The organism is Shewanella sp. Sh95 (assembly GCF_001308045.1).
In the GTDB taxonomy this organism is placed as follows: Bacteria; Pseudomonadota; Gammaproteobacteria; order Enterobacterales; family Shewanellaceae; genus Shewanella; species Shewanella xiamenensis.
This window is the reverse complement of sequence record NZ_LGYY01000167.1, coordinates 1-57,671: the sequence shown is the minus strand read 5'-3', so window position 1 is coordinate 57,671 and position 57,671 is coordinate 1. Positions and strand designations below refer to the sequence as shown.

The window sequence follows — 57,671 nt, the reverse complement described above, 5'->3', positions numbered from 1 at the left end:
GTGAAACTCTTACCTAATCGAACCAACAACACGCTAGCAAGAACACTACAGAATAAATAGATAAAACCTTTACGATAAACACGCAACGTCTCAAGTCGAAAGCTTAGGCCAATGCAAGCAACAACCGCTATGGCGAACAAAATCACCAGATTACGTCCTGTCACATGCAAGATACTTTCGGTAAGCCAATGCCCTCGTAAAGGCCATGAACTGACACCTCCCTGCCAATTGAATAATAGGCTGGCAAAGCGCATATCAGCATGAGTCCACTCAAGCCCCAAAATAATTACCGTAAATACGAGCCATGGAACAAACAAATATCCCTTTGCAAACTGAAGAAATGTCGTCCTAACATTGCTTTTAATATTCTGATGCACTTATTTATCCAATCACCAAAATCATAGCTTCGAGGATAAGGAGAAATTCTTATCAAAAGCTTAAGACATTTTACCGAAAAAATAACAAAAACCTTACAACTCCACAGGTTGAACGCTGATTAAAAACAGCTAAGGGATAAAATGATTATAGTGAATCAATAACCATGTGCTTAATGGATGAGCCTCCCATGCCCTAAAACTTCGTACTCCAACTGTCTCAAAAAGTCGGTTATTTACAGATACAACAATCGATAGGAGTAAATCAGGGCGTCACCAACATTGCTGGAAAACTGGCAACAAACCTAAGGACAACGAATAGTTAGGTCACGGACTTTACTGCGGGATAGTGATAGACAAACCGTTAGAGCAAGCTTCATTCAACGTCCAACAGGGCCGTTAAAGATAACGAAATGAGGTTACCAATCTGAGCCCCCATAAGACATAATAGCTGAGCAAAATCGCTAATAAAAAGCCCCCGCAACCTAGATTGTGGGGGCTTTACTATGAGGGGTTAGCTCATATTCAACAATAATTACTTGTAAGTCGCTTCGCGTTTTTTCGCTTCGGCATCCCACTTAGGTAACATGTCTTTTTTGAATGCTTCCTTCTCTGCATTCAGTTTTTCCATGTCCATACCCAGTACCGCCTGAGCTTTCGCCTTAGTCGAAATATCAGGGATAGCAACAGGATCTGTTAAACCTTTTTTCGCTAACAACTGTGCTAACTTAACACGAGCATCGGCGGCTTTATTAACAGATGTACCCAACACTCGTAGCGCTTCTTCAGGAGCGTGAGCGGCAACACCGTGCGAAGCAATGGCTAAATCCCAGCGCCATTGAGCGTGGCGGATGTCAGTCAAAATTGGCTTCATTTCAGCTTCAGTAGCACCTAATTCCCATGCTTTAGCGGCTTCGAAGTGCGCCTTCACTAATTGCTCTTCCGCTTTAAGTTTCATTTCTTTAACTTTAGCTTTGCGCTCATTAGTGACACCCACTAAGAATTCTTTCGTTTGGCTATGGCAAGTTGCACAGGTTTCTTCGAAACGATCGAATGGGTTACCGACTTTATGGTCAGTGAACTTCTTACCTTCAGGGCTAGTCACTTTAGGCATATGACAGTCAACACAACTGACATTATTTTTACCATGAATACCCATCTTCCAAGTTTCGTACTCAGGGTGCTGTGCTTTTAACATTGGTGTTTTAGACAGTGCATGAGTCCAATCAGAGAACTCAATACCATCATAGTAAACTTCCATTTGCTCAACGGTTACGCCCATATCCCAAGGGAATTTCACGAAACCTTTACGGTCGTCTTTCTTCTCGAAATAGTATTCAACGTGACACTGACCGCAAACCATTGATTGCTTGTCTTTCTTGGATGCTTTGTCAAATGGAGTGCCAATAGCCTCCATAGCACGGTCAACATAAGGACGAGAAATACGTAATTTTGGAGAGCCTTTTTCATGGCAATCGCCACAGCCAATAGTATTGGTCACTTCTGGACCACCTTTGGCCCATTTACCTTTGAAGTAACCATCTTCACCTTGCTCTTCAATCAGGCGAGGCACATCTGGGCTTTTACAACTCCAACATGCCATTGGCAATGGGCCGTCTTCCGCGTCTTTAGGCGCACCTGTACGTAAGGTATTGCGTACATCGGTTACCGCATACATATGACCACGCGGAGCTTTATAATCCGTTGCAAAATGATAACCTGCCCACAGGATAACCATATTAGGATCCTGTTCAAGCGCATCCACTAGCTCTTCACTTTTAGCGGTATCATGCCAGCTATTGTATTGATTTTTAAATTTATCTTTATAAACCTCATTGCGAGGTTCAGTTTTATCGCTCGCCATTGCGCCCGCCGCCATGAAGCTGGCGGCAACCAGTGCACTCAGTGCAAAGGACTTACCTGTCATCTTCTTCATCATCTCATCTCCGTGTTACATTATTGTTGTGAATCACGACATCTCCGTTACCAAAGTTAGTAGCTTAATGCCGCTAAAAATATACCTCTTAGGAGGTATCTGCGGCGAAGTTTGCGCCAGATCAAAATGTAATAGTGTTGTTGTTCACACTTTTATGTTTTCGTTAGTGTAGTACATTATTTTCTAATGTAAAACACGACTAAAGTGCCATTAAATCAATGGCCCATATATTAGGTAATGGACATATGAAACGAGGCAGCCTTACCTCTAAAATTTTGGGTTTAATGTTAGTACTGATTTTGCTTTCTAGCAGCTTGGCCATCTTCGCAATCATCAATTTGTCTTACAGCCTAGGGGATGCAAAAGCCATCAACGCCTCTGGTTCACTGCGGATGCAAAGCTACCGGCTGATGTTCTACCCCAACTCAGGCAGTGAAGCTGCCCAAGAAAAAATCACTGAATTTGAAAATACGCTGCATTCTGAGGCACTACAACCCTCCACAGGCTGGCTCAGTCAGAAAAGAATAGCCGAGCAATATCAACTTGTTATCGATAAGTGGCTAGTGATGAAATATTACATCGAGCAGGAAAACTCCCGCGACTACGCCGCCTCACTCAAGGACTTTGTCGATACTATTGATTTATTGGTATTGGAAATGGAGCATCATGCCGCTTTTAAGTTGCGCCTTCTCGCGGCGAGCCAAATTTTTGGGCTTGGGCTGATGCTAGTTATCGCCTTTTTAGCGGTGCGCTTTACTAAACGCAAAGTCGTTGTACCCTTGCAACAATTGATGGAGTCCGCCAATACGATTTCTAAGGGTAACTTTGAGATCGAAATGCCCGAAACCGAATATATTGAACTCACGGCTCTGACCGATGCACTGCAAAAAACCGCCCGCGAGCTCGCGACCCTGTATGGCAACTTAGAATCTCAAGTCGCCGAGAAGACTCTTGCGCTCACCAGAGCAAACAATGAACTCGCCTTTTTATACGATAACCTTTTGACTCTTAATGCGAAAAAATTGGACTACAAGGCGCTCAAGGCCGCGTTGAATAAGTTAAAGGATTATGAGTCTATCGACTATTTAAGGCTGATTATTCAGTACCCAGAGCAGGAACTCGAAGTCGTCGAAGCCGATGGTGGCTGGCCAGAAGGCGCTCACAACAACATCCGCTTTCCGCTACAATTTGAGCAGGCTGATTTAGGTTATTTAGAGCTTATCTCAACCCAAGATATTAATACTCCGTTGTTTAAAAACTTTGCCATTATGCTTACTCGCTCCATCGTTATTCATAACGCTACCGAACAAAGACAACAGTTAGCCCTAATGGAAGAACGTGGTGTTATCGCAAGGGAATTACATGATTCACTCGGGCAAGTGCTTTCTTTCCTAAAAATCCAAATTAGCTTGCTGCGCAAAAATTTAGATCTTAGCTGCCGCAATCCTACCATTGAGGGACAACTCACAGAGATCAACGAAGGGGTTAGTACAGCCTATGTACAACTCCGAGAGTTACTATCCACCTTCAGATTAACCATTAAGGAGCCCAATCTGAAGAATGCGATGGAAGCAATGCTTGAGCAGCTCAGAGCAAAAACCGATATCAAGATCCACCTCGATTATAAGCTTTCCCCCCAATGGTTAGAGGCGAAACAACATATCCATATTTTGCAGATCACCCGAGAAGCAACGCTCAACGCTATCAAACATGCCCGTGCTAGCCATATCAATATTCGCTGTTATAAAGATGAGCATGGTATGGTTAATATCAGTGTAAGTGATGATGGTGTAGGTATTGGCCATATTAAAGAACGGGATCAGCACTTCGGCATAGGCATCATGCATGAACGTGCCAGCAAATTAGGCGGCACGGTTGTATTTAGCAGCAATGATCCGCAAACTAGTCGCAAAGGAATCACTGGACAGCTAGAGCCAGAAAATCCAGACTCGCCCCTTGAACCCCATAGCACATCCAATTTATCACAGGGCACCAAAGTCACTTTAATCTTCCCTTCTCAACAGGAGCCTACACATGGGTAAACCTTATTCTGTTCTGGTGGTCGATGATCACCCTCTCTTACGTAAAGGTATCTGCCAATTGATCGCCTCAGATCCAGACTTTAACCTCTTCGGTGAAGTGGGTAGTGGTTTAGATGCTTTAAGCGCCGTAGTAACTGATGAACCTGACATCGTCTTGCTCGATCTCAATATGAAGGGAATGACTGGCCTCGATACCCTCAATGCCATGCGCCAAGAAGGCGTGACTTCACGAATCGTGATCTTAACCGTTTCAGATGCAAAACAAGATGTTATTCGCCTATTACGTGCGGGAGCTGACGGTTACTTACTCAAAGATACCGAGCCAGATTTGCTGCTCGATAAACTCAAAAATGCCATGTCAGGCCACAGAGTGATCAGCGAAGAAGTTGAAGAATATCTCTATGAACTCAAAAATGCCGCCGATGAACAAGAATGGATTTCAAGCCTCACCCCAAGGGAGCTACAGATCCTGCAACAACTGGCGGAAGGATTAAGTAATCGTATGATTTCAGAGCATTTACACATCAGTGAAGGCACTGTGAAAGTGCATGTCAAAAACCTGTTGCGTAAAGCTAATGCCAAGTCGAGAACCGAAATGGCTGTAAGATATTTGAACAATTGATATTGGATAAGTGATAGACTTACTCCATTAAATAATAAAGGCAATCAATAGATTGCCTTTATTATTTGTTGATATTCACAGCGGGCGGTTATAGCCCTTTTTGCACAAATTCATACCAACTAAGTAGCGCTTCTTCTAAATCTTCTAGCCCACAGTAAGCCTCAGATTCAGCATCATAGAGGGACATCGCCTCTTCGAGTTCATAATCCTGCTCAAATCCTAAAGCATTAGCGTAAATTCGTGCCTGCTCCTCATCCAGATCTAAGGTAATATCTTTGCCGATAAAACGCCAAGAAACTCGCTTACCTGTTTGAATTTCTTTGATAATATCGAGCACTTGCTGAATTTTGGCTAACTCAGGCCCCAACTCTTCTGAAAACCATTGGCCCAGTACCTCATGGTCCATGCTAAAGCTGGCTAAATACGTGCCAGTCAAACTGTTACGCCGAAATTCATATTCCATTTTATCTTCTCAATACATTACAACTAAGGCTAATTTTAATCTATTTCATCATAAGTTGCTTGGCCAGCAATTTACTCATCTAGCGCTGAGGTTATTGTGAGAGGAAACGACGCTAGGCTTCATTTCCACTGTAAAATCAGTTAGCTTTACCCGATGATTTAGCATGAGATGGAATGTGACATGCACGAAGGATTTATCTATAGCATAGTGCTTAGCGGCGCACGAGCTGGCTCAACCTTAAGCCCAGAACAACTTGAAAATTGGGACCCTAAGGACGGGTTGATTTGGGTACACCTACGTTATCGCCACAAAAAGGCTCGCCATTGGGTGTTAAACAGCGGTCTTAATAAAGTCGAAACCGATGCCCTGCTCGCCCAAGATACTCGCCCTCGAGCCGTATTGGCAGGGGAAGGCGTATTACTCGCACTGCGCGGTATTAACTTAAATCCAAACTCAGCACCTGAAGATATGGTCGCCGTGCGAATTTACGCCGATAGACAGCGCATTATCTCCACCTGTGATCGCGAGCTGCAATCGGTTAAAGATGTGGCTGAACTGATCATGGAAGGCACAGGCCCCACCACCACAGGAGATTTTCTCCTCGCCATTTGTGAAAAACTGACTACACGTAAAGTCGATTTTATCGATACGCTAGAGGAGCAACTTTCAGAATTAGAAGAACAAGTTGTTTCTGGCAATGTTAAAGATTTACGTACTGATATTGCCGAACTACGCCGACAAACCGTAGCCTTGCGCCGCTATTTAGGCCCACAGAAAGAAGCCTTCACTAAGATGCTGTCCGATCAATTTGTGCTGTTTAATGAGCCCGAAAAACTTAAGATGCGCGAAACCACGGATAAGCTTATTCGCACCATTGAAGACTTAGATGCACTGCGCGACCGAGCCAATGTGACCCAGGAAGAGTTACTCAGCCAGCAATCGGAGCAGCTAAACAAGCGCTTGTATTTCTTATCCTTAGTCTCGGCAATTTTCTTACCGCTGGGCTTTTTAACCGGTTTGCTTGGGGTCAATATCGGCGGTATTCCCGGTGCGGATAACGCATGGGCTTTTGCGACCTTCTGCGGCATTTTAATATCGCTGGTTGCCCTGCAAATGGCGCTCTTCTATCGCTTTAAGTGGTTGTAGACTTTAATAAAAAACGCCAATATCGAGATTGGCGTTTTGTTTTGCTGATTGCCGTTAATATGGCAATTCAAACAGATTGGTCATGACTTTATAGAGCTCTGTGCCTTGATGCACCGACGCCGAAGCAAAATGGAGTATAGGCACACAATCCTGGGGCAAACTGAGTGCCGTCAGCTCCTGCTCACTGCCATATAAGTCGAGTCGCAGCAGATTGACTAAGGTCTCACCCGCCGCAAGCGGCTCTCCCACGGGCGCCACATATTCCACCAAGCCCGCCATAGGCGCATGGTACTTTTTGTAATCCTTAAGATAACAGCCAAAACGCGGCATCTTAACGGGTTCCACTTGCTCGGCAATCACCCCTCGATGGCTTAAATAGGCCAAAATGCCTTTAGCATCGACTAAAGCATCCTCAAGGCAAATGCGTTCTTGGCTCGCCAGTTCCAAGGTAAAAGCTGAAACGGCGATACTGAGATCCCGCCCCTGAGCTTTTGCCTCCTCACTGAGTTGCCACCAAGGACAAAATGCCGCCTCATCCATTGCGCCACCAAAACTATTGGGGATCACCAGTGTGTAAGGAATCGTGAAAAACTGCGCCGCTGCAACATCATATTCAGGGCAATACAAATGTTTACAGGATTTAGGCCCTGTATGCAGATCGAGCACTATATCCGCCGCATGGGCCATAGCCTGTAAGCTAACCGCCAATCTGTGGCCCGTGGTCACGCCCCAATCGTTACGTAACCGCTGCTGGCAAGCTTCAATCAAGGTGCTGCGATATGCTTGAATAAGTTCGCTATCGCTAAGCTCGGCATGCTCGCTGTACCAAGCGGGTAAATCTATCGCGTGATTTAAGTACTCACGATTCCAGTTTACGCCAGTGATAGGGTCAAAACGCCCCAATGTAAACTCACCGCTTTTTTGATTAATCCCCAGCGGATTAGCCAAGGGCACTAAGGTAATCTCACCTAAGATGTGGCAATTTTCCAACTGCTTCATCAATTGATAAATCACCGCATTGCCTTGCACCTCAGCACCATGGACATTAGCCTGAATATACACTTTAGGGCCAGATACATGACCACTTGGCTTAAAGTGATAAATCGGCAGCGTCAGAGCCTGCCCTGCGGCAAGCTCCCCAATTTGCAGAGACGATGTTGTCGGCAACATACTAAACGCCTTCAAACAAGTTTTCGTGCAACGCTTTAACCACTTGTGCCGCTTCGGATTCGGCTACTAACACACACAAGTTATGCGGGCTGGCACCTTGGCAGATCATCCGCACATTATGGGGTTCGAGCACTTCAAACACGCGGCGACAAATACCCGCAGTCGTAGCGATGCGATTACCGATAATCGCCACCAATGCTAAACCATCCTCCACGCGCACGCGGCAATGTTGCGATAATTCTTGCAGTAACGCTTCACTTAATAAACCTTGTCCGCTTGAATCGGAGCCGGTTTTATCTAGAGTGAGCGATACGTTAACTTCGGAGGTGGTGATCAAATCCACACTGATCTTGTGTCTTGCCAATGTGGCAAAGGTTTCCGCCAAGAAGCCCTGCGCATGCAGCATTTGTAGGCTGTGCAGATTGAGTAGCGTCTGGTCGCGGCGCAGCGCCACCGCGCGGAACACGGGTGCATCTTCAACCTGATGGCGGATCCAAGTGCCACCCTTTTCAGGCTCCTTGCTTGAACCGACAAACACTTGAATTTGTTGGCGCACGGCCGGAAGAATCGTCGCAGGATGTAATACTTTAGCGCCAAAGGTTGCCATTTCAGCGGCTTCGTTAAAACTGATTTCGGCAATCGGATGGGCGTTTGGCGCGAGGCGCGGATCGGTCGTATAAATCCCGGCCACATCGGTCCAAATCTCAACCGCTGAGGCTTTTAAGGCTTCGGCTAACAGTGCCGCAGAATAGTCGCTACCGCCACGGCCGAGAGTTGTGGTTTGCCCCGCTTCATCGGAGCCAATAAAGCCTTGAGTCACAATCACTTGCTCAGATAGCAATGGCTGTAAGTGTTCACGGGATAACACTGCAATTTGCTCAACCTGTGGCTCGGCGCGGCCAAAATGGCTGTCGGTGCGCAACACACGGCGCACATCGAAGGCACTTGAGTTGGCGCCTTTTTCGCGCAATACCGCCGCAAATAATGCCGACGAACACTGCTCGCCAAGGGACAATAACTCATCCATGGTGGCCTTACTGCGCTGGGACGCCAGCGCTTCGCTTAATACCGCCATACGGCTTAACAGCTTATCTAACGCGGCAGCAACATCATTAGGGCGACCGAGTTTATCTAAGATAGCGTATTGAATCTGCGCAATTTGCTTTAATCGTTGTAAGCGACCATCGTCGTTAATTGACTCTTGGGTCAGTTCAACCAACAGGTTAGTCACGCCACTAGAGGCGCTAACCACCACTAAACGGCAATCGGGATTACCCAGTACAATCTCGGCGCAGCGATTCATTGCACCGTAATCGGCGACTGAAGTACCACCAAACTTTGCGACAACAAGGGACATTAGCGCACCTCCGCAGAAGCAGAATACACGGCACAAACAAGGATAAGATATTGATTAACTAACATGATTACGCTCCGAACTAACTTCGTTCGAAGAGCCTGGTGCTCAATGATACGCACCCCAATAGAAGGGAAACAGCAATCGTCACCAGAAGCTCTCCACCAATTACAGGTGACAATCGTTAGGATTCAGCCTAAGCGACCGACATAAACATGCAGCAACCATATCTATGCCTCGGCGTTAATCTCCCTCATCAATCATCGCTGGAGTTTGTGCTCCTCTGACTGACTACCTAGTTAACGCTCCTCTTCTGTTCCTTTCCGCCGGAAAGGGACGAAAAAAGTAGCAATAAACCCCTAATGAAGTCAATGCTAATTTCACACACTATATACAAATTCAATAAACGCATTTAAAAACAATGGGAATTTAAAACGTTTGCGACTCATGCCAAACGAGAATAGGGAAAAATCAATCAGATCTAGCAAAGAAGAAAAACAAACTAGCCTTGCCGTGAGATCAGCAAAGCTTAGCCAGAGGAGCGATTAAAAGCGTCAATCGCGGTTAGGTGACCAAGTCCGGTAGCTCATAAACCAAACGCACATAGTCGTTAAATCGACCTAAACACACCTCTGTTTGCCCGGCTAATGTACAAGGCACTAAACTCACCTCGCCCTGTTCCACCATGTAGATAGCGTATTGATTAAACTTTTTCCCCAACTGCAAGGCCATGCTGCGATCAATAAACACGGCCCAGCTCTTCTCCATATGGGATAAATCTGGCGATGCCCCAATCAGTGCACGATAGGGACTGCCTAATAATTCAATTTCACGTAGAAGTTGGCGGTCGAGTAATCGGTTTTGGCTGGGAGTGAGGAGGGTTGAAGCGGGATTATGGGCGGTAATTACAGCAAAGGAAAAATCACAGGATAATGCTTGAGTAAGCAAAAACAACGGCGTTTGATAATGCTGCCACAAATCTTGAGTCATGTTGTCCATTGGTAGTCTAGTCGAAAAATGAACCCGCGCTAGTTTAACAGAGAGCCTAAAAAATCCAAAGAGGCGTGAACTGGCTCACAAGAATTAAAAATACATTAGTTATACTAATCAATGACTAAAGTAAATATCATGGTAAATCAGCGTCTCAGCCTGAAATTTGTTAACATTTCATTTGTTAACAAATGCCTAAAACGAGTACAATGTCGTCATTGGCCAGTTAAGCAGATAACATTAAGTTTGCTTAATCTTGACAAGGGTTTGTTAGATTCCTCTGCGAAATCACCTTATGCTGGCCAGACATCTTTTAAAATGTGTTCTACATTTGATTTATCATTTAAACATTTTAAAAAAAACAATAGTTAAGGAACTATTTTTAACTATTGCTTATCGAAGTTGATACTGGTTACGTTTTATCGTATTACACTTTAAACGTTCACTTATATACATCCTGACGTGTAGCCGTGAAGATCTTCCCTTTGAAGCACAGAGCAGTAAGTGGAAGTATCAACATTTTATGAATATAAGAATCCGATGTAAGTGATTCTTATGGTTAGAATATTGGTTAAAATTTAGGTACTTAATATGCAAAATCCGCACATTCTGATCGTTGAAGATGAAGCCGTTACCCGTAACACGCTAAGAAGTATTTTCGAGGCAGAAGGGTATGTGGTAACTGAGGCCAATGATGGCGCAGAAATGCATAAGGCTATGCAGGAAAACAAAATTAACCTCGTGGTTATGGACATTAACCTACCAGGTAAAAACGGTCTGTTGTTGGCACGTGAATTACGTGAAATCAACAACATCGGTCTGATTTTCTTAACAGGCCGTGACAACGAAGTCGACAAAATCCTTGGACTTGAAATTGGCGCGGACGATTATATTACCAAGCCGTTCAACCCTCGTGAATTGACGATTCGTGCTCGCAACCTTCTGACTCGTGTTAATAGCGCAGGCAATGAAGTCGAAGAAAAGAGCTCTGTAGAATACTATCGTTTTAACGATTGGAGCCTAGAGATCAACAGCCGTTCTCTAGTAAGCCCACAGGGTGAATCTTACAAACTGCCACGTAGCGAATTCCGCGCTATGCTGCACTTTGTTGAAAACCCAGGCAAAATCTTAACTCGTGCCGATCTACTGATGAAGATGACTGGCCGTGAGTTAAAGCCACACGACCGTACTGTTGACGTGACAATCCGTCGTATTCGTAAGCACTTCGAAAGCTTGCCAGATACGCCAGAAATCATCGCTACCATTCACGGTGAAGGCTACCGTTTCTGCGGTAACTTAGAAGACTAATCTTCAACTTACCGTTTGAACGCCATAAAAAACCAGATCCTAGGATCTGGTTTTTTTATCTCTGCAAAAAAGGTTTTAGCTAAAGCAAACTGGAAATCCAAATTACAACTCAGTGAACTGGAATATTGAGCGCCAGATAAGTATTGAGTGTGTTGTGATTAAACTAAGCAGCGTACTGTTAAATAAATAGGCTTAACTCAGAATCATACAAAATAAAAAAGAGTGAGGACGTTACCCCACTCTTTTAAAAAACGCCACTCTGACATAAATACCAGTCTGATATAAATGCCAACCTAATGCTGAGTTATTTGCCGCTTTTAAGCTGTCTATCGAGGAAATCCGCCAGCGAGCGGTATAAGTGATTACGCACTTTCTCACCGCGCATCGAATGCTTAGACCCAGGATAATCAATCATCTGGAACAGTTTACCTTCGTCCTGCAACGCCTTATACACGCGAGTACTGTTTTCAAACAACACGTTATCGTCGGCCATGCCGTGGTACATCAACAGCCCCGACTGGTAGTTTTTCACATAGGGGAACACGCTACTGGCTTCGTAACCCTGCTCATTATTCGCGGGATGAGCAAGATAACGCTCGGTGTAGTGAGTGTCGTACAAGCGCCAATCGGTGACGGGCGCGCCCGAAATCGCCGCCTTAAAGTAATCCGGCGCCTTAAATAAACTCATCAAGGCCATATAACCGCCGTAGCTGTGGCCATAAATCGCCACGTTGTTGCTATCGACAAAGGGCAAGCTGCGCAGATAATCGACACCAACCTTTTGATCGTTCACTTCCGCTTCGCCCAAGTGACGATAAATAACTTGCTCAAACTGAGTGCCTCTATGGGCACTGCCACGGTTATCCAGTTGAAATACCACATAACCTTGCTGCACTAAGTATTGGGTAAAGTAATCCTGCTCACTCCAGCTATTCGTTACCAATTGCGCATGTGGGCCGCCATAAACACGCACCACCACGGGGTACTTTTTGTTCGCATCGAAGGGCACGGGTTTAAAGAGACGCGTTTGCAAGATTTGCCCATCTTCTGCCTTAAGTTCTTTAAACTCAGGCAGTTGCCAAAGGCCTGCATAGTCATACAGAGGATGACCCACTTTGACTTGGTTTTGCTCCACCCACGCCAAATGTTGGCCCTTATCGCCGTGTAAACTGATCTGCGGCGGCTGAGATAAGCTATTGAAATAATCCAGATACACGCTTTGATTATCGGCAAATACCGGATCGTGCATCCCCGCCTCGCGGCTCACACGCTCAACCTTGCCACCCGCTAACGGCACACGGTAAAGGTGTTTTTCGATTGGGGTATCTTTACGGCCGGTGAAATACACCCAACCTGCGGTTTCATCAATATATTCCAGCTCATCGACAGCCCAATTGCCCTCGGTCAGTTGCGTCTTCAGCTTACCTTTTAGGTCAAACAAATACAGATGATTAAAGCCGTCACGCTCCGAGGCCCAGATAAACGCCGATTGCTGCTTTAAGAAGTGCAGGTCGTTGTTTAGATTCACCCAAGCATCGCTGCGCTCTTTGACTAAGGTTTTCGGCTTGTTCAGCGCATCGAGCGCCACCAGTTGCAGGTCTAATTTTTGTTGATCGCGACTCTGCCACTGGAAGGATAAATGCTTGCTATCGGGCAACCAATCGACGCGAGGCAGATAAATATCCTTATTTTTATCATCGCTTAAGGTGACCCAATTGATGGCTTTATTATTAAGGGTCACAACGCCCAGTTGGATCTCGACATTGTTTTTACCCGCAGCCGGATAACGCTGCTCGGTAAGCTTAATGCCATCGGCGTAGATTTCGTTGCGGGTGACTAACTCAACGCCAGACTCATCGATACGGGTAAAGGCGATGGCTGACTCATCGGGCGCCCACCAGTAACCCGTCATGCGGTCCATTTCTTCTTGGGCGACAAATTCCGCCATGGCATTTTTAATCGCGCCGCCACCGTCTGTAGTCATGGCCTCAAGCTTTTTAGTCGCTAAATTGAGCACATACAAATTTTGATCCCGCACGAAGGACACAAAATTCCCCTTGGGCGATAGGCGCGCATCGGTGGCAAAGCCCTCGCCTATCGGCAGTTGGCTGACGCTGTTATCTGCTAAGGAGAAGTAATACAGATTACCCGAGGCGGGGATCAACAGTGCCTTGCTATCGTCCGCCCAGAAATATTCCATAATGCCGTCGCCATAAATACGTTGGCGCTCGCGGCGGGCCTTTTCTTCATCGGACAGTTCATTGCTCGCCAACTTATCGGCATTCAGCAACAGGCTAGATTCGCCCGTCTTCACATCCATTTGCCAGAGATCGTAAAAGTTTTGGTTATCTTTACGTCCAGCCAGATAAGTCACCCTTTGGCCATCGGGGGATAACTTTAATCCACGGGGACTCGTACCCGCCAAGGCAGGAGACGCATTCATGCGCTCGATAGTCAGCGGCGTTGTGCCGCCCTCAAGTGCATAGGCGGGGGTAAATATCGCGCTAGAAACCATGGCCAGTTGACTCGCTATCAGTAGGGATGAGGCGCCCAATGTCACCGAGCGCAGGGAAGAAGCTAACCCATTTTTAGTCATTATTATTCCTTGGAAGCATATTCGCCTTTAGGTGGCGATGAAAAACTGCCTCCATTGTGCCAAGGCACAGCCTAAATAAAAAGCGCAGGCAATATACAGATACAAATTAGCAGGCAAACTTCTTAAGTTAGCTTAATTTTCAAGATAACCCACTCAGTCTTGCACAAAGGGATAACCCTCTTGGCTTAAATTGATTAAAACCCGCAGCAACATCGCTGAAATTGTCGACTAACTGAGTTATTATTCGCGGCAAATAATGAAATTGACCTCAATGTTGAACCCCTAAAGGACCTAACATGCAGACTCTTGCCCAGCACTTAACCTCAAAGGCAGTGAACGAATCCCTCGCGCAACTGATTTTGACCTTAGCCGACACCTCCAAAGCCATCAGCCATGCCGTGCGTCACGGTGCCTTAGCCGGTGTGTTAGGCGCGACCGAACAGGAAAACGTGCAAGGTGAAACCCAGAAAAAACTGGATATCATCACCAACGATATGCTCAAAGATGCATTAAAAGCCGACGGTACAGTGCGCGGCTTAGCCTCAGAGGAAGAAGATCATGTGGTTGAAGTCAGCGCCAATGGTCAATATCTGGTGTGTTTCGACCCTTTAGATGGTTCATCGAATATCGATATCAACTCACTGGTCGGCACCATTTTCTCAGTCCTGCCCGCCCCTGCTGGCGAGCTGACTGAAACAAGCTTTTTGCAATCGGGCCGCCATCAGTTAGCCGCAGGTTATGTGCTCTACGGCCCATCAACCATGCTCGCCCTCACCACAGGCCAAGGCGTGCAACTCTTTACCCTGCACCCAGAAACCAACGAATTTTTACTGACCAACGCGGCCATGAGCATCAGCCCAGACACCCAAGAATTCGCCATTAACATGTCGAACCAGCGTTTTTGGGAAGCGCCAATGCAGACCTACATCGCCGATTTACTGCTAGGCAAAATTGGCCCGCGCGAAAAATCCTTCAACATGCGCTGGATTGCCGCCATGGTGGGTGACGTGCACCGCGTGTTATCTCGCGGCGGTATCTTTACTTACCCAACCGACAATAAAGATCCGAAAAAGCCATACAAGCTGCGTTTAATGTACGAAGCCAACCCAATGGCCTTGTTAGTCGAGCAAGCTGGCGGTAAAGCCTCTACCGGTTATGAAACCATTTTGGATATTCAACCAACGCAAATTCACCAACGCGTAGCGGTTATCCTTGGTAGCGCCAATGAAGTGGATGCTTGCCTAAGCTACCATGGTATCGATTACAGTGAAGAACCCAGTCTGGACTAAGCCGAATCGCTTAGATTTTGATTTTTCAGATGAAAGCCACTAACCACAGTGGCTTTTTTATTGTCGCGGAATGCGACATTCATTTTAAAATGCGGCCTAACGGCCGAGAAAGTCGTGGGTCTTCAACCCACACCCGACCAAGAGGGGATCAACAGCAATTCCCTCTTGGATCTCCCTTGCCGCCCCTAGCGAAGTTACATGCATTGGTTAGTGGCTTCGTGCTTATTCGAAAATCGCTAACGCTTCCGATGGGGCGTCCCTTCCCCCCGAAAGCTACGCAGACGTCCTGTCTGCGTCACGCGATTTTCTTCAACGCCCTTCAGCAACTTCGCAGGGGAAGGTGAATTCCTGTAACTTCTGTGTTGGCTGTAAATCCCCAAAGATTTGTGCATGTCCCAACTTTTCGCCAACTTTTCCGAAGGTTTGTTCAACACTTGGGATAAGTGTCGCGGCTACGCGCGGCCTATCCTTATTTGTTATAAATTTTTATCTAAAAATTCCATTAACTTATACACAGTTCGTTCTGGACGATGTAACGGTTTTATTGATTTTGTCAACAAGTTAACTCTTACTTCCTTGCCGATTAACTCGGATCTGAACTGTTCAGCAGCTAGCCTAGTTGTCGAACCATAGATAATGTTTCCTTCTCTTGTTACAGCCTCAAACTTACAGTGCTCCGGAAGCAAACCTAAAACTTTCAGAACAACAAGATCTTCATCTTCATCAATTTCTGTTGCTTCTGTTCGTAGTCTTGCTCGATGAATCCAGTGGGAATCAAGAGAATATTCTTGCTCATCACCAACTAAACGCATCGTTGAATGAGCTTTATCGAGAGTAATAAAAAAATCTTTTAGCGACTGCAATACTCGCTTATCGAGCGATTCAATTAGTTTTTCAAAAGTTTCATCATCTGGCTGGGCTGATGCATTAATTAACTCCAACACATAATCAACAGTATGCTTAAGAGCGGTTTCTGTAATTTCTATTTGATCTGAAACTTCATCAAGAATGAACCCAAATGATCCTTTAGCTACTTGTGTAATCATAAGATTTGAATTGGCCTTCAACGGGATTTTTCCCCGCTCACCAAGGCTACCATTTTCTTTACTTGCAAAGGCTTTATTTATTAATTCTTGGAAGTTTTCTAAAGCATTACCAGCAAAGCTAGCAAGTATTCCTTGAGATCCTAATACTGGTTCTCCACCAAAAAATAGGGCGACACTGGCATTAGTTTCATTGGCATTTTTTATCAAGGAAATTTCTTTATCAAGTTTTTCTAATTTTTCACGATATTGTAACTCCCCGACGATATCTCCATACTCAATGGCCTCAGAGATCAATTGCTGTACTGCGTATTTATCAGACGTCAAGCTATTCAGTTTCAATTTACGAGGCATCGTAACCTCCGTTTATCAACTTATGAAGAATCTCTGTTTCATTATAGGTAAGATCCACTTCAAGCATTCCTTTCCACAAACTCGTTTCTCTTTGATGAGAAAACAAACCAAACCAGTATTTCGTTTGGGAAACAATAGCCTTAGAGGGCAGATCTAAGTCTACAAAGTAAGCATCACATTTATATGATGCTTTTGCCATTTCAGGAGAAAACAAGCCTATATTGACTTGCACAAAGCTTTTCCAATCCTCAAGACTAAAAGCTACAGGTCGATGAGCGAATGTAACTAAATCAATATCATTTGGTGCTCTTCCTCTGGTTTTTTCAACATTTTCAACAAAGCTACCATCAAGCCATTGGAAACCATTTTTTATACCTAAGCATTTCAACTCATATCGGTACTTAAGGAACCCTATAAGAATTTCTTTTCTTTCCTTACTTGTTGCAAAGTGCTCGACAAAAGCCTCTAAAGTAACTTTGTAAGGAGCTTGATTTGCAGGCTTGGTTGGACAAGCACCAATGAAAGGTGGAAGCACTCCTGACTCTTCAAATTTTGGAATCAAATTCCATCTCCTTTAAAATTTATAACGCCCACATAAAAGACGCGCCGCTAGGTGCGTCCAGCGGAACGAAGTGTAGCGATTGTTGATGTGTTTGTTAGGCATTGCCAGCCACCGCGAAATACAAACCAGCGACACCTATAAAAACACCGATTACGCCAGCGATAGTGCCCCAATATGTAAACTTTACTTGCCTTGCGTGCTTTTTTTGATTTGATAAATAGAGTTCACTTAGTGAAGCTGCAAGTTGCGAAACTTGTTCTTTGACCCCAGGCTTCGAATTTAACCCACTCAATTGAATACTAATATTCTCTGGTAATTCTGAATAAGGTTCTTGACTTTGATGCTTATCTATCAATTCCCGGATAGTGCCGACATTTTTATAAAGCTCTTCATCCTCTCCCGATATCGCTTCAGAATGCATAATACGCAGGCTGAAAAGAATGGATTTTCTATCCTGTGACCAGCGTTCAGCTATATGCTGCATATCTTCATATGTCAGATGATTTTTAATAATTCCAAGTCGGACTTGCTTTCTGAACTGCTTTCTCCAATTGCTCTCAGCCGTATCTTTTAATATCGGCAGAATCCCAATGACGATACCAATGACAGCTCCTATTATTGGCGCAGATATAACTGAAAATAATTCCGTGATCATCACTCCCCTTGCTCCCTAACAGGGTATTACCCGCACATCTAGTAAAATCCAAACCGTGTAGAGTTAGATATTGGTATGATACAAATAAATAATTCAATAATGCCAATAAGTTAGCATCCACCCGGTGTGCTATCAACATTTTTCATCCAAAAAAATCGAGACCCTATTTACCGAAAAACATTTTGGCGCGGTAAGTAGTATTAGACAACGTGAATAGGTAAAGATAGGACAGGCACAAATCTTTAGGACTAACAGCTAACACCAAGGCAACAGAAGTTCACCTCCCCTGCGAAGTTGCTGAAGAGCGTTGAAGAAAAGGGAAAGATGGGGCAGGCGCAACTCTTTCGAGACTAACAGCAAACGCCGAGTTCACAGAAGTTCACCCTCCCCTCGGAGTTGCCGCAGGGCGAATAGACAAATTGCGTGAGTCTCGCCATGGATGGCGAGCTAGCTTTCGCAGGTGCAGGGATGCATCCTTCGGAAGCGATAGCAAATTTGTCGATGAGCACAAGGAGCTTTCAACTCCGTTGGGGGCGGCAAGGGAGATCCAAGAGGGAATAGCTGTTGATCCCCTCTTGGTCGACTCTTTATTAAAAAATCAGGGGGGTGAAGCCCCACGACTTTGATTCACCTCGGCCGTTAGGCCGCAATCACTAAACTTCTACATAAGGTATGGGTTAAAGCCCCACGACTTTAATCTACCTCGGCCGAAGGCCGTATTGCTCTTCTACACGTCAGTGGAAACTGAAACGCCCAACTAACTTGCAACACAAAGATTTTGCTGAATCTTCCAACGACGTTCCATGAGTGGAATCGAGAACCCATAACATACCACCACAATCAAAGGTTGAAGCTGAAAACTCAACTCAGGCCACAACATAAAGGCAGCCACGCAAGCCACAGTGCGCACTATTGCATGCACAATCGCTACCTTTTGCGCCGCTAACACGCCGAAAACTAACCACATTAATCCTGTTTGCACGGCAAGGGCGAAGGGCAAGGCTAAATAGTTTTCCATAAAAAAGGGAATACTGATGCTAAAGGTTAAAAAACTCATCCCCATGGCAGCCAAAAACACTGTTTCAAACCAATTACGATCAGTGCTTTTCTTGAAGGAGATATTTTCACCGGTAAGACGCGAGACTCCCATAGCAAGATAGACAATAGAACCTGTGCCGATAAATGTTGCCATCACCATTTGCGATGCTGGCAGAATAAAACTCAAGATAAACAATAGCGTCCATACAATCATGCCTGATAAGGGCATAGCTAAAGCACGTTTTTGGCGGTATTCGATAAGTTGTTGATCCAGTGATTGATGTTGCATGATTAAGCCTCCTTGTTGGTATGGCTTAAGTATCCCTGCATCCGCTAAATCACGGCAGTGTGAGTTGTCAGCAATTACGGATGACAAATGTCATTCAAAAAACAGGAGAGGGGAAAGATAGGCAGGCACAAATCTTTAGGACTAACAGCTAACACCAAGGCAACAGAAGTTCACCTTCCCCTGCGAAGTTGCTGAAGGGCGTTGAAGAAAATCGCGTGAGCGAGGCATGGATGCCTCGCTAGCTTTCGGACTCTCTGTTTAACATCAAGGGGATGTACCATCGGAAGCGTTAGTGATTTTCGAATAAGCACGAAGCCACTAATCAATGCATGTAACTTCGCTAGGGACACCGGGCCATGTTTTATAAATAAGCCAAAAGGGGAACAGGCGTTTTTCCCCTTTTGGTCGGGTGTGGGTTGAAGACCCACGACTTTGATTCACCTCGGCTGTAAGGCCACAACACCAAATCAGCTATGCAATATCTAGGGCTTAGCCGCATATACCTCACGCCTTTGCGATTGGCCGATAGCGCGGCGTTAACCCAGTATGTTATTGTTTTAGCATCATAGATTCGATTTTTGTGCTTTAACCACTAAGGGTTTGCTCCAAATGGAAAAAATATTTGAAAGACTCATGTATGCATCACGCTGGATTATGGCGCCGATCTATTTAGGGCTGAGTCTAGTGCTATTGGGCTTAGGCATTAAATTCTTCCAAGAAATCTTCCATATTCTGCCAATCATTTTTACGATGACTGAAGTGGATCTGGTGCTGGTGACCCTGTCCTTAATTGATATCACCCTCGTGGGCGGCTTGATTGTGATGGTGATGTTTTCTGGCTATGAGAATTTTGTATCGCAGCTGGATGTGGGCGAAGACAGTGAGAAGCTCAGTTGGTTGGGTAAATTAGATTCAGGCTCACTGAAAAACAAAGTGGCGGCGTCGATTGTGGCGATTTCGTCGATCCACTTACTGAAAATCTTTATGGATGTGAAGAACATCGATAACGACAAAATCATGTGGTACCTGTTAATCCACATCACCTTTGTATTATCCGCTTTTGCCATGGGCTATTTGGATAAAATGACCCGCAAATAAGCATGCAATACGGGCGGGAATTGAACATCAGTTCCCGCCCCTTTCACTCCAGCCTAGGTAAAACCTAGTATTAACTTAGCAGCACCATCAACATTTATAGTTATCAGCCCTTTATAACCTAAAACGACTCAGAGATGTTTTCATCTCATTAGCCATTTTCCGCAGTTGATGGCTAGCAGTCGATAATTCTGAAGATTTGATATTGGTGTTTTCTACCGCCTGCGCAATATTTTCCATATTCTGATTAATCGTCCCCGACACAACGGCCAGTTGTTCTGTTGCGCTAGCAAGTTGGTCATTCACATCGGTAATGCTCGACACCGCGGCGTTAATACGCGTTAGTGCCTCATTGGCCCGTTGAGAACAGGCAATTGTTTGTTCTGTTTCGGTTCGGCTTTGCGCCATTGATTGCACAGCGTTGACTGAGTCTTGCTGAATACCTTGAATACGCCTATTAATGTCCTGAGTTGACGCTTGAGAGCGGCTAGCAAGGGTGCGAACTTCATCTGCCACAACCGCAAAACCCCGCCCCATTTCGCCTGCACGTGCAGCTTCTATCGCAGCATTTAAAGCCAATAGATTGGTCTGCTCCGCAATAGCACCAATCACATCGGTGACCGCGCCGATTTCATCACCACGTTTAGATAACTGCCCGATCACATCAGAGACTTGCTCCAGTTTCAGTTTAAGCGCATCAATCGCTGTTATCGTTTGCCCGACGGACATTACCCCATTTTGAGCTTCATTGTCGGCGTCCCTTGTCGCTTTAGCGGCCATAGTCGCGCTGCGAGCCATGTCCTCACAGGTCGAGGTCATTTCATTTACCGCGGTGGCGACTTGGGCAGTTTGATCCATCACATTTTGTAAAATGTGCTGTGTCTGTTGGCTGGTATGATCAAGCGCTTCAGATTGCTCGACCAATTGCTCTGCCATCGACGACTGTTGACCGATAATATTGCGTAATTGCTTGATAAGACCACTTAATGCCGCTAACAGGCTGTCGTGATCTCCCGCTTTCAAGCCAAAGTTCACCGAAAAATCCCCTGTTGCAACCTGCTGTACCAGTGCTTTTGTTGTCGCCAGTTCTCCGCCGAGTGCCTGTAATAACCAGCGACGGATAAATAACGACACACCTATGGTCAGCGCCATAATAACCACGACAACTAATCCAACTCGGATAGCCACCGCCCAAAAGGCCTCCTTAACATCATCAATATAAAGACCAGAGCCCAACACCCAACCCCATTTATCATCCTTAGCCACGTAAGACAACTTAGCGTAGCGCTCCTCGGTTACTCCCCCACCTTTTATGGGTTTAGGCCATTGGTATTCAACAAAGCCATTGCCATAACGGGTGATCACGTCAACAAAACTGACGAACAAGTTAGCATTATTGAGGGGCTGTTGTTGGCTGCCATCACGGTTACGCATTAAGGTGGCGTGATAAAAGTTTGGCCGATCCAATACGGTACCGTCCAGAGCCGATACCGTTGGATGCATAACCATTTTGGGTATAGGCCGACCGGTATCGTTAATCCAAATATATTCCGCGCCATCATAACGAATGGCCTTAATGGTCGCCATGGCCTGCTGCTGCGCCTGTTCAGTGCTTAACGAACCGCTTTGCTCCAGAGCTTGATAATGTTTAACGACGCTCAGGCCACTATCAATAATCGCCACAACACGATCTTCCCTCCCCTTAATCAAACTCTGGTTAAGGGTATTTAGCTCCATTAGACCCAATACCACAAAGCCCAACAATGCGAGTAACGGAATGCTGAGTAATCGGCCTCCGACTGTCTGCCAAAATCCAGCCATGGTGCCTCCTAATATTCCAAGTGATTCAAGCTTATAAATCAGTATGGTTGAAGTTTCATTTATTTAGCCACTTTTAATTTGATAAAAGTACTCTATGGATTTGTAACAACTCACCTTGGGACTAGCTACTTTTTAGCTCAAATAAAGGCCGTATTTAGGCTGAACAAGCTCAGGGGATTGATTGTTGTCGCAACGACAAAAGGCAAGAAAATAGACCAATATCAATCCTGATTTATTTAACAAAAAAGCCACTTTAATCAGTGGCTTTTAGTATTTAGGAAGATGCTTGAGGACGTTAATTCTTGGCTAACTCAAGCTCATGCACTTTTTCGGTTTGATCGACTATGGTCAATACCGCGGTATCGCCCACTACGTTGCAAGAGGTCAGCACCATATCGATGATGCGATCCAGCGCGGCCACAATCGCAAAGGCTTCAATCGGTAAACCCATTTGATGGATTAACACGCCAATCATCACCATACCGCCACCGGGCACCCCACCCGCGCCAACCGATAATAAAAAGATACTAAATAGCAGCGATGGCAATTGCTCGCTGGTGATTGGCATACCGAAGGCATTGGCAACAAAGAAAATCGCAATAGTGATATAAATCGCCACGCCGCCCATATTCATGGTCGCCCCGAGCGGTACGCCAAAGCCTGCCACAGCGCGGTTAACCCCGAGTTTTTCAGTCAAGGTACGCATAGTCACAGGAATCGTGGCATTGGAGCTGGCGGTAGACAGTGAAAACAGCACTTGCTCCTGCGTCTTCGCCCGAAAGGCCTTAGCCGAAATCGGTGTAAACATACCGACCGCCAACGGATAGACCACAAAAATCCACAACAACAGCAGGGCTAGAATGATCACTAGGTATTCGAGCACACTCATAAATACCGCGGCATCTAAGGTAGCACCTAACTTAAACATCAGCGCAAACACCCCGAAAGGCGCAAGACTCATCACCACAGAAATCAGCTTCATCATGATTTTATTGGCGGTTTGAAAGCCTTGTACCGCACCAGCCACATGCTCGCCGAGGGACTTCATCACTCCACCTAACATCAGCGCCATAAAGATCACTTGTAGCATATTGCCCGACATAAAAGCCGCTACCGGATTACGCGGCACAATATCAATCAACAGCGCCATTAAGCTGGGGAGTTCGGTCGCGGTAATGGCGACACCATCGGTGCTGCTCATATCGACGCCTTTACCTGGGTCGAGCAGTAGCACCACTAACAGAGCGGTCGAGATGGCGACCACAGTATTAATGATGTAAAAGCCGAAGGTTTTGCCGCCAAGGCGCCCAAAGCTTTTTAAGTCCTGCAACTCGCACACGCCACAAACAATACTGACAAATACCAGAGGCACGACCAACATCATGATCATGTTGACGAACATAGTGCCGACGCCGCTAGCCAATTCGACTAAATTGCCTGAAAAAAAGCCAATATCGTTTAAAAAATACTGCACTAAAGTGCCAAGAATAAGTCCCGCAAATAGACCGATAAAGATCCGTGTCGAAAGTGATTTCATCATGCTGATCGTTTTCCCAGATAGCTCATCTTTTGATATTCATCTTCCCTAATGAGCAACATCGCCATTCCCTTTTAAGTTCAGGCGGGGATAGTGAAACATGCTGGCAGCAAATTCAATGAATAAATTTACTTATTTCATTTTAAATTAAGCCAAATTCATCACAAAAATTTTGTATTATTCTGATTTATAACAAAAATAAAATCATAGATTAATAATCACGCTATTAATACATAAGTTAAAAAATCAAAAATTAAACACTATTTAAACCAAATAAACACAATTAATCGATTGATACCGAATAAGACTAGATTTAAAAACTGAATAAATACTTTAAATAGTATTAAAAACTACAGATATCGAACTTAACAGAGAGATGGTGAAGGATAACGACTAACAATATGCCAGTAGCACTAGCTCAAGCCGATGCGACAGCAGGTGCTGCTGTTTAATGCTAATTCGTTGCTGAGTTAACCAACGGCTTAATTGCTGCCAATTTTTTAAGTCGGCTGACTGTAAATATTTAGCCTGAGGCGCTTGCTTAGCAAAGTCATCAGCGGAATTAATCTGTGGGATAGCGAGTAACTCGCTGGGCGCAAAAAGCGCTAACTGCGGCACAATACAATGGGTCATGCCCGTTAAGGTATGGGCAATTTGCAGCCCTGCGGGGTCGAGATCGGTAAAGGCAATAATCGGCATTTTACCCGCCATCGCCTGTAAAAACTGCCGCACACCGATGGGGGAATGGTGGCCGCTACCACGGTAAATCACCATAATGCGGCTAAGTTCTTCAGGTAAGCGCGCTTGGGTTATTGCATCAAATATATCTAGGTTTTCAACCACTAAGATGGCGTTAACATCAAGCTCATCGCAATGGATTTGCGCCTCATCTAAGGGAGTACGTAATGAGGCCCGTGCAGAAATCCCCAAGGGCGGCGATTCAAAACCGAGATACTTCAACAAAACATACTCGGCTTCGGGGCGGATGTTCGCCAGCTTCTCATTCTGGCTTTGGGCGGACATGGTGATGCGGTCTAGATTAAAGTCCAGTGCCTGTAAATCCACGCCCTCTTTTGCCAATACACCTTGGCGCAGCAACTCAAAATCCCGTGGCGCAAAACACAAATATTTTTCCGCACCATCCAGCTCGCCTACCTCTAACTCACGGTAAATCGTTCGCCAATTCGGGCTAAGTTTTACCCTTGAAGAGCGATTAAGATAAACGCCCTCCAAGAGTTGCAACTGCTGTTTACCTAGGCGAGCCATAATTCCACGTCGCGGATAATAAAGTTACCGGTGTAGATGGGGTGAGGTTCGCCTAAGGGCTCTAACTCGAAGTAAGCCTTATGCTCATCGGGCAAGCCTTCGTAGCCGCCAATCACTTGATAAATCCAGCTTTCGGCATCCCACGGCAGGGCTTTTTCGACTAAGTAATCGAGCGCCGATTGACGTAAGCCCGACTCAATCACATCGACGAAGTAAGTATCAACCGCTTGCTTGAGTGGATTATCAGGAATATCAAAGTCTTCGCTTTGGGTAAGCGATACACTGACATCATGCTCGCGCACAGTCTCAACTATGCCCTGACGACTAATCGACTTAATGTGGGCGACGATATTCATCAGCTCAAGCTCTTGGCTGGCGTTATGCACATCCACAGACGCTGGTGCCAATAACACTTCGGCGCGATTGAAAAGACTCGGGATTTCCTTGTGGGACACATGGTCCGCAGGACGGTAATCCGGATGCAAATCTGTGTACAGTAACCAGCCCTTAAGCAAGCGGGTACGACCACGAATTTGCCTAAAGCGACCGAGAAGTTCCAGCAACCGTCCCTGCACCACACTGAGCTCCTGGGCGCAGTCGCTCATGGTTTCCTGCAAGGTGGTCACCAGCAGCTTACGCAGCTCACGAATATCACCGGCGATTTCGCCTAATTCGCTAAACTGGAACATCTCCAAACCATTTAGCAATTCAGACACTTGGCTCTGGGCGAGTTCGTTTTCGCGGATCTTAGCGTTAATGGTACCGACATAACCGAACTCGTTGTTGATCCGCCCCCACAACACGCGGATCGAATAGCGCAAACTGTCGGCAAAGCTATACACATGCTCACTTAAATCAGACAGATACGCCTCGGCAGCACTGTAATCTGAGCTGTGACGCGCTTCTTTATAATGGTCGGCCAAGGTTTTAATGGTGGCGAGCGCCGAGCCGACGTTGGAGTCGATTTGGCGATTGCGCTCATCACTTAAACCTTCTTCGAGCAAGGCACGCACCGAGCGTTTAAGGCGCAGCTCTTGGTCTGGCTCTGGGCGCCATAAAATCCCTGCCTGTTTGAGTTTTTCAACCACGGCGGGATCATGGGCATCTTCATTGAGCGAACCCGCTAAATAAGCGTCCATAATGATGTCAGCATGGCGGCCTAACTGCTTGAGTAGCTTAACCCCAGCCTGATGTAAGTTACTGCTCATCACGGCCTCCTTGGTTGATGCTGTGCGTTATCGTCCAAGGCATCATAGCAAATCCCGCTGGGTCGCCGTTTCCGCCTGCGCCTCTAGGCTTAGGCCTTCAGTTTCGTCGATAAAGCGGATCACTTCGTACAGATAATCCAGCTTGCCCGTCGCGATATAAATTTGTTTTTCAACGTTAGGGCGCACCAGATAGCCAAGCTCCACTAAGCGTTTGAACACTAACTTAATTTGCGCATCACTATTGGTACTGGTTGAGCCGAATAAGCGGTATTGGCTGAGTTTGGCCAACTGCTCACGAAACGCAGGGGTATCTTCAATTCGACTTTGCAGCTCGGTTAACCGTACTGGCGCACCTTCGCTTAAGGGGGCATCTTGGCCGCTGGCTTCCTGCACTAATACCAGCCACTCCACCATAGGAATAAGTGCCTGACAAATATCCTTAAACTGCGATGAAATCACCTTGCGCTCGCTCTCGCCTAACTGCAAATAACCACAGAAAAACACATCACCCTCGGCGGCCGAGGCCACGGTGCGGTTGATTTGATTTAGATAAGCCTCGACCCGCTCGCGGGTGCTGTTATTTTTCAACGCGCGCCAACCATCTTCATTGGTGGTGCGGCAAATAAATTCGCCCTTGAGCAAGAGTTCGATAATGGCGCCCGTGCCGACTAAGACGGTTTGGTTAGATTCGTTCATGGCACTCATTAGATGGCCTCCTTGCTCAGGCGTTTACTCAACAAATCGGCAATCGGATTGGCTTTGGGCTTCACCACCTGCAACTTCTTAGTTTGTTTATTAATAATGTAACGGTGCTCAAACAGGTTCAGCACTTCTGACTCTGGGTTCGGGAAAGCGCCTAACACGCTGATATTGTTGTTACCACAGGCATCGAAAATCTTCTTCACGTTGGTGTGGTGCAGCGTGCCAAGTTCGTCGATCGGCCAGTGAATGGTCACATCGGCACGGCCACGTAACAAGCGCGTAAATGCCAATAGGAACTTACATAAAATCAGGTAAGCCATCCCGTGGCTCGAGGATTCGTTCAGCTGTCTGTCGGTGCGGATAATCAAATCGCTATTACCCTCTTTGAGGCGCAGCTCGATTTCAAGCAGCTTTGAAATGCCACCCGTCAGTGCAGCGCGGCCAATAATATCCAAGGCGCGGCGCATGCTGTTGGTGTATTCCTCATCGGGCAGACCATTAAAGCCGTCGGCTTTCCAATTTTTGAAGGCTTTAACAAACTGCTCAAGCTCGGGCCAAAACTCTAATTCGCTGATCTTAGAGCGAATACGAACCGCAGATTCCGATACGCCATCGAGGAATAACTCCTCGCCCACTTCGCGGGTAATGCGCGCACTCTGCGAAGCGATGCGACGGTCAATATCGGCCAGCACATCGTAAAAGGCGGTTAAATCGACACCGAAGATCCGCCCCTGCTCGCGCAGCGCCATAATGGATTGCGGCACAATCACATTGAGTAGCTGTTCAAGCTGCGGCACAAGCTTGCGGTAATCCAACAGGCGAATACCTTTGTCGTTGATAAAGCTCGACTCTTCGCGGGCACGCTCCCAGGTTTCGGCTAAGCCTGAACCTGACTTGCTGGCAATCACAGAGTCGAAATGCTCCACATATTGCTTAACCGAGCCCATCAAATAATCGCGTTTTAGCAGTAAATCTTCGCCCTGACGCAAACGTTCACCAAGGCTACCTTGGGCTTCTTCATTGTTGGCGGGCAGTTTCAGCTCCGCCAACTTACGCATCACGGCGCGCAGTTTAGTTAAGTTTTCAGAGGCTTCAATCTGCGCCGCATCCGAGGCCTTACGTTCGGTCTCGAGTTGTTGGCGACGGGTTTTCACCTCTTGGGTCTTGGCTTTAAGCTGCTGATCGATTTCTGAGGCGGCACGTTTCACGTCGCTTAACTGGGTTTGCAGCTTGGGCTTACGGATAAGCCAAGTGTGTTGATACCAATCGTCAAAGCGCAATACTTCGCTGCGACGCTGCTCGGCGCGGCTGATTTTGGTTTCAAGCTCACGGATTTGTTGCTTGAGTTTAAGGATATTGTCCTCATCCACACCGCGGGATTTAAGCTCGTTTTTGTACCAGGTTTCACAGGCTTTTTGCTCAGCCTTAGCGCTTTCGCGGCGGGCGTCGATAGTGGCCTTGATTTGCCCCAGTTGATTGTCGAGCGCGCCAATGACTTCCTGCCAGTAGGCTTGTTTTTCCATGCGCGCTTCGAGCGCCTGCTCTTTTTGCTCTTCGAGCCAGAGCTGATGTTGATGCTTAAGCTGCTTTAACTCGCCATCGAGTTGAGTTAAGCGCTGCTGGGCAAAGGCTTTACGCTCGGCCAGCGCCTTGTTGATTTTATCCTGCTCACCGCGTTTTTCATCGAACAGACGACGTAAATCATCGCGGCTATTCTTGTAAGCCGTGCGGGCAAAGGTCAGTTCGCGGCTGAGTTTATCCAGCTCGCCGTTAATCGCCACCAGCTGTGATTCGGCCTCGGCCTGTAATTCCTGCGCGCTTTGCAGCGCCTCTTCGGCCTTGCTTAAACGAATACGCAATTCCTGCTCGGAGGCGGCATATTCAGGCACATCGATGGCTTTAAGATCTAAATGCACCCCAAACACAGTGTCGCTCTCGCCCATCACACTCGGGTGTAAATCGGTGCGATGCAACAACTCTGGCGCAATCACTTTACCCAGACTTTGCTCCCAACCTTGGGCTTCCTTACGCAGGAACTCGAGCAAGGTATGGGATTGCGGGAACAGCATATGGTGCAGTTCATCGAGCGCGGTTTGGCGCTCGTTAACCCGCAGGCTGGCGATACGCAGTGCTTCGTTGGCTTGGTCGCGTTTGGCGCGTAATTTACGCTCCTCGCCCGTTAAGCGCTCAACCTTGGTATTGCAGCTTTCTTGCTCTTCGTCGGCGCGGTGAATCCGCTCGTCGAAAATCGCAAGGCTTAACTTTTCTTCCTCGGTGTAGGTTACGCCATCGACACGTAACTTAAGCTCGGCGGCATTGAGTTTGAATTGGTATTCCTGCTCGCTAAAGCTCGCCTTGCCCGCATCCATTTGGCTGCGCCATTGGGCTTCGAGGGCATCGAGATCGGCTCTTGCCACTTCACGCTGCTTATCGCGCGCTTCGCGCTGTTTGTCCTGTTCGGCGTGCAAACCTTCGAGCTCGCGGTTTAACTGCTCGCCAATTTTGCTGCGACGGGCATTGTAAGCCGCTTCAATATCTTGGTGTTTTTCGGTTTGTAACTTATGGCGCTCGCTTAAGTTTTCCATGTCAGCGCGCCAGTTTGGCAGCATATCCAGGTCGGCCTTAGCTTGCTCGATATTGGCATCTAAAAAGGCGCCGTGCTGATCTTCAATGGCATCTAACTCGTACTCGCACTTGGCTACGTCACCCTTGGCGGCGGATAGGTCGAGGTTAAGCTCATCGCGCACTTCTTTCCATTCGTCATCCAACATTCGAAGCTTTAAATTCAGCTCCTTAGACAGAGTTTGTTGGATCTCTAACCGATCGGCCTCTAGGGTCTCATCATTGCGATAGCCACGGGACAGACTCGAGAGACGCATCTCGGCGCTGAGCAGTTGGTTAAATTCCTGCTCGAGCTTTTCAAACTCGGGGCGGATCACTTCAAAGCCTTGGATTAATTGACTCTCGCGGATCCACGCCTCAACGCGTTGCGGATTGAGGCGTGAGCTAGGTGGATTTACCCCGTCTTCTTCTAAAATGGCGGCGATCATGGATTTGACCGTTTCCATTTTGCCTTCTTTGGAGTGCACCGCTTTAGCGAGTTTTTCGATATGGCGCAGTGAATGCTCACCTTCACACAGGGCAAATTGGCGCGCATAGGCTCGCAGTTCGCTACGGTTGCTGCCCGTGCTTAACAAAGTGCGATCGTTTTGAATAATCGCGCGATATTCGCGGGTGTTGAGCAAGTTGGTGGTGGCTACGCCCTGGCGTTTTAAATCACGGCCAAGTTCCGCCATGTTGTGACATAAAATAGTGTCACCATTTTGCGATTTAATATAATCACTTAACTCAAAACCCTTGGCGATAAAGCGGTAGTTCACGCCTTTGCCATCACCCGCCGAGGCGAGCACGGCTTGATAGAGCAAGCCATCGGCCTTTTGGTATTCGTAAATGATGTAGCTTGAATCGTGTGGCAAGTACCAACGCTCGAAACTGTCACGGGTTGAAGGCACCACGCGGCTAGGATATTCGCCATAAAATACCGGTACTAAACGTTGTAGCGTGGTTTTACCCGAGGCGTTAGTACCACAAATATTGGTATGGCCATTGAGGGCGAGTTCCACAACGCCCGGAAGGTGCGTATCAATCAGCACAATACGAATCAAGCTTGGCATTTCATTCCTTATCCAAACGGGAGCACCTTATGTAAAAGCGAACGATAAGGTCATCCAAAAGCGGCATCGAACTTCAAACATGGTGATGTTAAAAATCGTGGCCTTAAAATTAAGCCCCTAAAATAAGGCAATCGTCGAGCCTTGGCAATTAAGCACCTAGGGCTGAATGCGTTAGCTCACATCAAACGGCCAAGGATACGCCAATTCGCCCCAACAAAGGGGAGTTTTATGCGGGGGGAAGGCGATCGGCAATCCGGCCGTAGATTAACATCATCTCGGCGAGCGAGCTGACCTGCATGCCTTTCATCAAGTTCGCACGGTGAATTTCGACTGTGCGCATGGCGATGCACAGCGTATCGGCGATCTCCTGATTCTTATAGCCTTTGGCGATCAGAGTAAGGATTTCCCGCTCCCGCGGTGTGAGCGACAGATAAGTCTGAAGATATTGATTATTTTGATAATGCTCCTTAGCATTCGCCAAGGCTTTTACCACAGCGTCCGCGAGCTTAGCGCCATCCGCGGGCTTTTGGAAAAAATCCACCGCCCCGCGTTTTAGCGCCTCCACCGCCATGGGCACATCGCCATGGCCAGTCAAATAAATTACCGCCAGCGGACTATTGTGCTGCACTAATTGCGCATGTAACTGCGGCCCACTTAAGCCCGGCATACGAACATCGACTAAGGCGCAGCCCGGCTGACTTAAATCGATGGCGGCAAAAAATGCCTCGGCGCTATCAAAGTCACGGATATTCAAGCCATAGCTTTCGAGCATAAACCGCAGCGAGCGGCGCACCGACTCATCATCATCGATTAAATACACGGGCAATTCGTGGCTCATGCTGGTGCTCCATCAAACTTACGGGGTAAGGATACCTGCGCTTGGCAGCCGCCACTTAAAGCGGTTTCGAGGCTAAAGCGGCCACCATGACTCTCGGCGATATCACGGCAAATCACCAGCCCTAGCCCTAAGCCCTCGGACTTAGTCGAATAAAAGGCTTGCATCAGCAGATTGGCATCCTCAGTTAAACCTGTGCCATTGTCTGTGACCGTGAGCAGTAGCTTGTGTTCTTGGTAACGCAGGTCGATATCAATCGTGGGCTGATAGGGTTTCGAGGCATCGACCTCGCTCTGTTGGCGTTGCACACAGGCATCGGCGGCATTTTTCAAAAGGTTGAGCAATAGTTGCTGCATGCCCACTTCATCTAAAGGCAATTGATAGGCTTCGCCGCTCACATTGGTTGAAAGCTGGATATGGTGCTGCTCCAGCTCATAGGCAAGCAGCGGCGCAGTATCATTCACTAACTGATGTAAATACAGAGGCTGCTTAGAGACAGGCCGCTTTTTCAATAAATTACGTAAACGGCTGATAATACTGTCGGCGCGGCTGACTTCTTGCTGGATTAAAGTCAGCACGGATTGTAATTCTTCTGGACTGGTCCCACGCTGCAAACGTACCTCGGCGCCATGGCAATAATGGCCGATCGCCGCCAAAGGTTGGTTGAGTTCGTGGGAGAGGCTAGCCCCAAGCTCCCCCGCAATCGCAATGCGCTGAGCGTGCTCCAACAGGGCTCGGTTTTCACTGAGTTGCCTCTGGGTATTGATTAACTCTCGGCCGCGGCGACTAAAGCGGTATTCGAGCCAGAAATGGTAGACATTGAGCAATACCAATATGGTCAACGCAAACCAAGCCCAATGTTGATGCAGTTTTACCCATTGCCATGCCCGCTGCCACCAAGGGGCTTGCAGTGGATGCATATCCAGATCTTTAAGCAGTTGATCTATCGCCAATTGACTCACGGCCGTGGTCCAACCCGCAGATTCGGCGGCTTTAGCGGCGGGGCTGTCTTCGGGTAATGCTAGTAGGGCTTGAGTCACCTGTTTTGCGAGGGATTGGGGCGCACGGTTGGTTTTAGCCATAGACCAGTTGGGATATAACCGACTCGAGACTTGGCAATGAAACCCCGCAGGCGCCTGATTATCGAGCACCCGATAATCTTGCAGCTTGATCAAACCTTCGGCCTGCATTTGCTCAAGCTGACATACGGGCACAATTGCCGCATCTAAACTTGGGGATTTATCGCTTGGCTTATCTGTCGCACCGAGCTGATAAATAAGGTTATCGAGTGGAAAACCTAAGGGGATAATTTCTCCTACAAAATGGGGTAAATCTACCCCCTTAAGCTGCGCCTCATAAACTAAAGTGAGATAACCGCCGAAGGCATTTTTAGAGACAATCCCGAGTCGCTTGTCCTTAAGATCTTTTAAGGTCTGATAGGGCGAATCGGCTCTGACCACCAGCGCAGACCCCACTTGCATCGCAGCGCCATTATTGATTGGGCTTCGTAGGGTGGCGAGCCAAGACAGGGAAAATTGCCGCGCCAACATCACCGACTGCCCAGGGTTAGTGATAACAAAGTCCAACGCTTCGGTTTCAACGCCTTTGGCTAATTCTTCAATGCTTAAAGGATGCAATCTAAAGTAACTATTAGGTATTTGCGACTCAAGCCAGCCCATCAAAGGCTGCCAACGATTGACTGTGCTCTTATAGCCCCGTATTGCCAATACGCCGACATCGACCACTTGATAGTTTGCGCCAGCTTCATCCATCAACTCTCCCGCAGGAGCAACAGTTAATGCGCCTACAGTTTTATCCTGAGTGGCCAAAACTTCTGCCATGGCTGAGATACTCAGTAGGCTAAACAATACGATGGCGAGTTTCACCGCCATTCGCCAGCCATTGGTTGATACGACAAAACCCAACACTGTATCCATTCTCCTAAGCTTTAAGATTCAATCCTAAACAATAACCCCTAAACTCTTAAAGGTCATTCTAACTGATATTTATTGCGCTAGATCAAGTCCCTATCCGATATGTGGAAAACCACTATAGAGATGCCACCTCCCCTTTTACAGAATGCGCTTAACGCTAAACCCGCGGTCTTCGACCCGTTTTATCTGTAAGAGTGAAGGAAATCCTATGGACAAGAGTAAACGTCAGTTTCTCGGAAAAATGGCCAGTGTGAGTGTCGGCGCCGCGCTCATTCCCGTCGTGCAAGTGCAGGCACAACAGACTGAACCTGCACCTACAGGCAAACGCTACGGTATGGTCATCGATTTGCGCCGCTGCGTCGGCTGCCAAGCCTGCACCGTGGCATGCACCTTCGAAAACCTGCCACCTTTGGGGCAATTTCGTACCACGGTACAGCAATACGAAGTGTCACAACAGGATGCTACCACGCCACCCGCATTTTTAATGCTGCCAAGACTGTGTAATCACTGTGAGAACCCGCCTTGCATTCCTATTTGCCCCACGGGAGCCACCTTCCAACGCCCAGATGGCATTGTGGTCGTCAACAACGAATGGTGCGTCGGTTGCGGATACTGTGTGCAGGCTTGCCCCTACGATGCCCGCTTTATCAACCATGAGACCAACAGTGCCGATAAATGCACCTTCTGCGCCCATAGGCTCGAAGCTGGACTACTGCCCGCCTGTGTCGAAACCTGCGTTGGTGAAGCGAGGGTGATTGGCGATCTAAACGATCCTAATAGTCAAATCAGTCAGTTACTCACAGCCAATAAGACAGATATCAAGGTACTCAAGCCCGATGCCAATACGGCCCCCAGAGTATTTTATATCGGCATGAACAGCGCCTTTGAAGATCGTATCAACGGCCAAGCCCCCGTTCGCACCCTACTGACTGACACTGGCGAGGAGATCCACCATGGTCATTAAAGAAATCTTTACCCCCGATATTGCCATCACTTGGCTGCCTTGGGCGGTGCAATACTTTTTTCTGATGGGTTTGGCCTACGCCAGTGTGTGGGTGGCGACCATCCATTTATTTAGCGCGAAACAAACCGATGCCAGACTGCTCAAACTCTGCGCCTGTTTGATGCTTACCGCCGGCATAGTCGCGCCGATTGCGCTACTTGCTGACCTGCACCAACCGCTGCGGGCATGGCATTTCTATGCCCAAATCAGACCGCATTCGTGGATGTGGTACGGCGCTTTTTTACTGCCGATATTTTCCGGTGCGAGTGCCCTTTTTGCTTGGCTCTTACTGCGCCAATACTTGCCAACTAAAGCCTCGACACAAGGGGAATCGTCCCAAGATTGGGTAAGGCGTATTGCTCAACTTATCCGCCTCGGAGACTGGGATAGCGATAAATGGATCAAGCCAATCGCACTGATTGCTAGCCTAAGCGCCTGCAGTATTGCGCTTTATACCGGAATGGAAACCATGGCGATCAAAGCACGGCCGCTCTGGCATACCTATTGGTTGCCGCCATTGATGGCGACCAGTGCCCTACTCGCCGCCTGCGGTACTCTCGCCCTGCTCAATCGTGTTTTGCACGGTTATCAAGCCAGCACCCAAGACAGGTTGTTGCAATGGGTTAGGGCAAGCTTTGGCCTCTTCGCCCTGTGTCTTATCGGCTGGGCCTTATTCGATAAAGGCTCGGCGCACGAAGCGGCGCTGTTATTAGACACCAGCCCAAGCTGGCAACTCGCCGCTATCTGGGTATTGGTTACCCTCGCTTTGCTGGCATTGGTATTGGCAGTACGCCGCCTCCCCTCGGTATTGATGTTAGTCGTGAGTTTAACGGCGGTGCATCTGGCATGGGGATTTCGCTGGATTGTACTTATCCAAGCGCAAACCGACCCAAAATACGGCGCGGGCACTTATTTCTATCAACTGCCTTGGGGGCCAGAGGGGCTATTAGGTATTGCGGGCACCTTTGGTCTCTGGATCGCATTGATGGTGTTAGTGTCTGAATTTATTCGCTATCAACCTCGCTCAGCCCATCAGGCCTTGTGAGCCACAGCACCGTTCATATTAAGAGAAGTTACCGCATTAAGGAGTCCGTAATGGATAAGAGTAAACGTCGTTTTATCAAAGGCGCAGCTGTGACGGGTGGCGTGGGGTTATTTGCCGCAGGTTACAGCCATACCTTAGCGCAAATGGGCAAAGGGGTCGTGCATGGCAGTTCGGGGAAAACCACCCAAGATCCCATCCATGGCAATTCGCTAGCCCCTGAATATAAAGTAGATCTAACCTCAGGCCAGCTGATTGGCAACGATGAACAACGCATCGCCAATACCATGTGTCTCGGTTGCTGGACCAAGTGTGGCGTGCGCGCCCGTATTGATAATAAGACAGATAAAATTCTCCGCATCAGCGGCAATCCCTATCATCCGCTCTCGGCGCGGGAACATATCGACTTCGATACCCCGATCAAAACCGCCTTAGTCGGCTTAAGCGCCTATCAAGAGCAAGGCTTACAAGGGCGTTCCACCGCCTGCGCCCGTGGCAATGCCATGTTAGAACAATTAGATAGCCCCTACCGTGTCACCCAATGCCTTAAACGAGTAGGGCCGCGCGGCAGTGGGCAATGGCAAAGCATCAGTTTCGAGCAACTGCTGACTGAGGTTGTCGATGGCGGTGACTTATTTGGTGAGGGGCATGTGGAGGGCTTAAGAGCGATTCGCGATATCAGCACGCCACTCGATACCAATAATCCTGAATACGGCCCCAAAGCTAACCAGCTATTGGTATCGAATGCCTCGGATGAAGGCCGAGATGTGATCATTAAACGCTTTACCTTCAATAGCTTCGGCACGCGAAATTTTGCCAACCACGGCGCCTATTGCGGCTTTACCTATCGCGCAGGTGCGGGTGCCCTGCTCGACGATTTAAAGAAATACGCCCACCTTAAGCCCGACTGGGACAATAGTGAGTTTTTGCTGTTTATCGGTACTTCACCGCAGCAGTCGGGCAACCCTTTTAAACGCCAAGCACGGCAGTTGGCCAACGCTCGGGTCGATGGGCGAGAATTCAGTTATGTGGTGGTATCGCCCATGCTGCCCAACACCTCGAACCAACCCTGCGCAGGTAACAATACTTGGCTGCCGATCCGCCCCGCGACCGACTCAGCCCTCGCCATGGGCATGCTGCGCTGGATTATCGATAACCAGCGCTACGCCAGTGCGTTTTTAACCGCGCCCAATGCCGAGGCGGCGAAAGCAGCAGGCTACCGAGGCTTCAGTAATGCCAGCTTCTTAATCATCAGCACGCCAAATCACCCCAGATACGGCCAATATTTGTATGCCAGCGATCTCGGCTTGCCCTTCGAAGGCAAAGCCTATGGCGAGCAGGACTCTCCACTGGTTGTCGATGCCGCTACTGGGCAGATCCTACCAGCCAGACAATGCGCCAAGGCGCAACTTGAGGTGGAGCAAAGCGTGAATACGCCAAAGGGCGAGCTGAGCGTGAAATCCAGTTTTAAGCTGCTCAGTGAAGCCGCGCGCAGTGTCGAGATGGCCGACTACGCCAAGGAGTGCGATATCAGCGAGACGCAAATTGCCGCACTCGCCCACAAGTTTACTAGCCATGGCACTAAGGCGGCGGTGATCTCCCACGGCGGCACTATGAGTGCAAACGGTTTTTACAGCGCATGGGCGATCATGATGCTTAACGCCATGATTGGTAACCTAAATCTTAAGGGCGGTGCGATAGCTAAGGGTGGCACCTTCCCCGCCTTTGGTGCTGGTCCAAGGTACAATTTGCAGGACTTTGACGGCATGGTCGAACCTAAGGGCGTATTCCTTTCCCGCTCTAAGTTCCCCTACGAGAAAACCTCTGAATATCGCCGTAAAGTCGAAGCGGGAGAGTCGCCCTATCCGTCGAAGGAGCCTTGGTTCCCTATCTCATCGCCCCTACTCGGTGAGCATTTAACTGCGGCTGTGCACGGTTATCCCTATCGACTCAAGGCGTGGATCAACCATATGGGTAATCCGATTTATGGTCAGGCGGGACTCGGCGAAGCCATTGGTGCACAATTAAAAGATCCCAAAGTATTACCGCTATTTATCAGCATCGACAGCTTTATCAATGAGACCTCGGCGCTGTCGGACTACATAGTGCCCGACACCTTAACCTATGAATCTTGGGGCTGGAGCGCCGCGTGGCATGGCACACTCACCAAAGAAGCCACCGGGCGCTGGCCGATTGTCGAGCCGAGGGTCGCCAAAACCGCCGATGGCGATGTGATTTGTATGGAATCCTTCCTTAGCCAAGTGGCGATAAAGCTCAATCTGCCCGGCTTTGGCGCCAATGCGGTCAAGGCCGCCGATGGCAGTTTGCATCCCCTGAGCCGCGCGGCCGATTTTTCGCTCTACGGCGCGGCAAACGTGGCCTACCTTGGTAAACCCGTTGCCGATATCAATGCCGAAGATATGTACTTCAGTGGTGTTGGGCGCATTCAAGCGGAACTCAATGCCAGACTCAAACCCGAAGAAGTCAAAAAAGTCAGTTACTTATTTGCCCGTGGCGGCCGCTTTGAGAATATCAGCGCCGGGCGTGACGAGGCGGGCAACCCCAGCAAGGTTTGGCCAAAACCCTTAATGCTGTGGAACCCAGAGGTGGGCAGTCGGCGCAATAGCTTAAGCGGCGAATATATGAGCGGCTGTCCACGGCGTTATCACCCTGCGCTCGCCAACGGCACGCCCTTGGAGCAAGCATTCGATAAGTCACAGTGGCCGCTGCTGATCAGCAGTTATAAGTCGCACACCATGAGTTCGATGAGTATAGGTTCGGACCGTTTACGCCAAGTACACCCCAATAATCCGGTGCGCATCAATGAGCAAACCGCCAAGCGCTTTGGTATCAAGACCGGGGATACGGTCAAGCTCAGTACGCCTAATGGCAGTGTGGTGGCTTTGGTGGAATGTGTGGCGGGCGTACATCCCGACTGCATTGCCATCGAGCACGGTTATGGCCATAAGGAGTTAGGCGCGCGGGATATAGTCATCGATGATAAAAAGATTGCCGCCAATCCGCTGATCCGCGTAGGAGTCAATATGAACGACTTGAATCTGTTCGACCCAAGCCGCCATGGGCGCTATCCGCTGGTGGACTGGGCCAGCGGCGCCTCGGCGCGGCAAGGACTCCCAGCCAAAATAGAAAAAATCGCTTAACCCCTAAGCCAAGGTAACAAGGAGGTTACCTTGGCTATCAATTTATCCTGCCCAGTTTTATAAAAAATGATCTAACCCAACTCTTTGGGAGTATTCTACGTGTTAATAAATGACTCAGAAATCAAGCAACGACTAAAATCCTAGCTATATTTAACACTATCCATGTGGTTCAGATTTTTGGGCATTATGTCGCATAGCCGTTTTTGAGTTTGCCAAACTCATTAGGAGTACTTCAGTGTTTAATTCTTCATTACGTAAAAGCCTTGAAATCAGTGAAACTAAACGCAAGGAAGCTGAAGCCACTATTGACTCAATAAAGGATTGTATTGCCACTATCGAATTCTCGCCAGAAGGCGTTGTCATTGATGCTAACCATATATTTTTGAATGAAATAGGTTATAGCCTGCATGAGATCGTCGGCAAACACCATAGATTATTCTGCTCCTCAGAATTAGCCAATTCACCTAGCTACCAGCAGTTTTGGACAAGCCTAAAATCAGGCCAACCTAAAGAAGGCAATTTTCAACGGTTCCGTAAAGATGGCGAAGAGGTCTGGTTAAGGGCAACTTATTTTCCGATCAAGATGGACGGCAAAGTCATCAAAATTATGAAAATTGCCTCTGACATCACCCAAGATAAACACAAACTCGATGATCAAATGGCCATTTTTACTGCGCTTAATCGTGCCCAAGCCATTATTGAATTTAAACCCGATGGCACCATTTTGCAGGCTAATGAAAAATTCTTAAAAACCATGGGTTATCAAGCTGCGCAAATCGTAGGAAAACACCATCGAATATTATGTTTCGATGCCTTTTATCAACAGAATCCGCGCTTTTGGGATGAACTCAAACACGGTAGATATCAACAAGGACTCTTCGAGCGTAAAAATGCCTATGGGAATTCTGTATGGCTAGAGGCCGTGTATAACCCTGTGGTGGATGAAAATGGCAAAGTGGTTAAAGTCATTAAATTTGCGAGTGATATCACTAAAAGAATTGAGCAAAGTCATGCTGTACGACAAGCGGCGGATATTGCACTTGAGACATCCCAACTCACAGTAGAGCAAGCTATTGAAGGTGTTAAATTACTGGATGCGACAGTTAATACTTCAAATGCTATCGCGGAACAAACGGTAAAAACCACTAAATCTATTACCCAACTCAATGAGCAATCCCAAAGTATTCAAGCGATTGTCGCTACCATAAGCTCCATTGCTGACCAGACGAACCTACTGGCACTTAATGCAGCAATAGAAGCGGCCCGTGCTGGCGAACAGGGACGAGGCTTTGCTGTGGTGGCCGATGAGGTACGTCAGCTTGCCGCAAGGACCAGTAAATCCACCAATGAAATTGCCGCAGTGGTTGAGAAAAATAGCCAGCTCACCGCCAGTGCCACCAGCATGATGAACGAGGTGGAGCGAATCGCTGAACAAGGTAAGCAGCAGTTAGTAGAAGTGACAACTGTGATGAGCCATATTCGTACTGGCGCGGAAAATGTCGCCAATACCGTATCCCAACTGTCGATTGATGAGCAACATCGTTAGCATTAAAACGCCTTGGTTTGGGATACAGTCAATCCTTATCCCAAACCACTGTTTATCCCCAATTATCTCGCCCTAGTGACCTGACCGATAAAGCGGGCCTTAGATCAAATTAAAACTCGGTTTTTCGCCCTTCGTAGGCAGCACACATCTGCTGCATTTGCGCCTCTTCGTAGGGGCGAAGGCCACTCATCACTAAGGTTTTAATTCCGGTACCAACTAAGATATCGCCGCTGTGCAGTTCAAAGTGCAGCGTCACATCGCCACGCTTGCCATCAATCTTAAGCTCTTGTTCTACAAGCGATAGGTTTACTTCAACAAAGTCGAGTGTCGTCAAGTCGAATGACATACTTTCGTAGATTACTAAGGGACGCTCAGGATTGATCATCACTTGATGTTGTTTCATCAAGGGCATCAGAATGTCGATAAAATTGTGTCCCGAGAAGGCCACATAATTACGAATAAAAGATTCGGTTTGTGCATCACAACGGCTAGCATCACCTTGGCGAGTGACATGTAAATAGGTTTTATCGCGGTTATCGCAAATCGAAAAGCTATCGTTCACTTGTTCAGGAAATTGCAGCTCAACCCCATCACCGACCATGCCAGCAAAGGTAAACTTCATGCTTTGGCTTAGCCCATACTGGGTTAAGACTAAGGCAAATAACAAATCGCCAGGCACACAAAAACGTTTTGCGCCCACATCGTGGATAGGGTTAAAGTCTTGAGCGATTTTTTTAGCGAAGTCACTGGCTTGTTGTGCAGAAACAGAAATTGATTGATTTTGCTTTGAAAAATAAGGCGATAGAAACATATTCACTCGATCTTTAATGGCTCAATATTGGGCTAATAACATAATTGTCACGAGTCTACCTCAGTTTTGGCATTTCACTCACCCGATGACTTAAGCAACCAGATACAAGCTAGAGTCATGGCACTCGGCTGTACCATGACCATATTTGTTAGGACTAGACTCGCTTAAATTCACGCTTTAATTGAAAACTCTCATCGGTCACTAGCTGCTCTAATACTTCAACCCGTTCGCGAAGTTTATCAAGTTCAATATGTAACAACTGGTTATCTGCCTGAAGCTTATTATTGGCAGAACTACCGCGCTCGCGGATTTTCATAATCGCGACCGCATATCCTCCCACAATGGCAAAAATCGGGATAAGTAATGCAAGGGTTGCTGGGTTCATAATGCGTCCTTTTACAATCGAGCTATTGGGTTCCAGTATGAGCAACATAACCTAAATGCACCAGTGACAAAAGTCATGACATCAGCCCAAACTTATTCCTTATCAAAGCTATCTACTACAATCGCTCCCATAGAAGCGGGCATGCTAATCACAATAATCCGTTTAAAGGAAGTCATGGTGTCGTCAATTAAGGGCAATTTATCGAGACACAAGAGCACTAAACTGACGACACAAGCACTTATCAAATAGGCAATAATAATCCGGAAAATAAATACCGGCAGGCGGTGACGAATATTCTGTTGGAACACACTCTGGTAAGTAAACGCTCCGAGAAACAGCAACGACAAACCAAATAACATCAGCAAATTCAGTAGTGGTAAGGTTTCTCCGAGTTGCCATGCCTCTTCAGAAAAACCGATGGGCACTGCGAGCGCAAAGGCACCTACACACACTTGAATCGCATCTTCGGTATTAAAATGATAGGTATCAAATTGAAAAGCCATAGCTTAATCTCCCTGTCTTGCCTATGACTTGAATAAGCCTGTTATCGAGTTATCCCTGTTAACTTAGCTACAGGCGCTCTTCAAGGGATTTGAGTCTTTCTTTCGCTTGAGCGGCATAATCATTTGAAAAACGCTCAGCCAATACGAGACTTTGCTGGTACAGGATTTGTGCACGCTTAGGATCGGCATCGCCGCCCTCTCCAGCATCGAGTAAACTGGCCAATTGAAAATAAGCCTTACCAAGCACATCTTGTTGAATACCTTGCTTTTCACCTTGAGAGGCAACCTTATCAAGCCAATAACGAGCTCTTTGTGGGTTACGCTGCGCTGGTTTCAATAAGATATCGGCATATTCTGCGGCAGCATACAAATCCCGCTCGGCGGCAATCTCCCAAAACTCTTGGCTTTGTTCAAAATCCTCTAGCCAATAATAGTAATCACTGGCAGCGCTAAGGGCCAAAGCGGGGTCAGCCTGCACACTCAAGCGATAATTGGCTAATGCCGCCGCTGCATCATGGTAGGGCGACCAAGGCAATACTTGGTAGAGAGCCATCATACTCATAGCCTCTGGCACACCTTGACTAACCAACTGTTTTAACTGCTCCCAAGCCTTAACTTCTGCGCTTTTTGCCTCGGCGGTATTTGACTTGCCTTGCAGTATGGTCTCAAAGGGCTTACGAATAAGTGCCATTTTGGCATCCATATCCCCAAGCCTAGCCGCACGTTGTAACCAATATTGGCTCTGCTCAACCTCCCCCGCATAGGCGGCCTGTGATTGCATCCACTGAATAGCAATTAAGTCATCACCCTCGGCCGCCTCTCGATAGAATTTACGCGCTTTTTCTTTATCCTGCGCCAGTGCATGACCTGCCCAATAGATGTGCGCTAGCAATCGCTTATCTTCGGCCTTGGTGCTTGCGCTTAAGGTATTGAGCATAGATTCAGGCTTACCATCGGCATAGAGATGCACATCTCCACGCGGATAACGATATTCGGTACCATCGGGGTAATGCACCGAAATATCGTCAGCTTGGCGCCACACATTCACTTGATAATCAGGCAAAACCTCTGGATTAAACTGCACCCGCAGCACAGCCTCTTTATCGAAACGCACCATTTGCGTTGCACTGCTCGACCATAAACTGCTGGTCGACTGCAAATTACTCTTAAGCTTTACCTCAAAGGGGCTATCTGTTTTGGGGCTATAGATAACCACTGGGTAATACACAGGATTAAGGGTAAGCGGTAACGCGGCAACCAGATTAGTATCTTCTTCACTGCCAGCATGTATCGGTTCGATAGTTAGCTCTTGGCTTAAATAAAATCCATCATGGGGCGAGGCTTTGGCCGGTGGCTCGCTCGATGTTAATAATGGTGACGTATGTAAATAGTTATCTTTTAATGACTTAACCCTTTGCCATATGGGATGACTTGGCATCAAGTTAAGGTCAAGGACTAAGTCCTCCAACTGCCAATCGCAATCTCCGCCCCCTTGCAAGGCTAACGTAAGGGTGAATGGTTTAGCGACAGCGCCACTTTCAAGCGATTGACGCAATACCGAGCTTTTATTCAGTGTGGCGCGATAGGGATTAGCAATATCACCATTCGGGAAACGGATTTCTTTACGGGTACAAACAGAGGAAGTGTAATAGCCCACAAGTTCTAGTTGGGTATGAGCAGGTAAACTCCCCATAAACTCAAAACGCTGTGCATTCTTGGGTGGTGTAGTTTGGTCAACAGGCAACTCTCGCTGCCACAGGCTATCCCAAAATCCCGCCCAAACGGGCGCTGAGAGAAACGAGCTTAAGCATAAGCTTAGCCAAACCAGTTTTGAAATAGAACTCATAATGCCAGCTCTCCATTGCTGATGAGATTTAGTCGCTCTTGAATAAATGTCTCTGCGTTGGTTTTCACCCCATGATCCCTTGCATTTGCTGCATGCCACATACGTAAACTTAGCGCAGTGCAGCTAATGTCTTCACGATATCACTAAAGCGTGGGCGACAAGATAACGCCGGCTGCATACAGTGTGCTTTTAACTGCCGCAGTTGAACTCGCAGCGCGTCGTCTTCATCGTTATCGGCAAAGGGTAATAAGTCATCAAGTAAACACCCTAGGGCGCGCACCTCAATAGCCTCCATGGCATCACGTTCCGATGTAGGCAATTTTGCTAAGTTTGAGGCGGCGCCAAAGTCACCGAACAACAGCGCCATTTGCTGATTAACCATCATATTATGGGCATAGACATCACCATGGCTCACTTGCTTCCCGTGCATATGCGCTAGGGTGTCAGCTAATTGCAAAGCGATTTCAGTTATGCCCTTCAGGCTAAATTCGGTCCCCGCTTTAAAGGTGTCTCGGGTACAAGTCGCTAGAGATGGCGGTAAACCTAAGTTACTAAATCCTTGAGGAATCAGTTCCATCACTAAACCAAGTTGATCCTGTTGACTGATATGCGCTAAGACTTTGATGAGATTTGGATGTGCGCCCGTAGTTAAACAACAATCCAGCTCATCGGCAGGATAGCCATCACTGGTCACCTCTCCCTTAAATAACTTAACCGCAATATGTTCGCACCCAGTAGCAGCCACCATAGCAGGATTTAACCAACGACCTTGGTAAATAATGCCAGAAGCCCCTTCACCGAGTTTTTCACCGAGCTCAATGTCCGCTAATGTCACATTTGGCATACTCGCCACATCGGCATGGGGATCAACCAAGGTATGGCTAAAGGGATTACCCGCAAACGCCAGCCAAGTGAGTTTGGGTAGCTTAAGCACCCAGCTTGGAAGCGCTTGCAGTTGATTAGCCGACAAACGAACTAATTCTAAGTTATGGCATTGGGCCATAGATGCGGGCAGCGAAGTTAAGCGATTACCTGCCAAGGCTAATTTTTGCAGACGATGCAACTGCCCCATGCGCTCGGGCAAGGCGGTGATTTGGTTATCCGTTAAAATCAACCAGCGGGTTTGTGGGGGCAACGATGCCTCTGGCACAACACGAATTTGGTTAGCCTTAAAGCCAATCATCTCCAATTTGGGGCACTGACCTAACACTTCTGGCAGCACTTCAAAGCGGTTATTGGAGGCAAACAAAATCTTTAGATGGGTTAAACGATATAAATCATCGGGCAGTGAACTTAACTGGTTATTGGATAAATCGAGGATCTCCAGCGTATCGGCTAAATCAAAGATTTCCTGCGGAAACTCAGTGAGGTTTTCAACCAACTGTAATCGAGTAACCCCTTGTAATTGTCCTGCTTTTAACTGCGTTAACGTCTGCACTCTCTAACCCACATCAATGAAAAATCGCTGCTATGTTAGCTTATTTAGTGGTAAATCTAAATGTGACCTAGGTGGTCAAATTATCAGCAAAGCTATCCAGAAACCGCAAAACAGATTAGCATGTGCAACATTATCTATACCCAAGCAACCTAAAGATATCAGTTTCAGAGCGCCTAGGGTGCTCTCATTCAAGGTGCATCAAGGACAAATGTCGACCACATTTTGAATTGCTGCAATACAGAAATGGCGTACACAAACACTCCGTTTCGGCAGTCTTAAACACAGAAGCCTGCATCGAGTTAGGCTGTTTGGGTATAACGCCAAGTTAGCAAAAATGACAGGATAATCATGCGGAAAACCTTTCGCCAACCGAGTGCATTAGCAGTGCTAATGATCGCCATGTTGACAGCCCAACTCAGTGGCTGTGCGACAACGTCGGCGCAAACCTCGCCCATGGAATTTGCCACCACAGCCCCAGAAGCTGAAGGTGATAGCGGAGATACCACACAATCTCATCATGATAAAAAAGAGGTTGTCGACGAGCGCTATGCCGATGTATGGGAGAAAATTCAACACGCCCGTACTATTGATGTGCATGACGATGCAGAAGTGCGCAAACAGCGTAACTTTTTCGATGACAAGCAAAAGTTTATGACTCAGGTGACCCAGCGTGCCGAGCCATTTTTATACTATATTGTGAGTCAACTCGAAGCCCGCAATATGCCACTAGAACTGGCACTATTACCAATTGTCGAAAGTGGTTATAACCCGCTGGCGCAAGCAAATGGCCCCGCCGGACTTTGGCAAATGATCCCCGCTACGGGCCGAAACTTTGGCCTAACGATCAACTCAGCCTACGATGGTCGCAAAGATGCATTGGCCTCGACCGATGCCGTACTCGACTATTTGCAGCACTTACACGACACCTTAGGTAACGACTGGATTAACGCCGTTGCGGGCTACAACAGTGGCGAATTAGTGATTAAAGCCGCTATCGATAGAAACAAAGCTAAAGGCAAACCTACGGATTTCTGGTCGCTGAATATTCCTGCTCGCCAAGTACAAACCGTGCCTAAGTGGCTGGCATTTATCCAAATTATCCGCGCCCCAAGCCATTACAATCTCAAAGTAATGCCGATTGCCAATCGCCCATTTTTGGAACGCTTACCCGCGCCCAATGGCGTTGAAATAAGCCAAATCGCCAATGCTGCGGGGCTCACTAAAGCGGAGTTCAAAACCTATAACCCTGGATACCGTCAAAACGTGATCCCCAGTAAAGGCAAATACCAAATTGCCCTGCCGATTGAAAACATTGGCCACTATCAAGAAAATCAGCACAAGCTCTATGCTCAAAAACGTTACGACAGCCAAACTTATATCGTGAAATCCGGTGATAGCTTAGGTTCGATCGCAGCTAGATTTGATTTATCAGTCAAAGAGTTAAAACAGGCAAATAATCTGACCTCTGATCGCCTAAAAGTCGGCCAAGAGCTCACGCTATTAACGCCAATGGCGGCTAATGATAATGAGCCAGAGCCCGCAAAAGCTAAGGCTAAAACAGACAAATCATCGACCAAAGCGAATGCGAGTAGCACTAAAGCCGCCACCTCAAAATCGACCGATAAACCAGCGGCTAAAGCCAAAACCTACAAAGTAAAATCAGGGGATTCACTGGATAAAATCGCGCGTAAAAACAAGGTGAAACTCGCCGATTTAATGAAGTGGAACCAGCTCAATGCCAAGAGCATTATTAAACCCGGCCAAGAGCTAAAACTGTCAGAATAGAGACTGTTAATACGAAAAAGCACTACCTAGGTAGTGCTTTTTTATTGTCCAATTTATTTACAGCTCAACCGCTGCGATTAAAGCTTAACTAGGTTATAGCCAAAGCTAGTTGAGGCATCCTTATTCAGCACCATAGTGACGTTGTCTTGATTATTAAAATCGATCATATCAGAGGCGTAAACCACCGTTTTTGAGCCATTTTCGACCGAGATGACCTTGATAGAATACTCACCTTTAGGCACCACTAATGATTGCGGTGCTGTCGGATTAACCGCACTGATCTTATAGGTTGCCGTATCAATAGTGTCGTTCGCCTTTAAAAAGTACAAAGTAAGGTTACTCTTATCGGCAAAACTCACGATATCGAACTTGAAGCTGTAGGGACTTGGCGTTTGAGTTTGTTTCATCTCCATCGCCTTCACTTGGCTGCCCTGCTCGTAAATAAAGATGGTTTTAATATCATCTTGATTAAGGGTGATCAGCACATTATCGAGCAATTTCGCTTGGCTAGTATGGTCAAATACGCTCACGCCAAAGTCATTAAACTCGGCGCCTTTATAGGCCGTTACGCCAAAGGGAGCCACATTGCTAAATAGCGCTTCTTGTTTACTACTCACCACTTTCACATCAACATTATGTGTGGCCAAGCCATTGAACACTCTAAAATCAACACTGCTTTCGAGGGCGACATGGTTACGCACATTGGTGGTAGAATCGACGCTGTCTAAACTGATTTTAGCCGCTGATGCGCCAAAGCTTTCCCTTAAAATCAACTTATAGGGCACCTTGGTTTTAAAGTTAATGCTCGCCGTGGTATAGCTGATATTGGTCGTACCCGCCGCGGTCAGATAAATTTTGTAGTCGCCCGTATCCAAAATTTGTGGCGTTGAAACCTCACCATAGGAAACGCTGCCAAGCATCACCGCATCAGCAAAGCCTTTATCCGCTTTGGCAATATACGCATCGTAAGCAGGTGCATTGGTTGCGGTATGGGCAATCAACAACTGCATTTTGCTCTTGTCTGCCTCGGCATTTTGTTTATCAAGCTCGGTGCGCGAGTAATTGATATTCAAAAGGGCTGGCGAGGCAAAATCCCCATGTAATACAAAGAAATGGTCGGTTGCCGTTTTTAAATCGATATTCTCTTTATAGAGTGAAATATCTTTATTTGCCGCATCCTTACCCATCACCTCGACAGCACTCACGCCGGGAGTTGATGTAAAGCGTGGCATCGCATCGGCGTAACTCACACTTTCATAGGTTTTATCGCCAATCTTCAGCGCGGTATCAGTGCTGCCAACTGTCGCGTTGTAAAATTGCACATAGGTATCGGTTTTGGAGGTATCCTCATCCTTGTTATTATCGGAGCCACCGCAAGCAGTAACCCCTAAACAGGCGAAGGTCATTACTGCGAATCCTTTGAGTTTATTGTTAAGCATTGTATCCCTCATTTGCAGACAAAATTTCAGTTCAGTCTACGCAGTTATACAATGACAACAATGGCAATTTCCACTCAAAACAAAAACAAATATTTTACAAACTCAAACACTTAACAAACATTTCAGCAACCAAGCCAATATTGATACAAATCACATTTTTCGAGCGCTGAATTGATACAAATACCTTTTGCGATACGTTTACTTACAACTCAAATAACTTCTTTTACGCTAAAAATTATTTGGCTTTAAGCACAGACGTTCGGACTTTAACCTACTTTGGCTCCATCCCAAGATACGCGACAACCTTGTTCGTCTTATACGATTGGGTTACTCTCGCATCGCCAATTAAGCCTTAGGGATGGATAGGGTTTGCAAGGGATTCTTAACTACTACAAACAGTGTTTTCAACACGATAGTGCTGAAATTAACCTTTGGTCTAGCCACAAACTTGCTGAGCAAGAAAAGCTATTGCTCCAAGGTGAAGACGAGTTAAGCAGTGGCTTTCTGCCTCGCTTGCCGGTGCTATTTGCTCCCGCCTCGGCATTAATGGCGCGTAGTGCCTTGTATCTACGAGAAAAAGTATTATTGCACTGTTGTCTGTTTTTCTGTGGCACTGTCGAGCTTAATGGCGAAAAACGTAAAGTCGTCACGCCATTGCTGTACCGCGAATGCCAATTGCAGGCCGATGGCGATAGCATTTACCTCGAATCTAATCACAGCTTCTCTGGCGGCGGGCTATTCACCATCAACGAAGCCCTGTTAGAAAAATTAGTCGTTGAGGGACACAGCTTAAGTCAAGAGCTACGCGATAATCCAACGGATGTCAGTGGCTGGATAGCTTGGCTGCGGGCAGGCCAAGCCGATGTTGATACCAGTCATTTATTGCATTTTCCCAAGCTGATCGATGAGGCTGAATTCACTGGCTTATGCCGTAAACGTGGGCAGTTTATGGTTAGTCGCAGCCAAATTATTCTTGCAGAGCGTTCGCAGGCCAGTCGCGGCATATTGCACAAACTCGACAATCTCATTACAGCACCCTCACTCTCTGCGCCGCTTCAAGCGCTATTTGAGCAAGCGCCAACTCGAGATTCAGTTAATCACAATGTCGACACCCAAGAAGCTTATCTTCCAGGGCTATTAAGCCGCGCGCAAATTCAAGCCTTAAAGGTGGCGGCCAATCAAACTTTGGGGCAGATATCGGGCCCACCGGGAACGGGTAAAAGTTACACCATAGCCACAGTGGCGGCGGAGCAGGTATTAAGGGGTAAATCGGTACTTATCGTCGCCCACACCGACGTTGCCGTTGATGTGATTGCCGACAAGTTGCAGCAGCAATTCCAGCTTGGGAGCAGTCTTATTCGAGCTGGCTCGCCGCAGTTTATTAAAGTCCTTAAAAACCAGATAGATGAAATGCTCCATGGCCAGCATCCAGCGACTGATGAAACCATCTCGGATAGATTGCTATTAAGTGCAAAACAGCAACTTAATACTGTGACTCGCGAGCAAACTAAAATGGAAGCCGGTTTTATACACCATTGCCGCCACGCCATACGTCGCGGCCAAAAACTGGCGACCTTACAACAAGGACAATCGCGCTGGCGCTTAGGATTTTACAACTGGGCTTACCGTGCAGGTATCAAAAGGTTTGCCCAGCAATGGGATGTGCTCGATAAATTAACGGCCCTCATCGCCCAAAAAGAAGACTTAAGCCTCAAATACTTACAATTAGCCACTCACTATCGATTAAACCAATTACTCAAACATAAGCGCAGTACGCTGGTGAGTTTTGCCAGTGCACTTCGCGCTCGGCAGTCCGCTAAGCAACTCGACGGTTTCGACAAAACGGATTTTGATGCCTTAAAGCAAACCTTTCCCATTTGGTTATCGAGCCTTGCCAGCTTGCATAAAGTGCTGCCCATGGAGCAGCAAATGTTTGATCTAGTCATTATTGATGAAGCCACTCAAGCCAATATTGCCGCCTGTTTACCGGCCTTACAGCGGGCAAAAGCGGCACTGGTGGTGGGCGACAGCAAACAACTGCGCCATTTCTCGTTTTTATCCCGCGCAAAACAAACCCAAATCCAGACCCAACTTGGACTTGCTGCGGATTGCCGCGGCCTAATGAGCTACCGTGATGCCAGTATGCTCGACTTAGTATCGCAATCCCTTGCGAGCCAATCCCAAGTGGTATTTTTAAATGAGCATTTTCGGAGTAAACCTGAGCTGATCCAATTTAGTAATCAGCAGTTTTATCAAGGTATGCTGAAGATTATGCAGCACAGACCCTGCACAAGTTCAGGGCACTTACACCGAGTCCAGGTGACTGGCAGCCGTGATAGTAAAGGAATTAACGCCATAGAAGCGGAGGCATTAATTGAAAAGTTAGCTCAACTGATTGATGAACAAGAGAATGCATTAGTGCCCGCCAGCATTGGTGTACTCTCTTGTTTTCGCAATCAGACGGAGTATTTATCCCAGCAGATCCTCGCACGCTTTAGCACGCAGCAAATAGAACGTCATCAATTACGGATTGCCACGCCCTTTGGTTTTCAAGGGGAAGAGCGCGATATTATGCTGCTGTCGTTTAGCATTACGGCCAACGACAGCCGCGCCGCCGTGTATTTAAATCGCGAAGATATGTTCAATGTCGCCATCACCCGCGCTAAACAAATGCAGTGGCTATTTTTATCGGTACAAGCGCATGAGCTCCCCAACAATAATTTACTGGCAACTTACTTAGCATCGGCGGGCCAATTTCAAGCGGCACATAATTATGTCGATGCCCTCGATAGCTTCGGCCAGTCGGTGGCACTCGCGATTGAAGAAAAAGGCATAACAGTCTGGCGCGCCTACCATATGGCAGGGCTAGAACTGGATATTCTGTGCCGCTATGGTAACCAATATTTAGCAATAGATTTAATCGGTTACCCAGGGCCATGGGCGGACTTTTTCGATATTGAACTGTATAAACTGTTACAGCGCGCAGGGATTAAACTTATCCCCGTCAGCTACGGATTATGGTGTCAGCAGCAAGAATTGTGCATCCAATATATTTGCCAGCAATTGGGTATAAACCAACCGAGTTAATGCTGCAAATAACAGCCTTAATCACACCCACGCGGCTGATAAATCGCTTTTATCTTGCTTCGCAGCCAAGTGATTTTGGGGTTGTGGCTGTTTCTCTTATGCCAAATCAAGGTAAAAGGAATGGCGAGTTTATTAAGATATTCGCCACTTATCGGGATTGGGCGAGTGACTAAGTCAGGGTGTAATTGGCGGGCATATTGCTCACAATATTGCGGCGCTATTGCCAGCATGCTGTGGTGAGGCTCTGCCGCGACAAACAGTGACTGCTCAAAACTGGCCAAGGTCAGCACAATATTGCGACTTAACCCAAGCTCAATAAGCACATCATCTAAGGCCCAGGTTTCGCTCTTTTCCCACAAGATATTGATATGCGGGTATTTTAAGAAAGTGTCTACATTCCACTCTTCCTGCAAGGCGGGATGATCGCGGCGTAAATACACCTGAGGAAGATCGGTAAATAAAACCTCAAAATCGATAAAATAAGGCAATAAATCAAGGGACTCCTTGGAGCGAGGATGACTTTCTCGGCCAGTAAAACCTATGTCAGCCTCACCGCGAATAATGGCCTCTAGTGAATCATAATCCCAATTTCGCACCTTCACTTTTGCATCAGGGTAGTGTTGGTAAATCGCCTGCGTTAATTGATTAAGCATAATGAGCGATAAAGGTGACTCAAGCATTAGCTCAAAACTGAGCCCTTTCGCCATATCATCCCCGCGCTTGCCCATAAGCTGTTTGCCCCTTTGCAACCAATCGGCTAAGTCTTGCTCCATGCTTTGGGCTAATGGCGTTAACTGCAATCCCTGGGGCGTTTTAATGAATAGTGGGTCGTCAAACCAATCGCGCAATTTCGCCAAGGATTTACTCACGGTCGATGGCGTCACATTGAGCTTTTTAGCGGCCTTAGACACGCTCCGCTCCTGCGATAGCAGCTGAAAAGTAAACAACAGATTGAGGTCAAGCCGACTCAGGGATTTGCTCATTAACTACCATTTCCGACATTTTAGGTACCGCTAACATTAGCGTGATACTTACCAGCGCACCAACGCTGAGGATAGCTAATAATATATTAATCGCGCTCACTTCGAGCAGACCCATCACCCAAATATACAAAGCAGAAGTACACACTTGGGCAATCCCCAGTAATGAGCTAGCTACCCCAGCCCGAGCCACAAATGGACTAAGCGCCTGACTCATGGTCACCCCAAATCCAATTGAAAAACCAGAACAAACAAAAGCAAATCCTAAGAGATTGAATGAATGACTAACCCCGCCCAATTGAGTCAAGATAAACACTAAGGCGGCCGCAACGAATAACCCTTGGGAGAACAAAATTAATGATTTTTCTTTAAACTGGTTAAGCAAAAAGGGCGTCGAAAATGAGGCTAACATACTCACCAATGCCATCATTGCCATGGTATTGGAATATTCGCCACGGTCAAACCCCATCTGCCCCATAATCAGCATAGGAGACACATTCACATAGCTTAAAATCGTGGTCACACCTAAGGTCGTTATGACCACGCGACTGATAAAAAAGCCTTGTTTAAAGGATTCCTTTTGCACACTTGGCAAAGCTTGCGTGTGAAATGCTGCTTTAGAATGGGTTTCACGCAATACCAATAGACAAAGAGCGAATACCAGTAATCCCATCGCCGCCATAGTGTAAAACAGGCTAGGCCATGGAAACTTAAGCATGATTAAATGGCCAATCACAGGCGCGATCACAGGGATAATACAGGTCACGCCATTCACCATAGAGAGCACTTTGGATCGGCGTTTATCGTCTAAGACATCACGTAAAATCGCAAAAGCCACAACATAGCAACAACCCGCACCAATGCCTTGCGCAAAGCGCGCGATTAAAAACAAATCACTGGTTTGCGAACCCGCCGCAAAGTAGGAGGCTAGCGCGAACAGTAAGGCGCCAAAAAGTGTAATGGGTTTACGCCCAATCCTATCGGCTAAACTGCCCGCAAACAGCATAGTCGTAGCCATGCCCGCAAGATACACAGAAAAAGCAATGTGCAGCTGTGCTTCACTCGCCCCGAGTTCATTAGCAATTTGCGGCAACCCGACTAAGTACATATCTATCCCCGTCGGGTACATTAGGACTAAGCCAAAACTACATAAAAGATATCGAAACATCACATCACCACTCATATCACCACTCTACAAGAATATGGCGCTTAGCCTAATGTGAGTCTCGCTTAAGCGTAAGTGGCATTTTCGACAACGGTTATTTCCAATTGCGACCGATAAATATTTCAATCACCAATAAAAACCAAACCTCCTGTGACACGAGTATCACCGGAGGTAGGTCTTCAGATAAATTGCGGTTTAATGGCTCACGGAGCCGTGACGGGTGCAGGTATGGTTTCGATGGTTAAACGCTTATCATCCTTGAGGTATTTCTGCGCCAATTGGCTTAACTCGGCTGGGGTGATTTGCTGCACCAGTGCCAAGCGTTGATTAAAGGTCGCAAAACGCTCTGGCTGGGTTTGGGCGGTTGAGGCCAAATCTAACCAAAAGTTATTACTTTGCGGCGCCATCTGCATCCACTCCAGCACCGGCTGGCGGGCGCGATTGAGCAAATCCTCACTGATCCCCGAAGGCGTTTTGACTTGCTTAACTGCGACGGCGTAATACTTAGCCACTTCAGGCAACATAGCCTTAGTTGTCACGCTAAATAAGCCAAGATAACCATAACCCGTTGGGTTTAAGTCACTGTATGAAAATGCTGAGGGTGAATAACTCGCACCGGCTTTTTCGCGCACATTTTCTGTGAGTAGGATGTTTAGTACCTGCTCGAGCAAACCTAAACCCACCAGCTCACGGGGATTGCTCATATCCGTCGTCGGCCATACCTGCGCGAGCGCCGCCATATCGACTTGACCATAATGGGTCAGGCTCATTTGTGCCGGCACTTTGGGAAACACAGGTACGATAGTCTGCCCCTTAGGGATCGGCTGACGGGAAATCGCTCCTAAGGTTTGTGCAACCTCAGCAATGGCTTTGTCCTCATCAAAATCACCCACGATGGCCAGCTCAATCGCCCCTTGCTGCACCGCAGAATGGAAGCTGGGTGCGAGTTCAGTAAACTGACGCTTGAGGATTTCATCAGGGTTGCCGTAGCCATAACGTTTGTCGCCATTATGGGCAATTCGCGCAAATTGATTCGAAAACTCCAGTTGTGGATTGCTATGAATGCTCTGTTGCTCGGCAATCACTTGCTCACGGAATAACTGCTCGGCTTGCTTATCCATCCCCGGGTCGACTAGATAAGCCGTTAGTACACCTAATTGGGTGCGAAGCTCGGCAGCATTGGTGCTGATCTCGCCACCAAAACTCTGTTCACGCAAACTCAAGCCCACCGAGATATCTTGCCCAGCAAAAATATCCTGCAAACTGTCCCAATCGTGCAGCCCTAAACCGCCCTGCACAAAGGCGCTATTAAACAGGTAAGACAAACCATCTAGCTCGGGGAATGGCACCTCGCCAAAACCGATATTGAGACTTACCAGCGTCATCCCCTGATTAAAGGGGGTGGGTTTTACATTGAGGCGCACACCGTTAGCAAACTCTAGCTTACGGATCCCAGTTGCGGCATCGCGCTGATCGGCAACAATCTGCCCCGGCTCACCAAATTGACTATAGGCAAACTCGGCAATGCTCTTGGTTTCGGGCACTTTCACGACTTGCTTTTGGCTTGCGTTGTAGGCGGCTAAGAGTTGTTTTTCAATATTTTCAATGGGTTTGTTATTAGTTAGATACAGATAAGGCGTACCTTCCCAAGCCTGTTTAAACAGCTGTTGCAGTTTTTGCGGCGTGATACTCGGCATTAATTTTTCAAACAGCGCCAATTGCCATGCGGGTTCCACAGGCACACGTCGGCTCGCCACCGTATTCACTAGGCTTTCGGCAATATTGACGCTGTGGATGGTATTACTGCCAGCGGCACTGAGCTGATAGCCCTTGTGCATCCGCTTAAGTTGTTGGTCAATTTCCTGTTGGCTAAAACCAAATTCCAGCGCCTGACGCAGGGTTTGCTCTAATAGTCCAAGTCCTTGCTGCCAGTTGTTTTCCTGCGTCCCCAAGGTCATTTGCGTGCCATAGGCAATATCGTATTGTGGGCCGATTTGTAAGCTTACGCCGTATAAGCCTTGGCTGTGTAGCAACTGTGATTCTAAACGACGATACAAAATGCCGTGGGCAATATCTAATAACATCTCCTGCTCACGCATTGCAGGCGTATCTGGTTGCGGTGTTTGAGGTGTTAACATGCCTAACGAAACCGAGGTTTGCAGGCTTGGATCAAAAAATGCCGCCGCCTCAACAGCGGTTTTAGCCTGCACCACACCTATGGATTGTGCCTTAACCCCTGCAGCCTGCGGCGCGGCTTTCCAGTCGGTAAATTGCTGCTTAATCTTTTGCTCGATACGACCGACCTCGATATCACCCACCACGATTATGGTGGTGCGAGATGGCGTATAAAAACGCTGATAAAGGGACAATAACGTTTCACGATTTGCATTTTGAATGCTCGTCGCTTCCCCTACGGGAAAGCGCTGCGACAGCAAGGTTTGCGGCATTAAAAAGGCTAACTGGTGGCGATAGTTTTCTAAATCGGCACTACTGCGTTCACGCAGTTCAGACAAGACCACCGCCTTTTCGCGCTCGATAAGCGCGGGGTCAAGCAACAGATTACTGGCGATTTCGCGCATTAAAAACAAGGCGGTATCGACTTTATCTTGGCTATTGCTCGGTAAATTAAACTGATAAACCGTTTGCTGAAATTCAGTCACCGCATTGGTATCAGCCCCAAAACTTAAGCCTAAGCGTTGTAAGGTAGGGATCATCTCCCCCGCCTGGAGTCCCGTAGATCCATTAAACGCCATATGCTCTAAAAAATGCACCAGACCCTGCTCGGCATCCGTTTCCATCACCGAGCCTACATCCACCCGCATACGGACAATCACGGCTTGCTCTGGGGTTTTGTTGTTCACTAACAGGTAGTGCATCCCATTAGCAAGCGTGCCACTGTGCACTCGTTCGCTTAAGGGCAGGTTGGCCGACTCAGGCCATAGAGGCGCTTCAACCGCACTTAATGGTAAAGCCATGCAGATAAGGAACAGCCATAGCCATAGGCGTTTAAACTGGATTTTCTTGAAATTGCTCATAAAAATTCACTTTCTCTCCAACATTCGATTCATTAACCGGAGAAAATGCTTACCTCAATACTGATAAATTGACTTTTTACTATAACCACAAAAACGCTTTAAGTCACAAAATCAATACCTTACAGCGTACTTAAAATATCAAAAAACATGCATTAATAGAGAAAACGACATTAGAAATTGAAAGTATATGAGGGAAAACTCGTTGTTAACTTTATAAAAAGATATTCCTCTATCGCATATTGTTAATTCAGAACAGGCTTAATTAAAGCCTGTTCTATTCTAAATTAAGCTAGTCTGATTAACACAGTTAATGTATAGATAACCATAGCCCAATAAAAACCAAAAAGAACAATCCAAACCCAATTCAACCAAGTTAAACTTGAATTATCCTCGTAGTCTAAAGGTTCAAGCGCAAAGTTAATTGCTTTTTGAGCTTCATACAATGGATACAAAACGGCTAAAGGTATAACAATAGAAATTAAAATCAAAGATGTCGGTAAAGTCTCAATTTGATTGAGAACACTAGAGACTACGACAAGTAAAACGTAAGCTGTCGCCAAAGCAGAATAATTCCAACGATAACTTCTATTATCTTCTTTAATATATTCATTAACATAAACAAACAAAGAGTGTGTAAAAAATACCGTAAAAATGCATCGAGCAATTGGCCATACATCTAAATCATAATACTCTTTTAATGCCTGCCATTGCTTATAAAACCAGTATATTTGATATAGACCAAAGGTAGCAAAAAACATAATAACAAATTTAGCAAGTGAAACAGAGGGCGTTCAAAATTCTGTGTCAGGCTAATTTTTAAATTTCCAGCACGCTATCTAAACGTCCTTCAAAATAAATCGCTAACTGAGATAAACAAAGGCTCCAATTGTGGATTGGCATGGTCCATTTATCTGAGGCGTTTAATATGCCTGCGTAAAGTAGCTTCAACAAGCTATTTTCATTAGGAAAAGCACCTTTGGTTTTGGTGAGCTTTCTAAATTGGCGATGCACAGCCCTGAAGGATCCCCTCATAAATCAGCCATAGCATAGCCATATTTGAGCAACTGATTGGCGAATAATACCCAGGCCGCCAGCAATTCTTTCTCCGTGATTTGATAATCAGGCCGCCTGAGTACCTCCAA

General features: G+C 47.0%; 41 protein-coding genes, 1 pseudogene and 1 riboswitch (1 of these 43 running past the window's edge). Of the genes and pseudogenes, 12 read left to right on the top strand and 30 right to left on the bottom strand.

Annotation, left to right across the window (positions count from 1 at the left end; genetic code table 11):
• On the bottom strand, positions 1–365 hold the start of the coding sequence (locus AEA42_RS12185) for a phosphatase PAP2 family protein (protein WP_037421986.1). Its footprint begins 415 nt before the window's first position; the window shows 365 of its 780 coding nt (coding positions 1–365); the start codon lies at positions 363–365; the stop codon falls past the left edge of the window.
• Between the two features lie 544 nt (positions 366–909).
• Positions 910–2,313 carry an ammonia-forming nitrite reductase cytochrome c552 subunit gene (nrfA, locus tag AEA42_RS12180; protein WP_055647862.1) on the bottom strand — a complete coding sequence of 468 codons (1,404 nt, stop codon included), beginning with the start codon at positions 2,311–2,313 and terminating at the stop codon, positions 910–912.
• A gap of 242 nt (positions 2,314–2,555) precedes the next feature.
• Here nrfA and narQ point away from each other — a divergent pair, with 242 nt between their 5' ends.
• Complete coding sequence (gene narQ, locus AEA42_RS12175) at positions 2,556–4,352, top strand: nitrate/nitrite two-component system sensor histidine kinase NarQ (RefSeq protein WP_055647861.1); 1,797 nt, start codon at positions 2,556–2,558, stop codon at positions 4,350–4,352.
• The gene (locus tag AEA42_RS12170) at positions 4,345–4,974 is read left to right on the top strand and encodes a response regulator (RefSeq protein WP_037421976.1); all 630 of its coding nucleotides are present in this window, start codon (positions 4,345–4,347) and stop codon (positions 4,972–4,974) included. The genes narQ and AEA42_RS12170 overlap by 8 nt, the downstream gene beginning before the upstream one ends.
• An 88-nt stretch (positions 4,975–5,062) precedes the next feature.
• Here the strand turns inward: AEA42_RS12170 and AEA42_RS12165 are convergent, their stop codons facing one another.
• Positions 5,063–5,437: a YacL family protein gene (locus tag AEA42_RS12165; protein ID WP_037421973.1), complete on the bottom strand. Its 375-nt coding sequence runs from the start codon at positions 5,435–5,437 to the stop codon at positions 5,063–5,065.
• 180 nt (positions 5,438–5,617) lie between these two features.
• Here AEA42_RS12165 and AEA42_RS12160 point away from each other — a divergent pair, with 180 nt between their 5' ends.
• Positions 5,618–6,583: a zinc transporter ZntB gene (locus tag AEA42_RS12160; RefSeq protein ID WP_037421970.1), complete on the top strand. Its 966-nt coding sequence runs from the start codon at positions 5,618–5,620 to the stop codon at positions 6,581–6,583.
• Positions 6,584–6,637: 54 nt separating this feature from the next.
• Here the strand turns inward: AEA42_RS12160 and AEA42_RS12155 are convergent, their stop codons facing one another.
• The 3 genes from AEA42_RS12155 to AEA42_RS12145 all read right to left on the bottom strand — a co-directional run bounded on the left by AEA42_RS12155 (position 6,638) and on the right by AEA42_RS12145 (position 10,106).
• Entirely contained in the window at positions 6,638–7,753 is a 1,116-nt protein-coding gene (locus tag AEA42_RS12155) for a succinylglutamate desuccinylase/aspartoacylase family protein (RefSeq protein WP_055647860.1), read from the bottom strand.
• 1 nt (position 7,754) lies between these two features.
• Positions 7,755–9,110, bottom strand: coding sequence for a lysine-sensitive aspartokinase 3 (lysC, locus tag AEA42_RS12150; protein ID WP_055647859.1), 1,356 nt, complete (start codon positions 9,108–9,110; stop codon positions 7,755–7,757).
• Positions 9,111–9,253: 143 nt separating this feature from the next.
• A riboswitch (Lysine riboswitch) is annotated at positions 9,254–9,428 on the bottom strand.
• A 243-nt stretch (positions 9,429–9,671) separates the two neighbouring features.
• Positions 9,672–10,106, bottom strand: a complete 435-nt coding sequence (locus AEA42_RS12145; protein WP_037430123.1) for a DUF3293 domain-containing protein — start codon at positions 10,104–10,106, stop codon at positions 9,672–9,674.
• Positions 10,107–10,688: 582 nt separating this feature from the next.
• Here AEA42_RS12145 and arcA point away from each other — a divergent pair.
• Entirely contained in the window at positions 10,689–11,405 is a 717-nt protein-coding gene (gene arcA / locus AEA42_RS12140; RefSeq protein ID WP_007644695.1) for a two-component system response regulator ArcA, read from the top strand.
• A gap of 304 nt (positions 11,406–11,709) precedes the next feature.
• On the opposite strand, the gene AEA42_RS12135 is transcribed toward arcA, so the two are convergent.
• On the bottom strand, positions 11,710–14,001 hold the full coding sequence (locus tag AEA42_RS12135; RefSeq protein ID WP_055647858.1) for a S9 family peptidase: 2,292 nt from the start codon (positions 13,999–14,001) through the stop codon (positions 11,710–11,712).
• 296 nt (positions 14,002–14,297) lie between these two features.
• Between AEA42_RS12135 and AEA42_RS12130 the strand changes: the two genes are divergently transcribed.
• Positions 14,298–15,290: a class 1 fructose-bisphosphatase gene (locus AEA42_RS12130; protein ID WP_055647857.1), complete on the top strand. Its 993-nt coding sequence runs from the start codon at positions 14,298–14,300 to the stop codon at positions 15,288–15,290.
• Between the two features lie 476 nt (positions 15,291–15,766).
• Here AEA42_RS12130 and AEA42_RS12125 read toward each other — a convergent pair whose 3' ends face one another.
• The 4 genes from AEA42_RS12125 to AEA42_RS12110 form a co-directional block, all read right to left on the bottom strand.
• The gene (locus AEA42_RS12125; protein ID WP_055647856.1) at positions 15,767–16,687 is read right to left on the bottom strand and encodes a hypothetical protein; all 921 of its coding nucleotides are present in this window, start codon (positions 16,685–16,687) and stop codon (positions 15,767–15,769) included.
• Positions 16,677–17,249, bottom strand: coding sequence for a hypothetical protein (locus tag AEA42_RS12120; RefSeq protein WP_055647855.1), 573 nt, complete (start codon positions 17,247–17,249; stop codon positions 16,677–16,679). The genes AEA42_RS12125 and AEA42_RS12120 overlap by 11 nt, the downstream gene beginning before the upstream one ends.
• Positions 17,250–17,343: 94 nt before the next feature.
• On the bottom strand, positions 17,344–17,907 hold the full coding sequence (locus AEA42_RS12115) for a hypothetical protein (protein WP_156312337.1): 564 nt from the start codon (positions 17,905–17,907) through the stop codon (positions 17,344–17,346).
• A 754-nt stretch (positions 17,908–18,661) separates the two neighbouring features.
• Positions 18,662–19,231 (bottom strand): hypothetical protein, encoded by a 570-nt coding sequence (locus AEA42_RS12110; protein ID WP_037421948.1) that lies wholly within the window; start codon positions 19,229–19,231, stop codon positions 18,662–18,664.
• 609 nt (positions 19,232–19,840) lie between these two features.
• Between AEA42_RS12110 and AEA42_RS12105 the strand changes: the two genes are divergently transcribed.
• The gene (locus tag AEA42_RS12105; protein WP_037429841.1) at positions 19,841–20,329 is read left to right on the top strand and encodes a TIGR00645 family protein; all 489 of its coding nucleotides are present in this window, start codon (positions 19,841–19,843) and stop codon (positions 20,327–20,329) included.
• Positions 20,330–20,440: 111 nt separating this feature from the next.
• Here the strand turns inward: AEA42_RS12105 and AEA42_RS12100 are convergent, their stop codons facing one another.
• The 8 genes from AEA42_RS12100 to AEA42_RS12065 all read right to left on the bottom strand — a co-directional run bounded on the left by AEA42_RS12100 (position 20,441) and on the right by AEA42_RS12065 (position 33,306).
• Positions 20,441–22,147, bottom strand: a complete 1,707-nt coding sequence (locus tag AEA42_RS12100; protein WP_055647853.1) for a methyl-accepting chemotaxis protein — start codon at positions 22,145–22,147, stop codon at positions 20,441–20,443.
• A 295-nt stretch (positions 22,148–22,442) separates the two neighbouring features.
• Positions 22,443–23,687: a dicarboxylate/amino acid:cation symporter gene (locus AEA42_RS12095; protein WP_037429840.1), complete on the bottom strand. Its 1,245-nt coding sequence runs from the start codon at positions 23,685–23,687 to the stop codon at positions 22,443–22,445.
• Between the two features lie 390 nt (positions 23,688–24,077).
• Positions 24,078–24,950 (bottom strand): Wadjet anti-phage system protein JetD domain-containing protein, encoded by an 873-nt coding sequence (locus tag AEA42_RS12090; protein WP_055647852.1) that lies wholly within the window; start codon positions 24,948–24,950, stop codon positions 24,078–24,080.
• Positions 24,938–26,158 (bottom strand): hypothetical protein, encoded by a 1,221-nt coding sequence (locus tag AEA42_RS12085; protein WP_055647851.1) that lies wholly within the window; start codon positions 26,156–26,158, stop codon positions 24,938–24,940. The genes AEA42_RS12090 and AEA42_RS12085 overlap by 13 nt, the downstream gene beginning before the upstream one ends.
• 42 nt (positions 26,159–26,200) lie before the next feature.
• Positions 26,201–26,854: a hypothetical protein gene (locus tag AEA42_RS12080; protein ID WP_037422308.1), complete on the bottom strand. Its 654-nt coding sequence runs from the start codon at positions 26,852–26,854 to the stop codon at positions 26,201–26,203.
• Between the two features lie 8 nt (positions 26,855–26,862).
• Positions 26,863–30,534, bottom strand: a complete 3,672-nt coding sequence (locus tag AEA42_RS12075; protein ID WP_055647850.1) for an ATP-binding protein — start codon at positions 30,532–30,534, stop codon at positions 26,863–26,865.
• A 226-nt stretch (positions 30,535–30,760) separates the two neighbouring features.
• Positions 30,761–31,372, bottom strand: coding sequence for a response regulator (locus tag AEA42_RS12070; RefSeq protein ID WP_055647849.1), 612 nt, complete (start codon positions 31,370–31,372; stop codon positions 30,761–30,763).
• Positions 31,369–33,306, bottom strand: a complete 1,938-nt coding sequence (locus tag AEA42_RS12065; RefSeq protein ID WP_156312336.1) for a PhnD/SsuA/transferrin family substrate-binding protein — start codon at positions 33,304–33,306, stop codon at positions 31,369–31,371. Before AEA42_RS12065 ends, AEA42_RS12070 begins: the two co-directional genes overlap by 4 nt.
• Positions 33,307–33,511: 205 nt before the next feature.
• Between AEA42_RS12065 and dsrO the strand changes: the two genes are divergently transcribed.
• The 4 genes from dsrO to AEA42_RS23050 all read left to right on the top strand — a co-directional run bounded on the left by dsrO (position 33,512) and on the right by AEA42_RS23050 (position 40,055).
• Positions 33,512–34,267 (top strand): sulfate reduction electron transfer complex DsrMKJOP subunit DsrO, encoded by a 756-nt coding sequence (gene dsrO / locus AEA42_RS12060; RefSeq protein WP_037421925.1) that lies wholly within the window; start codon positions 33,512–33,514, stop codon positions 34,265–34,267.
• Positions 34,257–35,351, top strand: a complete 1,095-nt coding sequence (gene nrfD / locus AEA42_RS12055; RefSeq protein WP_055647848.1) for an NrfD/PsrC family molybdoenzyme membrane anchor subunit — start codon at positions 34,257–34,259, stop codon at positions 35,349–35,351. The genes dsrO and nrfD overlap by 11 nt, the downstream gene beginning before the upstream one ends.
• Positions 35,352–35,401: 50 nt before the next feature.
• Entirely contained in the window at positions 35,402–38,509 is a 3,108-nt protein-coding gene (locus tag AEA42_RS12050; protein WP_055647847.1) for a tetrathionate reductase subunit A, read from the top strand.
• Between the two features lie 235 nt (positions 38,510–38,744).
• Positions 38,745–40,055: a PAS domain-containing methyl-accepting chemotaxis protein gene (locus AEA42_RS23050; RefSeq protein WP_037421917.1), complete on the top strand. Its 1,311-nt coding sequence runs from the start codon at positions 38,745–38,747 to the stop codon at positions 40,053–40,055.
• A gap of 109 nt (positions 40,056–40,164) precedes the next feature.
• On the opposite strand, the gene AEA42_RS12040 is transcribed toward AEA42_RS23050, so the two are convergent.
• From AEA42_RS12040 to AEA42_RS12020, 5 genes are all read right to left on the bottom strand, one after another.
• Positions 40,165–40,866, bottom strand: a complete 702-nt coding sequence (locus AEA42_RS12040) for a DUF3581 family protein (protein ID WP_037421914.1) — start codon at positions 40,864–40,866, stop codon at positions 40,165–40,167.
• A 154-nt stretch (positions 40,867–41,020) separates the two neighbouring features.
• Positions 41,021–41,251: a hypothetical protein gene (locus AEA42_RS12035; protein ID WP_037421910.1), complete on the bottom strand. Its 231-nt coding sequence runs from the start codon at positions 41,249–41,251 to the stop codon at positions 41,021–41,023.
• Positions 41,252–41,343: 92 nt separating this feature from the next.
• Positions 41,344–41,754, bottom strand: coding sequence for a DUF2391 family protein (locus AEA42_RS12030; RefSeq protein WP_055647846.1), 411 nt, complete (start codon positions 41,752–41,754; stop codon positions 41,344–41,346).
• A 67-nt stretch (positions 41,755–41,821) separates the two neighbouring features.
• Positions 41,822–43,600 (bottom strand): sel1 repeat family protein, encoded by a 1,779-nt coding sequence (locus tag AEA42_RS12025; protein WP_055647845.1) that lies wholly within the window; start codon positions 43,598–43,600, stop codon positions 41,822–41,824.
• Between the two features lie 109 nt (positions 43,601–43,709).
• The gene (locus tag AEA42_RS12020; protein WP_055647844.1) at positions 43,710–45,038 is read right to left on the bottom strand and encodes a leucine-rich repeat-containing protein kinase family protein; all 1,329 of its coding nucleotides are present in this window, start codon (positions 45,036–45,038) and stop codon (positions 43,710–43,712) included.
• Between the two features lie 348 nt (positions 45,039–45,386).
• Here AEA42_RS12020 and AEA42_RS12015 point away from each other — a divergent pair, with 348 nt between their 5' ends.
• Positions 45,387–46,823 carry a LysM peptidoglycan-binding domain-containing protein gene (locus tag AEA42_RS12015; RefSeq protein WP_055647843.1) on the top strand — a complete coding sequence of 479 codons (1,437 nt, stop codon included), beginning with the start codon at positions 45,387–45,389 and terminating at the stop codon, positions 46,821–46,823.
• Between the two features lie 77 nt (positions 46,824–46,900).
• Here AEA42_RS12015 and AEA42_RS12010 read toward each other — a convergent pair whose 3' ends face one another.
• The gene (locus tag AEA42_RS12010) at positions 46,901–48,262 is read right to left on the bottom strand and encodes a DUF4397 domain-containing protein (RefSeq protein WP_055647842.1); all 1,362 of its coding nucleotides are present in this window, start codon (positions 48,260–48,262) and stop codon (positions 46,901–46,903) included.
• Positions 48,263–48,631: 369 nt separating this feature from the next.
• On the opposite strand from AEA42_RS12010, the gene AEA42_RS12005 reads away from it, so the two are divergent.
• Complete coding sequence (locus AEA42_RS12005) at positions 48,632–51,349, top strand: DEAD/DEAH box helicase (RefSeq protein ID WP_055647841.1); 2,718 nt, start codon at positions 48,632–48,634, stop codon at positions 51,347–51,349.
• Between the two features lie 17 nt (positions 51,350–51,366).
• Here the strand turns inward: AEA42_RS12005 and yidZ are convergent, their stop codons facing one another.
• The 5 genes and pseudogenes from yidZ to AEA42_RS11980 all read right to left on the bottom strand — a co-directional run.
• On the bottom strand, positions 51,367–52,332 hold the full coding sequence (yidZ, locus tag AEA42_RS12000; RefSeq protein WP_055647840.1) for an HTH-type transcriptional regulator YidZ: 966 nt from the start codon (positions 52,330–52,332) through the stop codon (positions 51,367–51,369).
• Complete coding sequence (locus tag AEA42_RS11995; RefSeq protein ID WP_055647865.1) at positions 52,307–53,497, bottom strand: MFS transporter; 1,191 nt, start codon at positions 53,495–53,497, stop codon at positions 52,307–52,309. The genes yidZ and AEA42_RS11995 overlap by 26 nt, the downstream gene beginning before the upstream one ends.
• Positions 53,498–53,697: 200 nt before the next feature.
• The gene (locus tag AEA42_RS11990) at positions 53,698–56,529 is read right to left on the bottom strand and encodes a M16 family metallopeptidase (RefSeq protein ID WP_055647839.1); all 2,832 of its coding nucleotides are present in this window, start codon (positions 56,527–56,529) and stop codon (positions 53,698–53,700) included.
• A 284-nt stretch (positions 56,530–56,813) separates the two neighbouring features.
• Positions 56,814–57,287, bottom strand: coding sequence for a hypothetical protein (locus tag AEA42_RS11985; protein WP_231640386.1), 474 nt, complete (start codon positions 57,285–57,287; stop codon positions 56,814–56,816).
• Positions 57,288–57,345: 58 nt separating this feature from the next.
• A pseudogene (locus AEA42_RS11980) lies at positions 57,346–57,543 on the bottom strand (hypothetical protein); the annotation flags it as partial.
• Between the last annotated feature and the right edge of the window lie 128 nt (positions 57,544–57,671).

Excerpts from the sequence above, each read along its gene's own strand:
- AEA42_RS12010 (WP_055647842.1), bottom strand. The coding sequence starts at position 48,262 with ATGCTTAACAATAAACTCAAAGGATTCGCAGTAATGACCTTCGCCTGT.
- AEA42_RS12130 (WP_055647857.1), top strand. The coding sequence starts at position 14,298 with ATGCAGACTCTTGCCCAGCACTTAACCTCAAAGGCAGTGAACGAATCC.
- AEA42_RS12065 (WP_156312336.1), bottom strand. The coding sequence starts at position 33,306 with ATGGATACAGTGTTGGGTTTTGTCGTATCAACCAATGGCTGGCGAATG.
- AEA42_RS12030 (WP_055647846.1), bottom strand. The coding sequence starts at position 41,754 with ATGGCTTTTCAATTTGATACCTATCATTTTAATACCGAAGATGCGATT.
- AEA42_RS12040 (WP_037421914.1), bottom strand. The coding sequence starts at position 40,866 with ATGTTTCTATCGCCTTATTTTTCAAAGCAAAATCAATCAATTTCTGTT.
- AEA42_RS12100 (WP_055647853.1), bottom strand. The coding sequence starts at position 22,147 with ATGGCTGGATTTTGGCAGACAGTCGGAGGCCGATTACTCAGCATTCCG.
- AEA42_RS12095 (WP_037429840.1), bottom strand. The coding sequence starts at position 23,687 with ATGATGAAATCACTTTCGACACGGATCTTTATCGGTCTATTTGCGGGA.
- nrfA (WP_055647862.1), bottom strand. The coding sequence starts at position 2,313 with ATGATGAAGAAGATGACAGGTAAGTCCTTTGCACTGAGTGCACTGGTT.
- yidZ (WP_055647840.1), bottom strand. The coding sequence starts at position 52,332 with ATGAGCAAATCCCTGAGTCGGCTTGACCTCAATCTGTTGTTTACTTTT.
- lysC (WP_055647859.1), bottom strand. The coding sequence starts at position 9,110 with ATGTCCCTTGTTGTCGCAAAGTTTGGTGGTACTTCAGTCGCCGATTAC.
- AEA42_RS12135 (WP_055647858.1), bottom strand. The coding sequence starts at position 14,001 with ATGACTAAAAATGGGTTAGCTTCTTCCCTGCGCTCGGTGACATTGGGC.
- AEA42_RS12025 (WP_055647845.1), bottom strand. The coding sequence starts at position 43,600 with ATGAGTTCTATTTCAAAACTGGTTTGGCTAAGCTTATGCTTAAGCTCG.
- AEA42_RS12165 (WP_037421973.1), bottom strand. The coding sequence starts at position 5,437 with ATGGAATATGAATTTCGGCGTAACAGTTTGACTGGCACGTATTTAGCC.
- narQ (WP_055647861.1), top strand. The coding sequence starts at position 2,556 with ATGAAACGAGGCAGCCTTACCTCTAAAATTTTGGGTTTAATGTTAGTA.
- arcA (WP_007644695.1), top strand. The coding sequence starts at position 10,689 with ATGCAAAATCCGCACATTCTGATCGTTGAAGATGAAGCCGTTACCCGT.
- AEA42_RS12090 (WP_055647852.1), bottom strand. The coding sequence starts at position 24,950 with ATGGCTCGCCTAGGTAAACAGCAGTTGCAACTCTTGGAGGGCGTTTAT.
- AEA42_RS12035 (WP_037421910.1), bottom strand. The coding sequence starts at position 41,251 with ATGAACCCAGCAACCCTTGCATTACTTATCCCGATTTTTGCCATTGTG.
- AEA42_RS12050 (WP_055647847.1), top strand. The coding sequence starts at position 35,402 with ATGGATAAGAGTAAACGTCGTTTTATCAAAGGCGCAGCTGTGACGGGT.
- AEA42_RS11990 (WP_055647839.1), bottom strand. The coding sequence starts at position 56,529 with ATGAGCAATTTCAAGAAAATCCAGTTTAAACGCCTATGGCTATGGCTG.
- AEA42_RS12070 (WP_055647849.1), bottom strand. The coding sequence starts at position 31,372 with ATGAGCCACGAATTGCCCGTGTATTTAATCGATGATGATGAGTCGGTG.
- AEA42_RS12080 (WP_037422308.1), bottom strand. The coding sequence starts at position 26,854 with ATGAACGAATCTAACCAAACCGTCTTAGTCGGCACGGGCGCCATTATC.
- AEA42_RS12085 (WP_055647851.1), bottom strand. The coding sequence starts at position 26,158 with ATGAGCAGTAACTTACATCAGGCTGGGGTTAAGCTACTCAAGCAGTTA.
- AEA42_RS12145 (WP_037430123.1), bottom strand. The coding sequence starts at position 10,106 with ATGGACAACATGACTCAAGATTTGTGGCAGCATTATCAAACGCCGTTG.
- AEA42_RS12075 (WP_055647850.1), bottom strand. The coding sequence starts at position 30,534 with ATGCCAAGCTTGATTCGTATTGTGCTGATTGATACGCACCTTCCGGGC.
- AEA42_RS12155 (WP_055647860.1), bottom strand. The coding sequence starts at position 7,753 with ATGTTGCCGACAACATCGTCTCTGCAAATTGGGGAGCTTGCCGCAGGG.
- nrfD (WP_055647848.1), top strand. The coding sequence starts at position 34,257 with ATGGTCATTAAAGAAATCTTTACCCCCGATATTGCCATCACTTGGCTG.
- AEA42_RS12125 (WP_055647856.1), bottom strand. The coding sequence starts at position 16,687 with ATGCCTCGTAAATTGAAACTGAATAGCTTGACGTCTGATAAATACGCA.
- AEA42_RS12160 (WP_037421970.1), top strand. The coding sequence starts at position 5,618 with ATGCACGAAGGATTTATCTATAGCATAGTGCTTAGCGGCGCACGAGCT.
- dsrO (WP_037421925.1), top strand. The coding sequence starts at position 33,512 with ATGGACAAGAGTAAACGTCAGTTTCTCGGAAAAATGGCCAGTGTGAGT.
- AEA42_RS12105 (WP_037429841.1), top strand. The coding sequence starts at position 19,841 with ATGGAAAAAATATTTGAAAGACTCATGTATGCATCACGCTGGATTATG.
- AEA42_RS12110 (WP_037421948.1), bottom strand. The coding sequence starts at position 19,231 with ATGCAACATCAATCACTGGATCAACAACTTATCGAATACCGCCAAAAA.
- AEA42_RS11995 (WP_055647865.1), bottom strand. The coding sequence starts at position 53,497 with ATGTTTCGATATCTTTTATGTAGTTTTGGCTTAGTCCTAATGTACCCG.
- AEA42_RS11985 (WP_231640386.1), bottom strand. The coding sequence starts at position 57,287 with ATGTTTTTTGCTACCTTTGGTCTATATCAAATATACTGGTTTTATAAG.
- AEA42_RS12170 (WP_037421976.1), top strand. The coding sequence starts at position 4,345 with ATGGGTAAACCTTATTCTGTTCTGGTGGTCGATGATCACCCTCTCTTA.
- AEA42_RS12015 (WP_055647843.1), top strand. The coding sequence starts at position 45,387 with ATGCGGAAAACCTTTCGCCAACCGAGTGCATTAGCAGTGCTAATGATC.